Source organism: Methylobacterium sp. 275MFSha3.1, assembly GCF_900108435.1.
Taxonomy (GTDB): domain Bacteria; phylum Pseudomonadota; class Alphaproteobacteria; order Rhizobiales; family Beijerinckiaceae; genus Methylobacterium.
Genome location: NZ_FNWP01000002.1, coordinates 1 through 55,249, shown reverse-complemented (window position 1 = coordinate 55,249; position 55,249 = coordinate 1). Strand labels below are relative to the sequence as shown.

Below are 55,249 nucleotides of genomic sequence, written 5' to 3'. Positions count from 1 at the left end.
GTAGGCGACCCGGCCCGAGACCTTGTCGAGCATCAGCCGCTCGATCTGTCCGACCCGTGTCCCGTCGGGCCGGCGGACATCCGTCCCGATGACCCGATCGCTGGCGATCAGGCGGCGGGGCTCCCGGCCGGCCGGGTTCGCCGTGCCGGGCTGACCGGTGTCCGTTCCCGTTCCCGTGGCCGTCATCGCCGCCTCCCGACCGTTTCCGCGCGACGCGCGCCGTCTGCCCGAAAAACGCCCCGCCCCTGGGCCACGTTCCGGCGGGCGCCCGCGCCCGCCCTCTCCAGCCGGACGAACAGCCCCCGCATGCCGATGCCGCGTTTCGCCCAGAGCCTCGCGCTCGCCGCCCTGCTCCTGCCCGCCGCCGCGCAGGGCCAGGATCGCGGCAGCGTCAATCCGAAGCCGCTGCCGCCCCTGGAGCATCCGGACGCGCCCTCGACGCCCGCCAAGGCGCTGTTCGGGCGGGTCACCAAGGCGTCCTCCGGTCCGGCCCACATCTACGGCTTCTACGCCAAGGGCTGCTTCGCCGGCGGCGAGGCGCTGCCGCTCGACGGGCCGAACTGGCAGGTCATGCGCCCGTCCCGCAACCGGATGTGGGGCACGCCCTACCTCGTCGACTTCATCGAGCGGCTGTCGCAGAAGGCCGCCCGGGTCGGCTGGCCCGGCCTCCTCGTGGGCGACATGGCCCAGCCCCGCGGCGGCCCGATGATCACCGGCCACGCCTCGCACCAGATCGGCATCGACGCCGACGTCTGGCTGACGCCGATGCCCGACCACCGCATGAGCCGGGCGGAGCGCGAGGAGACCTCGGCCACCGACATGGTCCGCCGCGACCGCCTCGACATCGATCCCCAGGTCTGGACGCCCACGCACCTGCAGCTGATCAAGATCACCGCCGAGCAGCCGGAGGTGGAGCGCATCTTCGTCAACGCGGCGATCAAGAAGGCCCTCTGCCGCGACGCCGCGGGCAGCCGCTGGATGTCCAAGGTCCGCCCGATGTACGGGCACAATTACCACTATCATATCCGGCTTTCCTGCCCGGCCGGCCAGGAGGATTGCCAGCCCCAGGGCGCGCCGCCGCCGGGCGACGGCTGCGAGGACCTCAGCTACTGGTTCTCGGACGCGGTGCTCCACCCGAAGCCCCCGAAGACGCCGCCGAAGGCCAAGCCCGCCATGACCATGGCGGCGCTGCCCGCCGCCTGCCGGGCGGTGCTGAAGGCACCGTAGGCCGGGACCCCGGGGATCGTCGCCGCTCAGGGCGCGGCCGCCTCCGCGTAGGGCGTGCCGGCCAGCGCCGCCGCGAGGCCGGCCGTCCCCCGGTCGATGACCGCCAGGAAGGCGGCATTCGCCGCCTCCGTCCGCCGCGTCGCCCGGAAGGTCCGGTGCGCCCGGAGGAAGGCCACGCTCCAGGTCGCCAGCAGCAGGCCGGCCGCCAGGTCGGCGTCGGGATCCTCCGGCCCGCGCCCGACGGATTCGGCGAGCGCGACCCGCACCACGCCCGCGAGTTCGTCCCGGATCGCCCGGGCCCGGGCCTTGAGCGTCTCGCTCCCGGCCGCCGTCGCGACGAAGGCGCCGCTGCGCGCCGAGAATTCCACGACCGGGTTCCGGCCCGTCACCAGCCGGTGCGCCAGCTGGCGGAGCGTCTCGATCGGCGCGACCCGGGGATCGCGCTGCCGCAGGGTCTCGCGCAGGAGTGCGCGCCCCTCCTCGTCGCGGTCGTAGAACATGTCCTCCTTGCGGGGGAAATGGTTGAACACGGTCATCCGGCCGACATCCGCCGCCGCCGCGATCTCATCCACCGTCACGGCGTCGAAGCCGCGCTCCAGGAATAGCCGCGTGGCGGCGTCGGAGATGGCCTGCCGGGTGGCGAGGCGCTTGCGGGACCGGCGGTCGGGAGGCGTTGACATGCGCCGCCTCATACCACATCCATTCATAGACTGAGTATAGAAATGGATTAAGTCCATGGATGAGCCTGTCGACGTCGTCGTGGTTGGAGCCGGGCCGGTCGGGCTCCTCACCGCCATCGAGCTGACCCTCGGGGGCGCGCGCGTCCGGGTACTGGAGCGCCTCACCGAGCCGAGCACCACCATCAAGGCGCTGGGGCTCGGCCCCCTGGGCGTCGAGGCGCTGCAGCGGCGGGGGATGGGCGCGGCGATCGAGGCCGCCGAGGCGCGGAGCCTCGCGGCGATGGACCGCCTGCCGGGTCAGGTCGGCGGCGGCCCGCGCGGGGCGCAGTTCAGCGGCCATTTCGGCTTCCTGTTCATCCGCCGCGGCCCGCAGGCGGAGCCGGACCGGCGCATGCGCGCGGTCGATCAGCAGAGCCTCGAAGCCATGCTGCTCGACCGCGCCGCGGCGCTCGGGATCGACCTGCGCCGCGGCTGCACGCTCACGGGCTTCACAGCGTCGGCCGACGGGGTCGAGGTGGCCTGGACCGCGCCGACGGGCGACGCGCGCGTCCGCTGCGCCTATCTCGTCGGCTGCGACGGCGGCCGCAGCGCGGTCCGCAAGATGGCCGGCTTCGCCTTCCCCGGCACGCCGCCGACGCTCACCATGTACCAGGCGATCGCCGATCTCGACGATCCCGCCGGCGCGCTGCCGGTCGGCTGGCACCGCGGGCCGGGGGGCGTCTACGGCCACGGGCCGTTCCCGCGCCGCCTGTTCATGCTGGATTTCAGCGGCCCGCCGGCCGACCGGCAGGCGCCCGTCACGCGCGACGAGATCGAGACCGCGCTGCGCCGGGTCAGCGGCACGGACGTCCGCGTCGCCCGGGTCGCGGTCGCGAACCGGTGGGGCGACAACACGCGCCTCGTCGACACCTACCGCCGGGGCCGCGTGCTGCTCGCCGGCGACGCGGCGCATGTCCACGCGCCCTTCGGCGGCCAGGGCCTGAGCCTCGGCCTGGGCGACGCCGCCAATCTCGGCTGGAAGCTCGCCGCCGTGCTGCGCGGGGAGATGCCCGAGACCCTGCTCGACACCTACACGGCCGAGCGGCGCCCGGTGGCCGAGGCCGTCACGGCCAACACCCGCGCCCAGGCGGCGATCCTGCGGCCCGATCCGCAATCGGGCGCGCTGCGCGACCTGATGGCGCGGCTCCTGGAGAGCGACGAGGTCAGCCGGATCCTCGGCAGCCTGATGCGCGGCCTGAGCGCCCGGTACGATCTCGGCTCGGCCGAGGACGCGGTCGGCCGGATGGCCGGCGACGGGCCGCTCGGCGCCGGCGGCGCGACGCTCTACGGCGCGATGCAGGACGGCCGGGGCCTCCTCGTCGACGGCAGCGCCGACGGCGCGGCCTCCCGGATGGTCGCCGCGGCGACGGGCCGGGTGACCTGCGTGGCGGTTCCGGACGGGCCCTCGACGCTGGTCCGCCCCGACGGCTGCATCGCCTGGACGGGCGCGGCAACGGCCCTCGACGGCCTGCGGGAGGCGGTGGGCCGCTGGTTCGGCCCGTCACCGGCCGGGCCGCTCGGCGCGCCGGCTCCGATGTGCTAACCGCCCCGGATGCCCCGCTGGCTCTTCATCCTCCTCGCGACCGCCCTCGCCCTCTCGGTCCTCGGCAGCGTCCTGATCGTGCTGCGCAGCCCGAACAGCACGCCGCCCCTGCGGGGCGGCGCCGCCGGCGCCCCGGTGCCGGGCCCGCAGACGCGGCCCGACGGCCGGAGCCCGTGAGGCTCGGGCGGCGCCGCCGGTTCCCGCCGGGCCGCAACAGCCGGCGGGGTTCTCGACCGGGTTCTCGACCGGGTTCTTGGCCCGGTTCTTGGCCCGGTTCTTGGCCAGCTTCTTGGCCGGGGCCTGCTGGTGGCAGGCCCCCGCGAAGCATTGCGCCAGCGGCCCGCCTCCCGGTCTCGGGCGCCGCCCGATACGGGAAGGCGGGGACCGCCGGACGACGTTCGGCGCCCGCCCTCCGCGAACCGCGCCGCGAGAGACTGGACCGCGCGGGCAAATTCCGGCTTGGTGCCCCGACGACGCGGGCCGGACGGCCGCCCTGCGCGGCGCTGTGAGGGGCTGATCCGGATGGAGACGGGCGGGACCGCCACGAGCCACGTGCCGGACGACCTCAAGGCGGAGGCGCACCGGGGCGATCCCTTCGCGGCCGCCGTGCGGGCGACCCGGATGCCGATGATCATCACCGATCCGGCCCAGCACGATAACCCGATCGTCTTCGTGAACGACGCCTTCCTGAAGCTGACCGGCTACACCCGGATGGAGGTGGTCGGCCGCAATTGCCGCTTCCTGCAGGGGCCCGACACCGAGGCGGCGGCCGTCGACCGCCTCCGCGCGGCCGTCCGGCGGGAGGAGGATATCCGGGTCGACCTCCTCAACTACCGCAGGGACGGCTCGACCTTCCAGAACGCCCTCTACGTCGGCCCTGTGCGGGACGAGGCGGGACGGGTGGTCTACTTCTTCGCCTCGCAGCTCGACGTCAGCGAGCACTACGCGCTGACCGCCGAGATCGAGCGTCTGAAGGCCGCCCTGGCCGAGGCCGAGGCCAAGCTCGCCGCCCGCTAGGCCGCCCGGAGGATCAGGGCTTCGTCGGATCAGGGCTTCGTCAGGAACCCGATCGGCTCGCGGCCCGGCTGGCCGAGCCAGAGCAGGACCGCGCCGAGGCCGAGGCCGATCAGGGAGGCCGGCGCCAGGGTGAGCGGCAGGCCCAGGATGTGCCAGAGCCAGGGCGCCGCCCCCTCCACGCTGCCCTGCAGGGCGCTGGCCTTGTCCTTGAACAGGGTGGCGATCACGTCGGAGAGCGGCGTCACCCGCAGCCCGTTGTTGGCGATGGAGCGGGCGCCGTCGTAGACCAGCGCGACGAAGCCGCCGGCCATCAGCAGGAAGCCCAGGACGCGGGCCAGGAAGCGGAACATCGCGGGGCCTTCTGAGCCTTGCCTTACGGGCCGTGGGTGCCGGATCGGCGCGCCCGCCCCGGGAGTATGGGGCCGCGCCGCAAGGTGCAAGCGCCCGGGGCGAGCGTCGATCCGCGCGGTTGCGGGGCCCTCGGGCCCGTGCCACAGGGTCGCCCTGCGGCGGCGGGCCGTGCGGGAACGGTCGACCTTGGACGCGCGCGCGACGAATCTCGGCCTCGTGATCTTCGATTGCGACGGCGTCCTGGTGGACAGCGAGCCCCTGAGCCTCGCCTGCCTGACGGCCGGGCTCAACCGGATCGGCGTGGACATCGACTTCGCCACCGTGCGGGCGCGCTTCACCGGCACCGCGATGCCCTCGATCATGGCGCATATCGCGAGCGACTACGGCGTCACCGCCCCGGCCGGCTTCGTCGAGGCGGTGAAGGCCGAGACCCTGGCGCTGTTCGACGCGGAGCTGCGGGCGATGCGCGGCGTCGCCGAGGCGGTCGCCGCCGTGGGCCTGCCGGTCTGCGTCGCGTCGAGCAGCGACCCGGTGCGGCTGCGCCACTCCCTGACGCTGACCGGGCTGCTCCCCCTGTTCGGCGACCGCGTCTTCTCCTCGGCGCAGGTGGCGCGGGGCAAGCCCTTCCCCGACCTGTTCCTGTTCGCCGCCGAGCGGATGGGCGTCGCTCCGGCGGCCTGCCTCGTGATCGAGGACAGCGTTCCCGGGGTCACGGCGGCCCGGAGCGCCGGCATGCGGGTCGCGGGCTTCACCGGCGGCGGCCACTGGGGTCACGACCCGGCGGGCGCCGGGCTCGCGGAAGCCGGCGCGGCCCGGATCTTCTCGGACTTCTGCGACCTCGCCGCGGTGATCGCCGCGGCCTGAACGATCCGCCTCCCGGACGCGTGCCCGGGACCGGCTTCCTGCCAGGACGGCCCTCGAAATCGGAAGTCCGTTCCGTTGACGGTGCGCCGTGCCGCGCCCATCTTCAGGGGTGCCGGCCCGGCCGCGCCCCTCGGGTGCGCGACAGGGCCGGCCGCGGTCCTTTGAGAAGCGTAGCTTGCGCCGCGTGATCAAACGCTAAAGCACTGCGCCGGCCCCGCGCCGCGCGGTCCTTCAGTCTGGAGGACGTCCGATGTTCACTCGCACATCGTCCCTTCGATACCCGCTCCCGATCGCCCCCTGCTGCCCCGCCGCCCGCCGGCGCTGTCGACGCTGAGCCCCGTCGATCCTCCGCAGCAGCCAACGCGATCCGGCACGGCGACCGGCCGGCCCAGGGAGTTCCCGATCCGATGCACAGCCTCGCAGAGTACAAACCCGAAGACCGTCCCGACCTCGCGGACCCGGCCCTCGGCCCGAGCGAACCCGCCCGGGTGATCGAGATCGGTGAGGTCACCGCCGGGATCGCCGTTCCCGAGGGGCGCGGCGTCCGGTTCTTCTCGTCCGCGCGCGATTTCGACGGGCTCGACGGCGCCGTGTTCCGCACGGCCGAGCAGGCCGCCCGCGCGGCCCGCGCGCGCATGAGCGCCCGGACCCGGCCCCCCGACCGTGCGCACCGGCCCGCGCTGCGGCGGGCCTGACCCGCCCGCTACTTGCTGCACTCGTCCCGGGTGCGCTTCATGGCCTCCGCGAATCCGCCGAGCGCGTACTCGTCGCTCGTCGGGTTCCCGCGCAGCGACGTGGCCTTGATGATGATCTTCGGGTTGCGGGCGCTCATCTCGGAGACGACCCGCGCCTCCTCGGCAGGGTTCTGCAGCCACGCATTGCCGTCCTTGACCACGAGGCCGTAGCGGCTGGCGCCGAGGTTGAGGCTCGGGTCGGTCGGCGCGGCCGCGGAGCCGGGCTTGACCTGGGAGGCCGCGGGCTTCGACGGGAAGCCCAGCATCACCGCCACCTCGTTCTGGATGTTCTCGCCCTTGCGCACGCTCACGAACAGGTAGGCGGTGTCGCGCTTCAGGGTCTTGGGCGAGCGCGTCTGCGGCTGCGCGATCGCGTAGCAGAGCTTGTTGCGGCCGTCGCCGTTCACGAACACGTTCCAGTCGCCGAAGATCGCCACCGGGGTGGCCTGCTGCATCCCCGGCGGGGTCGCGGTCTTCTTCTCGGCGCGCTTGCTCCGCTCGCGGCCGTGCCGCCGCCCGCGCCGCGACGGGGCCGCGTCGCCACCGCCGGCGTCCGGGGCCGCCGCCGCGTCCTGGGCGTGGGCCGCCGTCGCGACCAGGCAGGTCCCGCCGAGCACACCTCCGACGAGGCCGGTAACCAGCCCGGAGGCGAGCAGGGCGAGAGCTCCGACCGGGAGCGAGCGGGGGACGCGGACCATCTTCACTTCCTGACGACGGGCGGCTCCGTCAGGAGCCGGACCGGGGTTCGGGATTAGTGAAGCTTGCGTAAAACGTCGGCAAGATGGCGAGGCGGGATCCGTCGACAATCAGACGGCGCGGGCTTCCGTCGCCCGGGCCGCGATGACGCCGGCCGGGACCGGCAGTGCCTCGACCGCCGGGCCGGCGGGCACCGCGATCGCGTTCGGCCGGACCGGCGGAGCGGCCTTGCGGGGCGGATCGTTGTAGGGGGTGTTGTAGCCCTTGCGCACGGCGGCCCAGTAGGACTCGCGCGTCAGGCCGGAACCGGTCAGGGCGGCGTCGATCATCGCCGTGGCGTGCGCCGCGAAATCCGGAACCTCCTCCGTGTTCAGCCAACTCTCGACAGGCATCCTGCGAACTCCGATCCAGACGGCGAAGCTTGTAGCTGAGCGGACTTAGCCAGACGGTGAACGCGCGGGCGGGCCGAGGGTTGCAATGCACAATTTTGAGCGGTCCTGTGGATGAGCGGGGGCCCGTTCCCCGATCCGAGGCGACCGGGGGGCCACCCCACGGTCGGATCGGCGGGCCGCAGGCCCCCGGCAACCCTCAGGGGCTAGCGGCGCGAAGCGCCAGCCGGCGCCGGTCGCCGTCGGCCGCGACGGCTCAGCCCAGCCGCTCGATCCAGGCCTGCGCCTGGCGCCGGACGTTGTCGGGCGCGGTGCCGCCGTAGCTGGTGCGGCTCGCCACCGAGTTCTCGACGCCCAGCACCGCGTAGACCGCCTCGGTGATCCGCGGCTCCGCCTCCTGCATCTCGGGCAGCGACAGCTCTTCGAGCCCGACGCCCTTGGCGGAGGCCGCGCCGACGAGGCGGCCGGTGACGTGGTGTGCCTGACGGAACGGCAGCCCGAGCTCGCGCACCAGCCAGTCGGCGAGGTCGGTGGCGGTGGCGTAGCCGGAGCCGGCGGCTCGGCCGAGCACTTCGGCGTTGGGCTCCAGGTCCTTCACCATGCCGGTCATGGCGGCGAGGCACAGGGACAGGGCCTGGAGGGCGTCGAACGTGCCCTCCTTGTCCTCCTGCATGTCCTTCGAGTAGGCGAGCGGCAGGCCCTTCATGACGATGAGCAGGCCGGTCAGCGCGCCGATGATCCGGCCGCTCTTCGCGCGCACCAGCTCGGCGGCGTCGGGGTTGCGCTTCTGCGGCATGATCGACGAGCCGGTGGTGAACCCGTCCGACAGCCGCACGAAGTTGAACTGGGCCGAGGTCCAGACCACCAGCTCCTCGGCGAAGCGCGACAGGTGCACGGCGCAGATCGAGGCCGCCGCCAGCGCCTCCAGGGCGAAGTCGCGGTCGGCGACCGAGTCGAGGGAGTTGGCGGTCGGCCGGTCGAAGCCGAGGGCCGCCGCCGTGGCGTGCCGGTCGATCGGGAAGGAGGTGCCGGCGAGCGCGGCGGCGCCCAGCGGGCACTCGTTGAGCCGCGCCCGGGCGTCGCGGAACCGGCCCCGGTCGCGGGCCAGCATCTCGACGTAGGCGAGGCAGTGATGGCCGAAGGTCACCGGCTGGGCCGACTGGAGATGGGTGAAGCCCGGCATCACGGTGCCGGCGTGCTTCAGCGCCGCCTGGCTGAGGGCGCGCTGCAGGTCGGCGGCCTGCTGGTCGAGGGAATCGAGGGTGTCGCGCACCCAGAGCTTCATGTCGGTGGCGACCTGGTCGTTGCGCGAGCGCGCCGTGTGCAGGCGCCCGGCGGCCGGGCCGACGATCTCGGTGAGCCGGCTCTCCACGGACATGTGGATGTCCTCGAGCTCGCGCTTGAACGCGAAGCTTCCACCCTCGATCTCGTCGCGCACGGACTTGAGCCCGGCCTCGATCGCGGCCACATCCTCCGCCGGCAGGATGCCGGCTTGGCCCAGCATCGCCACATGCGCCAGCGAGCCGCGGATATCCTGGGGCGCGAGGCGCTTGTCGAACCCGATGGAGGCGTTGATCTCCTCCATGATCTCCGCCGGGCCGCTCGCGAAGCGGCCGCCCCACATCCGGTTGCTCATGTCGATCCTTCCGCGCCCTGACCGTCCCGAGGCCCGAGCCTGATGCCCGGCCGCACGCCCATCCTGGCCGGCGCGGGCGTCGCCGCGCTCGCCGTCCTCGGCCTCGCCCTATACGGGAGCGGTCTCCTGCCCGGCAACACGGGCGGCGCCCTTCAGCCCTGCGCCGCCGCCAAGCCGGCGCTCGCCCGGGTCGACGCCGCCGCGAAGGGCGAGGTCGCCGCCATGCAGGCCCCGCCGCAGGCCCGGCCCGCGCCGGACATCCGGTTCAAGGGGCCGGACGGCGCCGAGACCGGCCTCGCCGACCTCAGGGGCCGGCTGCTCCTCGTGAATCTCTGGGCGACGTGGTGCGCGCCCTGCAAGGCCGAGATGCCGGCCCTCGACCGGCTCCAGGCGCAGCTCGGCGGGCCCGACTTCCAGGTCGTCGCGATCAACGTCGACACGCGCAACCTCGAGAAGCCGTCGGAATGGCTGAAGCAGGCGGGCATCCACGACCTCGCCTTCTACGCCGATCCCGGCGGCCGCGTGCTGCCGATCCTCCAGCGCGACACGCAGTCGCCCGGCCTGCCGACCACGATGCTGGTCGACGCGCAGGGCTGCACGATCGGGGTGATGAAGGGACCGGCCGCGTGGTCGAGCCCGGACGGGCTTGCGCTGATCCGCGCGGCCCTGGGGCGGACGTCGTAACGGTCGCGGCCGCGCGGTTGCGCGCGTCTCCGATGCGCGGCAAGGCGTGTCGCGATGACCTCGCCCGCACCTGACCGCGCCCCTCCGAGGCGGAGGCCCCGCCCCCTCTCGATCATCCGCACGCTGCTCGCCGGCGAGGCGGCGGGCGGGCTGATCCTGATGGCGGCGGCGGCCCTGGCGCTGGTCGTCGCCAACGGGCCGCTCGCGGACACCTACGCGCACGCCCTCCACGCCGAACTCGGCCCGATGAGCGTGCAGCACTGGATCAACGACGGCCTGATGGCCGGGTTCTTCCTGCTGGTCGGCCTGGAGATCAAGCGCGAGGCCCTCGACGGGCGGCTGCGGACCTGGCCCGACCGGGTCCTGCCCGGCGTCGCGGCGCTCGGCGGCATGGCGGTCCCGGCCGCATTCTACGCGCTCACCAATCTCGGGGCCGGCACCCTGCGGGGCTGGGCGATCCCGGCCGCCACCGACATCGCCTTCGCGCTGGGCGTCCTCGCGCTCCTCGGGTCGCGGGTGCCGGTCTCCCTCAAGATCTTCCTCAGCGCGGTCGCCATCGTCGACGACCTCGGCGCCGTGGTGGTGATCGCGCTGTTCTACAGCTCCGGCCTCGACCTCACCATGCTGGCGCTCGCCGCCGCGGTGCTGGCCGCCCTCTACGGCCTCAACCGGGCGGGGATCGGGTGGCTCCCGGCCTATGGGCTCCTCGGCCTCGTGCTGTGGGTCCTCGTGCTGCGCTCCGGGATCCACGCGACGATCGCGGGGGTGCTGCTCGCGCTCACGATCCCGATCCGGGTCAGCCCGGGCCGGCCGGAGGACGCGCACTCGCCCCTGCACCGGCTGGAGCACGCCCTCGCGCCCTGGATCACCTACGGGGTGGTGCCGGTCTTCGGCTTCGCCAATGCCGGCGTCGACCTCTCCGGCCTCACCCCCGAGGCCCTGCTCCAGCCGGTGACGCTCGGCATCGCGGCGGGCCTGTTCCTCGGCAAGCAGGCCGGCGTGTTCGCGAGCCTGCGGCTGGCCGTGGCGCTGGGATGGGCCAAGCGCCCGGCCGGGGCCGGCTGGGGGCAGGTCTACGGGGTCGCGGTCCTGTGCGGCATCGGCTTCACCATGAGCCTGTTCATCGGCGGCCTCGCCTTCCCGGACCCGCAGCACGAGACCGCCGTGAAGCTCGGCGTGCTCGCGGGCTCGGCCCTGTCGGGACTCGCCGGCGCGGCGATCCTCCTCGTCGCGAAGCGCCGCGTCGCCCCGCACTAGCGGGCGGCGCGCTTCGTCATTGCGAGCGCAGCGAAGCAACCCAGTGCAGCGGAACATCGGGAAGCGTGGCGCCGTCTAGATTGCTTCGCTCCGCTCGCAATGATGGCGGCGCAAGGACGGCACCTCTTCCACGTGCCGGGCTCCGTCCGGCGCGAAAATGCGCTACCCCCCGTGGGCATGCGCTTCTATCTCGGCCTCGCCACCACCTTCCACGACCCGGCCCTCGCCCTGGTCGGGCCCGACGGCACCCTGCTCTTCGCCGAGGCGGCGGAGCGCGCCCTGCAGTACAAGCGCGCGCCGAACTGCGAGCCGGACGCCCCGTCGCAGATGGCCGCACTGCTGAAGGCGCACGTCCCGCCGGGCTCGGAACTCGTCGTCGCCTCGACCTGGGGCCCGCAATTCACCGACTTCCTGCGCGGCCAGGCCGGTGCCGGGGCCTTCGACCTGATGGCGCTCGCCACTCACACCACGGCGCTCAACCGCTCCTTCGTGCCCGAGCAGGCCGAGCGGGTGTTCATCGCCGACCTCCACGGCGCCCAGGAGCGGGCCGGCCACGGCACCCTGCTGGCCCTGAACCAGGAGGCGCGGATCACCGGCGTGGCGCCCCGGGCGACGATCGCCGGGCAGCGGCGCTACCCGCACCACCTGTGCCACGCCGCCTACGGCCTCTGGGGCAGCCCGTTCGAGACGGCCACCGCCCTGGTGGTCGACGGCATGGGCGAGACCGGTGCGGCGGCGATCTACCGCCTGGAGGGCGGCCGGATCACGGAGCTGCGCCGCCACCGCGGGCGCGGCTCGCTGGGCTTCCTGTACGGGCTGATCACCGACCTCGCCGGCTTCGATCAGGTGAAGGGCGAGGAGTGGAAGATCATGGGGCTCGCCCCCTACGGCCGGCCCGACCCGGACCTCGCCGCCCTGCTCGGCCGGCTCTGCACGGTCGAGGGCCACCGCCTGCGCTACGCCGACGCGGAGACGATCCGGGCGGTCGCCGCGGAGATCCGCGCCCGCCGCCCCGCCGACGCCCTGGAGAACGGCTGGCCCGACCTCGCCCGCTGCGGCCAGGACCTGTTCGCGACGCTGATGGACGCGCTGGTGGCGGAGGCCCACGCGCTGGCGCCGTCCGAGAACCTCGTGATCGCGGGCGGCTGCGGGCTGAACTCCTCCTACAACGGCCGGGTGCTCGGCCGGTCCGGCTTCACCCGGCTGCACGTGCCCTCGGCCCCGGCGGACGACGGCAACGCGGTCGGCGCCGCGTGGCTCGCCTACGCGGAGGACAATCCGGGCTGGGCCGGTCCGCCGCCGGAGCAGCGCCCGCTCACGCCCTATCTCGGCTCGCGGGTCTCCACGGCGCCGATGGAGCGGCTCGCCGAGCAGGAGCCCCGGGCCCGGCGCGTCGGCCACGCGGAGGCGACCCGCGCGGCGGCGCGGATCCTGGCCGAGGGCGGCCTCGTCGGCTGGGTGCAGGGCCGGGCGGAGTTCGGGCCCCGGGCGCTCGGCAACCGGTCGATCCTGGCCGATCCGCGGCCGGAAGGCGCCAAGGACGCGCTCAACGCCAAGGTGAAGTACCGGGAGGCGTTCCGGCCGTTCGCGCCGTCGATCCTGGCGGAGGCCGGGCCGGACTGGTTCGAGGATTACGCCGACAGCCCCTACATGGAGCGCACGCTGGTCTGGCGCGAGGCGGTCCGCGCCCGCGTGCCGGCGGTGGTCCACGCGGACGGCACCGGCCGGCTCCAGAGCGTCACGGCGGCGCGCAACCCGGCCTACGCGGCCCTGATCGGCGCCTTCGCGGAGATCACCGGCGTGCCGATCCTGCTCAACACGAGCTTCAACGTGATGGGCAAGCCGATCCTCCACGGCGCGGAGGACGCGATCCTGATGTTCTATACCACCGGCCTCGACGCCCTCGCGGTCGAGGACTGGCTGGTCGTGAAATGAGACGCGCCGCGCCCCCTGGGGGACGCGGCGCCGGTCCGATAACCGCGGACGCGGTTTACTCGCAGACCTCGACGCGGCGGTAGGTGAACTCGCCGTCGCCGAGCCACTCCTTGCGGCGCTCGTAGTGGCAGATCGGGCCGCGGCGCTCGCGCACCACGATGGTCTCGGGCTCCTCGACCACGACACGGCGCGGGCGGTACTCCGGCGGCGGCGGCGGCGGCTGGTTCGCGCCGTTGACGAGGGCGCTGCCGACCATACCGCCGACGACGCCGGCCGCGAGGCCGCCGACGATGGCGCCGGTCTGGTCGCGGGCGGTGGCCGGGGCGACCGCCCCGAGCACCAGGGTGACCGCGAGGGCTGCGGCCCCAGCGCGGATCGTCGTGAAGGAACCGTTCAAGGACACGCGAAACATCTCCCGTTCGTGTTGAGGATGATCCAACACCGGGAGGATTAAGAATCCGCGAAGTGGGCCAATTGAATTGTGTGCCGGATAAGGCGGCCCGCGGCCGCTCCGGCCTGAGGCGAGGCGCTGCCGTCCCCGCGAGCGCAGCGAAGCAACCCGGGGCAGCGCGCTTTGCCCGGATGTAGCCGTGTGCCTGGATTGCTTCGCTGCGCTCGCAAGGACGGAATGGGCACTTCCCGCGCCGGACGCGGCTGCCGCAGATCCCCCTTCAGAGCAGCCCGTCGAGAGATCCCACCACCGTCGTGGGCGCCAGATCCGCGTACTCGTCGGGCAGGCCCCTGCGGTTGACCCAGGCGGTCCGGAACCCGAAGGCCCCCGCCCCCGCCACGTCCCAACGGTTCGACGAGCAGAACAGCACGTCACCCTGCCCCACCGCCAGCCGGGTCAGGGCGATCCGGTAGGCGTCGGGATGGGTCTTTTTTACTTGCGCGTCGTCCACCGAGAGGACCGCGTCGAGGTGGTCGGCCAGCCCCGCGGAGGCGACCGCCCGGTCGACCATGGCGGCGTTGCCGTTGGTGAGGACGGCGGTGCGGATGCCGCGCTTGCGCAGGGCCGCCAGCACGCCCGGGACCTCCGGGTAGGCCTCGAGGTCCCGGTAGGCGTCGAGGAGCCGCTCGCGCAGGCCGGGATCGACGTTCGGGTGGACCGCCAGGGCGTAGTCGAGGGCCCGCACGGTGAGGTCCCAGAAGGCGGCGTACTGGCCCATGAGCGACAGGGTCCAGCTGTACTCGAGCTGCTTGTTGCGCCAGACCTCGGAGAGGTGGGCGGCGTCCGGACCCACCGCCTCGGCGTAGCGCTGGACCGCGGCGTTCACGTCGAACAGCGTGCCGTAGGCGTCGAACACCGCGGCCTTCACGCCCGCGAGGGGATTCGGTGCGTCGGTCATGGCGGTCCTCACTGGGTGCTCTCGCCCGATCTGGGGCCGGACCCGCGCGGCGGCGAGCCCGGCCGGGTCACTCAGGCCCGGCGCAGGCGCAGGCCGAACAGGTGCAGCAGGCCCGCCAGCAGGCCGCCGTAGACCAGGGCCCCGACGAGCCCCAGCACCGCCAGGACGACGAGGTCACGCCCGTGCGGCAGGGCCGGCACCAGCGCCTGGACGAGCCCCTGGCCGTAGACGGCGACCGCCGCGAGCCCGAGGCAGGCCAGCGCCACCCCCGCGACGGTGAGGCCGAGCGTGCGCCCCGGCGCCGTCCAGTCCCGGCGCTTGGCCAGGACGAGCAGCAGCAGCAGGTTCACCCACTGGGCGACCGCGGTGGCGAGCGCGAGGCCGGTGACGCCGTAGGGGCCGGTGAGCCACAGCTTCAGGATGACGTTGACGCCGATCGCGGTCAGGGAGGCCCAGAGCGGCGTCTTCGTGTCCTGGCGGGCGTAGAAGCTCGCCACGGCGCTGCGCACCAGCACGACGGCCGGCAGCGCGAGGCCGTAGGCCGCCAGCACCGAGGCCGCCCGCGCCGCGTCCTCGGCGCTGAAGGCGCCGCGCTGGAACAGCGCCGCCATGATCAGGCCCGGGATGGTCAGGAACGCCACGGTGAACGGCGCCGAGAGGGCCAGGGAGAAGCCCGCGGCCCGGTTCTGGGCCGCGTGGGCGCCGGCCACGTCGCCGGCCGCGATCCGGCGGCTCATCTCGGGCAGCAGCACGGTGCCGGCCGCGATGGCGATGACGCCGAAGGGCAGCTGGTAGAGCCGGTCGGCGTAGTAGAGCGCCGAGACCGCCCCGGTGGGCAGCCAGCTCGCGATGATCGTGTCGGCGAAGGCCGCGATCTGGAAGCCGGCCGAGCCGATCACCGCGGGCCCGAGCACGACGAAGAAGCGCTTGAGCGCGGGATCGAGGCGCGGCACCGCGAGGTCCGGCATCACGCGGACGCGGCGGCAGCCCCACCACAGCAGCCCGAACTGGAGCACGCCCGAGACCGCGACGCCCCAGGCGGCGGCGTAGGCCGCGTTCGGGAACAGGAAGCTCAACCCCAGGGCCGCCAGCATGGCGAGGTTGAGCAGGACCGGGGCGCCCGCCGCCACGGCGAAGTGCCGGTGGGCGTTCAGGATGCCCGACAGCAGCGTCACCAGCGTCATGAACAGCAGGTACGGGAAGGTGATGCGGGTCAGCGCCACGGCGAGCTGGAAGCGCTCGCCGTCCTCGGCGAAGCCCGGCGCCAGGGCGTGGACCACCCAGGGCATGGCCGGCAGGGCGAGGTTGAGCAGCACGAGCTGCACGATCAGCATCAGGGTGAAGACGCGGTCGGCGAAGCGGTGCGCCGCCCCGGGCTCGCCGGCCTCCGCGAGCCCGGCATAGGCCGGCACGAAGGCGGTGTTGAACGCGCCCTCGCCGAAGATCGCGCGGAAATGGTTCGGGAGCCGGAAGGCGACCACGAAGGCGTCCGCCAGCGGCCCGGCGCCCATCACGGCGGCCATGACCACGTCGCGGGCGAAGCCGGTGACGCGGGAGACCAGGGTCCAGCCGCCGACCGACAGGATCGAGCGGATCATGGGTTGGGGCGCTCGCCCACCACCTCCCCCCGCAACGGGGGCGGGCGGGAGCACGGTCGAAGCGTCGCGCGTGTCGATCGAGAGGAAATGGCCGGCCCCATCTGCACCGGGTCAGCCGGCGTCGCGCGCATCAAGAGCCGGTTTCGTGCGCCACCTCAAGGGTGCCGCGGACACAGGATCCGCGGCACCGGCGATACGCCTCAGCGGGTCGCCTCGGCGTACATCTTCTCCACGTGCTCCCAGTTCACGAGGTTCTCGATGAACGCCTTCAGGTAGTCGGGACGGCGGTTGCGGTAGTCGATGTAGTAGGAGTGCTCCCACACGTCGACGCCGAGGATCGGCTTGGCGCCGTGGACCAGCGGGTTCTCGCCGTTCGGGGTCTTCATGATCGCGAGCTTGCCGTCCTTGACGGCGAGCCACGCCCAGCCCGAGCCGAACTGGCCGACGCCCGCCTGGATGAAGTCCGCCTTGAACTTCTCGGCGCCGCCGAGATCCTCGTCGATCTTCTTGGCCAGCGCGCCCGGGATCGCGCCGCCGCCGTTCGGCTTCATCCACTGCCAGAAGTGGATGTGGTTGTAGTGCTGGCCGGCGTTGTTGAAGAGCGGCTGATTCGTGTTGTAGGCGGCCTTGACGATCTCCTCGACGCTCTTGCCCTGGAGATCCGTGCCCTCAAGCAGCTTGTTGCCCGTGTCGACGTAGGCCTTGTGGTGCTTGTCGTGGTGGAACTCGAGGGTCTCCTTCGACATGTACGGCCCCAGCGCGTCGTAGGCGTAGGGCAGTTCCGGCAGGGTGAAGGTCATCGCGTCTTTCTCCGCTTAGCAGGGGGCGGCCTCGTCCCCGGCGGGGGCTCCCGAGTCGAGAGCCCGCTAGGTAAGTCGGTGGCCGCGGGACGGCAACGCCGTTCCGCCACGGCGGCGCGGGAAGTTCCGCAGATCGCCGGCACGCGGCGGCTCGGCCGGCCCGGAGATAGCCGGCGCAGATCCGGACTATTCCGGTTTCCCCCGCATCTCGGTCCCGAGTTTTGCAATATGACGGCTAGGCCTTACTGTGCGGCACGCCTTGAGCGCCGGCCGTCAGCCGGCCCGTGTCAGAGAGTACCATGATCGCTGCGCTGTTCGCGCTCGCCGCCGCCATGATCATCGGGGGCTGCGCCGCCGTGATCCAGGGCTTCCCGTACGTGCGTCTGGAGAGCGGGCTCGCGATGGTGATCGCGGGATCGGTCGCGGCCTCGTCGGGCGCGGTGCTGCTCGGCCTCGGCGTCGTGGCGCTCGGGTTCCGGCGGGTGGAGCGCGCGCTCGGGCGCGTCCCGGCGGCCGGCGCGCGGCCGGCCCCCGCCGCGGCGCCGGCACCGGCGCCCCTCGACGAGGGCCGGACCCGGCTGCCGCCGGTCCTGCCGGCGGCGCCCGCCTTCATCGTGCCGTCGGTGGTCGAGCCGTCCTTCGATCCCGAGCGGCCCCGGATCGAGCCGAGCCTGGAGCTCCGGGCCGACGAGGCCCGCGCCCCCTTCTCGGAACCCGGCGCGGTCGAAGCGCCGAAGCCGGTTCCGGCCGAGCCGGCGCACACGGTCCCGCCCGTCCGCGTCCCGGAAGCGGACCGCCGCCCCGAGCCGGACGCGCCGACCGAGCGCGCGATCGCGCCCGAGGACGACCTGTTCGCCGCCCCCGAGCCGCCGCCGCGGGAAGAGCCCGAGAAGGCAGCCGCGGAGGAGCCGCCGGCCCTGCGCCCGAGCCTCGACACGCCCGCCGAGCCCGAGCCGGACCCGCCGGCCACCCCGCGCACCGTGGTGGGGCGCTACGCCTCCGGCGGCAACACCTACGTGATGTTCGAGGACGGCTCGATCGAGGCGGAGACGCCGCAGGGCCGCTTCACCTTCGCGTCCCTCGACGAGCTGAAGGCCTTCGTGGACGGCGGCGGCGAGTCCGGGACCCGCGGCGCGGCGTGAACCCGCCCCGGGGACGGCCGCGGCGTCACACCAGCGGGTTGAGGCTGTCGTTGCGCGGCGGGATCGGAGCCCGCATGGTCAGGGAGAAGCCCCCGGGGGCGTAGTCGGTGGTCACCTCGGCCTGGACCTGGGTGATCAGGACCCGCTGCAGCAGGCGCGAGCCGAAGCCCTGGCGGCTCGGCGGCGCGACCGGCGGCCCGCCGGTCTCGCGCCAGGAGAACCGCAAGATCCCGGCCGGGCCGCCGGGCTCCAGGGACCATTCCACCGCCACCCGGCCGGTGCGGTTCGACAGGGCCCCGTACTTCGCCGCGTTGGTGGTGAGCTCGTGGATCGCCATGCCGATCGGCACCGCGATCTCGGAGGGCAGGTCGATCGCCGGCCCGTCGAGGCTGATGCGCCCCTCGGCGGCGCCGTCCGGCGCCACCTCCGCGTAGGGCTTCAGCTCGTTGCGCAGGAGATTGGCGATCGACGCCGTCTGCCACGTGTCCTCGGTGAGCACCGAGTGCGTGTGTGCCAGGGATTTGATCCGCCCGACGAAGGCCTCGTAGAAGCTCTCGATGCTGGACGCCGTCCGCGCGGTGGACCCCACGATGGCCTGGACGGTCGCCAGCGTGTTCTTCACCCGGTGGTGCAGCTCGCGGATCAGCAGGCTCTGGCGCTCCTCCGCGACCCGGCGGTCGGTCACGTCCGCGACGACGCCGATCAGGCGGCGCGGCAGGCGGCCGGGGGCGTCGCGCTCGAACCGGCCGGCCATGTCGATCGTGCGCCACACGCCGTCGGACTTGCGCCGGATCCGGCCGCTGATGTGCAGGTCCCCGTCCTCCCGCAGCGCCTTGGAGATCGCCCGCCGGACCGCGGGGCGGTCGTCCGGGTGGAGGATGTCGTTGAGAAACTCGGTCTTGCCGATCGTCCCGTCCTCGGGCGCGTGCCCGAAGATCTCGTACATGTGCTCGTTCTCCCAGATCGCCTGGTCCTCGAGCATGTGCCACTCGAAGATGCCGAGCCGGGCGACCGTGGTGGCGACCCGCAGGCGCTGGTCGCGGGACAGGATCTCGTCCCGGGCCTCGACCCGCGTGGTGATGTCCTGGAGGACGCCGACCATGCCGATCGGCGCGCCGTCGGGGCCCGGCACGGCCTGCCCCCGCACCCGCAGGATCACGGTCCGCCCGGCCACCGTCGTGGCCGTGTCGAACTGGTAGGGCTCGTCGGTCCCGTCGGCCTCGGCGATCAGCGCGCTCAGGCGCGCGAGCTCCGCCGGCGACAGGCCGGTCTTCAGCTCCTCCCACGAGACGGAGCGGCCCGGCGGCCGCTCGAGGATGCGGGCGGCGCGGCGCGACAGGGTGAGGAGGCCGGTCGCGCGGTCCCAGCGCCATTCCCCGAGCCCGGCGGCCGCGAGGGCCTCGCGGTTCGCCTCGGAATGGGCCGCCGCGTCCACGTCGACCGTCTCGACCGCCAGGGTCCGGCCCGCGCGCCGGACCCGCACGTCGAGGGGCGTGCCGTCCGCCCGGCGCCAGACCTGGAGACCGTCCCGGAGCCCCTCCGGCCCCTCGCCCAGGAGTTCGGCGGCCGCGCGCCCGGGCAGGGTGCCGGGCGGCCAGCCGGCGAGATCGTGCAGGGCCCGGTTGGCGGCGACGATCCCCGCCTCGTCCGCCGACAGCACGGCGAGGCCGATCGCGGCCTCGTCGAAGCCGGCGCGCAACGGGTCCTCCGCCGCCGGGTCCTGACCCACCCTCTCATTCACTCGGAAGAATCCTCGAACGCGCCGTGGCGCGCTCCCGCCGGAGATGAGCCCCCTCCCGCCACGATCCCGGACCGCGGCGGGCCCTGAGGATGGCGCCCGAGCGTGACTGTGGCAAGGCGTTCCGCTCCGCCTGCGGCGACCGGGCACCCGCGCGACCCGACCGCGGGGGCTCTCAGCGGGGGTGGCGGGCGAATTCCAGATAGGTGGGCCGGCGGCCCGCTGCCAGCGCCTTGGCCTCGTAGCGCGTGCCGGGCCAGCCCGGGAACGGCCGCGTCCAGTCCCGCGCGTCCCGCGCCGTCCAGGCGAGGACCGGGCACCGCGCGGCCCGGACGAGCGTCCAGCCGGCATAGTCGTCGATGTCGCTGGCGAAGCGGAACAGGCCGCCGTCCTTCAGGACCCGGCCAATCTCGGCGAGCGACGCGTCGGAGACGAACCGGCGCTTGCGCTGCCGCCGCTTGGGCCAGGGATCGGGATAGAGCAGGTAGACCCGGTCGAGGCAGGCATCCGGCAGGCGCGCCAGCAGGGCGGTCACGTCCTCGTCGCGGATGCGGACGTTGCGCAGCGCACGCGCCTCGATCGCCGCCAGCAGCTTGACCACGCCGTTGACGAAGGGCTCGGCGCCGATGATGCCGACGGCCGGATGCGCGGCCGCCTGGGCGGCGAGGTGCTCGCCGCCGCCGAAGCCGATCTCCAGCCACAGCGCCTCCGGCGGCGCCGGCATGGCGGGGAACAGCGCGCGCGGATCGAGGATCGCGTCGCCCGGGGGCAGGTCGACCCGCAGGCTCGGCAGCAGCTCGGCGAGCCGGCGCTCCTGCTGCCCGCGCAGGCGCTTGCCCTTGCGGCGCCCGAAGAAGGCGCGCTCCGGCTCCTCGACCGGGTGGTCGGAGCGTCCAGGGGCGTCGGTGTCCACCGGCTCAGTCTACCTCGGAGATGGGACGCGTCCCGGGTCACGACCGGAGACGGGGCGCGTCGGTGGGATGCCGTCCGGGACAGCACGCCCGGCACGCCGCGACGCGGCACGATCGGGTGGCGCGGCACCCGCGCGGTCGCCGCAGCGCCGAACGCACCGCGCCGCCAGCGCCCGATCGGGAACACGGGCCGCGGGACCGCGGAGCATCCGGGACCGGGCGGCGCTCAAAGCACCGCCCGCACCGCGTTCACGTCGCCCCGGCGCGCCGCCGATCTCCGGCCCGCGCGTCGGCCCGGGGACGAGCGGAAGCCGCCCTCAGGCCAGCGCCGACTTCAGCTTGCCGGCGAGGTCGGTGCGCTCCCACGAGAAGCCGCCGTCGGCCTCGGGGGCGCGGCCGAAATGGCCGTAGGCCGAGGTGCGCGCGTAGATCGGCTTGTTCAGGCTGAGCGCCGTGCGGATGCCGCGGGGCGACAGGTCCATGGCGTCCATCAGCACGGCCTCGAGCTTGGCCTCGTCGACCGTGCCGGTGCCGTGCAGGTCCACGTAGATCGAGAGCGGCTTCGACACGCCGATCGCGTAGGCGAGCTGGATCGTGGCGCGGCTGGCGAGGCCCGCGGCCACCACGTTCTTGGCGAGGTAGCGCGCCGCGTAGGCCGCCGAGCGGTCGACCTTCGTCGGGTCCTTGCCGGAGAACGCGCCGCCGCCGTGCGGGGCCGCGCCGCCGTAGGTGTCGACGATGATCTTGCGACCGGTGAGGCCGGCGTCGCCGTCCGGGCCGCCGATCACGAACTTGCCGGTCGGGTTCACGTGCCAGACCGTGCCCTCGTTGACCCAGCCCTGCGGCAGCGCCTTCAGGATGTAGGGCTCGACGATGGCGCGGACGTCCGCGGAATCGAGGGACTCGTCGAGGTGCTGGGTCGACAGCACGATCTGGGTCACCTCGACCGGGCGGCCGTTCTCGTAGCGGACCGTGACCTGGCTCTTGGCGTCGGGGCCGAGCTTGGCGGCGTCGCCCTGCTTCGCCTTGCGGGCGTCGGCGAGGTCCTTGAGGATCTTGTGGGCGTAGAAGATCGGCGCCGGCATCAGCTCGGGCGTCTCGTCGGCGGCGTAGCCGAACATGATGCCCTGGTCGCCCGCGCCCTCGTCCTTGTTGCCGGCCGCGTCCACGCCCTGGGCGATGTCGGCCGACTGGGCGTGCAGGTGGATCGCGACGTCGTTGTTCTTCCAGTGGAAGCCCGACTGCTCGTAGCCGATGTCCTTCACGGCCTCGCGGGTCAGGGCCTCGAGGTCCTTGAAGGTCACCGAATCGGGTCCGCGCACCTCGCCGGCAATGACGATGCGGTTGGTCGTGGCGAGCGTCTCGACGCCGAGCCGCGCCTCCGGCATCGCCGCGAGGTAGGCGTCGACCACGGTGTCCGAGATCCTGTCGCAGACCTTGTCGGGGTGTCCCTCGGACACGGACTCGCTGGTGAACAGGTAGTTGGAACGCGGCATCGGACGGCCTCGGCTGCAGAGGTACGCCGTCGCGATCGCGGCGTTTGACCCTTCATGGGGCCGGGGTTCTCGCACCCGGCCGGGGGCCGGTCAAGATGGAGGAACGAACGGATCCGCTATACCGGACGAAGCGACCGGAAAAACGATCGCGCGACGCCCCGGGGCCCGCCCTCGCCCTCAGCCGCCGAGCTTGCTCTCGAGGGCCCGGATGGCGTCGGCCACGTCGCGGCGCGCCTCCTCGGAGAAGTTCTCGGTGATGTGGCGGCCGACGACTTCCGCCAGCCCCTTCAGCCCGGCTTCCGACAGGGTCGACTGCTCGCGCTCGCTGAAGCCCGGCGCGATGAAGTCATCGTTCCGGGGCATTCCTTTGAAGAAGTAATCCATCGGCACGCCGGTCATGCGCGAGAAGATGTCGAGATGGACGGCGCTGATCCGGTTGGTTCCCTTCTCGTACTTCTGGAGCTGAGCTGCAGACATACCGAAGCTCTGCGCGACGCGGCGCTGTGTGAGCGATGCCTTGCGGCGCTGCTCGGCGATGCGTTGCCCGACATAGACGTCGCGCTGATCGGTCTTCTGGCCCGCCATGAAGTGCTCGTCCACCCCCTGCCATGAATCCTGGCGGCAAAGCTTAGCGCGCCCCTCGGTACTTGTCACCGGCAGGCGTTCGACGTGGTGGACGATTTGCTCACGGCTCTGCGGCCGGGAGATCTGCAAGAATAGACAACTTGGTGTCCCCGGCAGGGCTCGAACCTGCGACCCCAGGTTTCATACCACTTCGGCTTTCGCCGCCGCGCCCCGAAGGTCCGCGTTCGTGGCCTGGACTATCCCTTCACCGTGGGCTGGACTGCATCCAACCGGTAGGTGCCGCCCGTCTAGTCTCTACACCTTCCCACAGAACGCCGGGGCGCCGCGCGGGCTTGGCTCGGGATCGGCAGAGCATCGGACGGCGGCGCGTCGATGCCGGAAGCTTTCCCCGACTTTGAGCGGATCCGTCGCGCGGTTTCCCGGCGCGACGCCCAATTGAACCTTCTAGGAAACCTGTGCTCTGTCCAGCTGAGCTACGGAGACGACCGGCGCTCCATAGCATTCTCGCCGGCCGAGGCCAACCGCGACCGGTGGGACGGCGCGGTGCTGGAGCCCGCGATCGCGGGGGGAACCGATGCGCGGGGGCGCGGCGGTCGTGCGGGGACGCCCGCTGGCGGCCTCGATGGCGACCTTGATGGCGGCGGCGCTCGCCGCGGCGGCGCCCTGTCCGGCACGCGCCGCGTCGCGCGCCGGGCCGTCGGCGTGCGCGACCGGGCCGGCGCGCGACGAGGTGGTGGCGGAAATCGGGCCCCGCGGGGAGATCCGTATGGTCTCGGGCCTCCGGGCGGTGCTGGACTCGCTGCGCTGGCCGGACACGCCGGAGGCCGCGTCCGCCGCGCGGACCTGGCTCGAGAACCGGCGGGGCGCCCGGGTCACGGTGGTTCTCCGCGGGCAGCCCGACCGGTGGGACCGCGTGCGGGCCGACCTCCTGGTCGCGGAGGGCGACATCGCGGAGAGCGCGGATCTGGCGGGCGCGGATCTGGCGGGCGGCCTCATCGGGGCCGGGCTGGCATACGCGGACGCGAACGAGGCCGATTCGCTCTGCCGGCCCGGCCTGCGCCTCGTGGAGGCGGCCGCCCGCGCGCGCGGGCTCGGCCTCTGGGGCGCGGCGCGCCCTGCGGCGGGGGACGGCCCGGCGCTCCGGGAGAAGGTCGGACATTTCGTCGTCGCGGAGGGCCGAATCCGCCATGTCGGCGAGCGCGGCGCGCGCACCTATCTCGATTTCGCGGCCCGCGGCACGGACGGCCTCACGGTGACGGTATCGAAACGCACTTGGCGAATGATGCGCGCCCGTGGTTTGAGTGCGGCCTCGCTCGAGGGCCGGCGCGTGCGGGTGCGCGGCCTCCTGGAGGTCCGGCGCGGCCCGACCCTGGAGGTCGCCCTCGACGGGCTCGAGACGCTCGAGGAGACGGACCGGCCGGAGGTCGATCCGGAGGGGGAACGGGGATTGCGGCGCTGATCGCGATGGGCGGGATCACGGGGCACATCGGCGCGGGGCGGACCCGCGCGGCGGAGCGGCGCACCCTCGGCGCGGCGGCGTTGGGCGGCCTCGCCCTGCTGCTCGGCGCCTGCGTGGCCGACCAGACCGAGGCGACCGTGCGGCCGGCCGTGGTGCGGGTTCCCGCGGAGGCGCCGCGCACCACCGGCCGCGAGCGCGCCGCCGATGCCGACCACCTCAAGCTCGTGGCCTCCTTCGGGGGCGAGGCCCGGGCCCCCAACGTCACGCGGATGCTGACGGAGGTGACCGACCGCCTCGTGAAGGCCAGCGACCGGCCCGACCAGGCCTACACGGTGACGCTCCTCGACTCGCCGGTGGTCAACGCCTTCGCGCTGCCGAACGGGCGGCTCTACGTCACCCGCGGCCTCGTGGCCCTGGCGAGCGACACCTCCGAGGTGGCCGCCGTTCTGGCGCACGAGATGGCCCACGTGACCCTCAACCACGCCACGGCCCGCAGCGAGCTCGAGCTGCGCTCGGCGCTCGTCAGCCGCGTCGTGGCCGACGTGCTGAACGACCCCGATACCGGCGCGCAGCTGCAGAGCCAGTCGCGCTTCGCCCTCGCCCGGTTCTCCCGCGAGCAGGAGCTGGAGGCGGACGCCACCGGCGTGCGCACCCTGGCCAAGGCCGGCTACGACCCGTTCGCGGCCGGGCGCTTCCTCGCCGCGCTCAACCGCTCCACAGGACTGAAGGCCGGCAGCGCCGCCGCGCCCGACATGCTGGCGACCCATCCGGGCACGGCCGAGCGCATCACCCAGGTCACCCGCGCGGCCCGCCGCATCGGCGCGCCGGGCATCGGCACCGACGACCGCGCCGCCTACCTCGCGGCGGTGGACGGGCTCGCCTACGGCGACAACCCGCGCGACGGCGCGGTGCGCGGGCACCGCTTCATCCATCCCGGCCTCGGCATCGCCTTCGAGGTGCCGGAGGGCTTCACCCTGGAGAACACCCGCTCGGCGGTGCTCGGGACCACCCCGGACGGCGCCCGGCGCCTGCTGTTCGACCAGATCGAGGCCAAGGACGGCCAGCCCCTCGAGGCGGTGCTCAAGGCGAGCTGGAACGACGCCCTCGACCCGGCCGGCTTCGAGACCCGGGACGTCGCGGGCCACCCCGCGGCCTTCGCGCTGTCGCGGGGGAAGGAGTGGACCTTCCGCCTCGCGGCCATCCGGATCGGCGACTCGACCTACCGGATGATCATGGCCGCCAAGGGCGCCACCGATCCCGACCCGGCCTTCCGCCGCTGGACCGCGACCCTGGTCGCCGTGTCGCCCGACGAGGTGGTCCTGCGCCCCCTGCGGCTGCAGGTGGTCCAGGCGACCTCGACCAGCGCCGAGGACCTCGCCCGCCGCATGGCGGTGCCCGACCGGGCGCTCGACCGGTTCCTCGTCCTCAACGGGCTGGAGCGAGGCGCCGCGCTGGTGCCGGGTCGCGGCTACAAGATCGTCGCGGAATAGCCGCCCTGCGCGGCCGCGCCTTGTGCGGGCGCGGGGCCCGGACATCCTGCCCGGGTCGTTCAGGGAGAGCGCCGTGATTCGATTCTTCTACAATCTCAGCCCCAACCCCATGAAGGTCGCCCTCTGCCTCGAGGAGATGGGGCTGCCCTACGAGCCGGTGCCGGTCGACACCCGCAGGGGCGAGCAGTTCGATCCGGCCTACACGGCCGTCAATCCGAACGGGAAGGTGCCGGCGATCGTCGACGGCGACGTCACCGTGTTCGATTCGAACGCGATCCTGATGTACCTGGCGGGCAAGACCGGCCGGTTCCTGCCGGAGGGCGAGCCGGTCCGCGGCGAGATGCTGTCCTGGCTGATGTTCGTGGCGACCGGCATCGGGCCGTTCTCCGGCCAGTGCGTGCATTTCCGCCACTTCGCGCAGGACGGGGGCGCCTACGCCACCGAGCGCTACGCCTTCGAGGCGCGCCGGCACTGGGGCATCCTCGACCAACGCCTCGCCGACCGCACCTACGTGCTGGGCGACACCTACACGATCGTCGACATGGCGGTCTGGGGCTGGGCCCGGATGGTGCCCTTCGTCCTCGGCGAGGGCGCCTTCGGGGACCTGCCCAACGTCAAGCGCCACCTCGACGCGCTCAACGCGCGGCCGGCCGCCCAGGCCGCCGAGGCGCTGAAGGGCCGCCACGCCTTCAAGGCGGAGATGGACGCCGAGGCGCGGGGCTTCATGTTCCGCGCCGTGAAGGGCGCCGCCTGACGCCCCGCCGGACCGGTCCCGCGCCTCAGGGCGCGGGGGCGGTCACCGTGAGCATCGGCAGGGTGACGGAGAGCGTTCCGGCCGGCACGCGCGCGGTGCCGAGCGTGAGGCAGGCGCCGAGTCCGAGACAGAGAGCGAGACCGAGCATCGAGGTCTCGAAGCCGCGATAAACCCATTCCATGACGGTCCCCTTTCGCGAGGCAACCGCAGGATGCGCGCATCGCGTTAAGGGATCGGTGCGCCAGCGCGCACGGTCTCACAGTCCGGAGGCGACGAGGGCCGCGCCCGCCGCGATCAGCGCGACGCCGGCCCAGGCGGCGAGGCTGAGGGTCTCGCCGAGCAGGGTGGCGCCGAGGATCGCCACCAGCACGACGCTGAGCTTGTCGATCGGCGCGACCCGGGCAGCGTCGCCCAGCGACAGCGCGCGGAAGTAGCAGAGCCACGACGCCCCGGTGGCGAGCCCCGATAGGACGAGGAAGACGAGGCTCCGACCGGAGATCTGCGCGAGGCCGCCGGCCTGCCCGGAGGCGACCACGATCGCGCCGGCGAAGACCAGGATCACCGCGGTGCGCACGAAGGTCGCGACGTCCGACGGCACGCCCGCGACCCCGACCTTGGCGAGGATCGCGGTCAGCGCCGCGAAGCCGGCGGCGGCGAGCGCCCAGAAGCGCCAGGATTCCAGCAGGGGGCTCACGGAAATTTCCACGCCGTCCCTATTCGCAGGGCTCGGACGCATCCTCGTCCTTGCGAGCGCAGCGAAGCAACCCAGGCAGCGCCACGCTCGACGATGTCGCGCCGCCCTGGGTCGCGTCGTTGCGCTCGCGCTGACGGCGCGGCCCAGCGTGACCTGCGCGACTCCTTGCCGAACCGTCAATGTTTCCCGTGAAACATCCGCTGTTCACAGGAGCTTGTCGACGGTGATCGGCAGGTCGCGCACCCGCCTGCCGGTAGCGTGGAAGACCGCGTTGGCGATCGCGGCCGCGGTGCCGACGATGCCGATCTCGCCGAGCCCCTTCACGCCCAGCGGGTTCGCCTTGTCCTCCTCCTCAACGAAGATCACGTCGATGTCGTAGATGTCGGCGTGGACCGGCACGTGGTACTCGCCGAGATTGTGGTTCATGAACCGGCCGATGCGGTGGTCGAGCATCGACTCCTCCTCGAGCGCCGAGCCGATCCCCATCACCACGCCGCCGAGGATCTGGCTGCGCGCCGTCTTCGGGTTCAGCACCTTGCCGGCCGCGATCGCCGAGACGATGCGGGTGACCCGGACCTGACCCAGCTCCTCGTCGACCTTCACCTCGGCGAAGATCGCCGAGTGGGTGTAGGCCTCGTATTTCTGATTGAAGTCCTTGTCGGGCCCGGCCTCCTCGACGGCCTCGACCTTGTCGACGCCCGCCGCCTGGAGCACCTCGACGAGCGACACGCTGCGGCCCGGATCGCCCGCGACCGCGATGCGGCCGTCCGCGAACACGGCGCGGTCGAAGTCGACGTTGGCCAGCGGCGAGTTCTCCATGGCGCGGGCGAGCTTGAACACCTGCGCGCCGACGTTGCGGCAGGCCTTCATCACGGCGGTGCCCGAGGAGGCGGCCGTCCACGAGCCGCCGGCGACCGGGGCCTCCGGCAGGCGGGTGTCGCCGAGCTTGGTGGTGACCGCGTCCATCGGCAGGCCCAGCGTGTCGGCCGCGATCTGCGTCAGGATCGTGTAGGTGCCGGTGCCGATGTCGCCGGTGGAGTTGCCGACCGTCAGGCGGCCGTCCGGCGTCAGGGTCGCGATGGCGCTCGACTGCATCATCATCGATTCCCAGATGCCAGTGGCCACGCCCCAGCCGACCAGCTCCCGGCCCTCGCGCATGGAGCGGGGCTCAGGGCTGCGCCTCGCCCAGCCGAACCGCTCGGCGCCCTGCCGGAAGCAGCTCTTCAGCTCCTTCGAGCCGAAGGGCTTGCCCTCGGCGGTGGCGTCGGACTCGGCGTAGTTCCTCAGCCGCAGCTCGATCGGGTCGAGCCCGGTCGCGTAGGCGAGCTCGTCCATCGCGGTCTCGATGGCGAAGACGCCGGTCACCGCGCCGGGGGCGCGCATGTCGCCGGGCGTCGGCGTGTCGAGCTTCACCAGGCGGTAGCCGAGGGCGACGTTGTCGCACCGGTAGAGGACGCCCGACCAGTTGACGACGACCTCCTGGTAATCCTCGTACTGCGAGGTGCCCTGGACGGCGTCGTGGCGCAGGGCCGTCAGCCTCCCGTCCGGCTCGGCGCCGAGCGCGATCGTCTGCAGCGCCTCCGACCGGTAGGTGAAGCTCCACAGCTGGTCGCGCGTCAGGGTCACGCGCACGGAGCGCTTCAGCTCCTGGGCGGCCAGCATCGCCAGGAACAGCTGGTACTGCGGGCGCAGGCCCGAGCCGAAGCCGCCGCCGAGATAGGGGTTGAGCACCCGGACCTGATCGGGCTTCAGGCCGAAGACGTTGGTGAGATACTGGTGGCTGTTCGAGACGCCCTGGATCTTGTCGTAGACCGTGTAGGTGCCGTCCTGCTCGACCACCACCGTGGAGGCGTGCGGCTCCATCGGGTTGTGGTGCTCGTCGGCGAGGCTGTAGGCACCCTGCACGCGGACCGGTGCGCTGCCGAACGCCTTGTCGGCGTCGCCCCAGGGCTCCGGCGGCGGCTTGATGCCCGTGCGCTTGTAGGGCGGGTCGTAGGCGGTGCCGCGCAGGGCCTCCAGGTCGGTCCCGGGCTCCTCCATCGCGTAGCTCACGCGGACGAGGGACGCGGCGTAGCGCGCCGTCTCGAAATCCTCCGCCACCACCAGGGCGACCGGCTGGCCGCTGAACACGATCAGGTCGTCGTAGAGGGCGCGGAACGGCGAGCCGGGGGGCGCCACCTGGTCCTGGAAGTTCTTGTCCCGCCACGCGGTGCGCGGCCGGTTCTCGTGGGTGAGCACCTTGAGCACGCCCGGCACCGCCTCGGCCTCGGCGGAGTCGATGGCGGTGATCCGGCCCTTGGCGATCGAGCTCGACACGACCACGCCGTAGGCGAGGTCGGGGGCGGCGAACTCGCCCGCGTACTTGGCGAGCCCGGTCACCTTGGCGGGCCCGTCGATGCGGCTGCGCGGGCTGCCGACGAAGGTGTCGCGCCCGGTGGAGCTGAAGGTCTGTGTCATGGCAGAACCTACTGGATGCGCTTGTCGCTGAGCGACTGGGGCGTGCCGGCGGCGGCCTGCTCGAGGCCGCGCACGATGGCGCGCCGGGCGAGATCGATCTTGAAGCCGTTCTCCGACTGGGGCTTGGCCTCCGCGACGATCAGGTCGGCCGCCGCCTGGAAGCTCTCGCGGGTCGCGGGCCGGCCCTCCAGCAGGGCCTCGGCCTCGCGGTTGCGCCAGGGCTTGTGGGCGACGCCGCCGAGCGCCAGCCGCGCGGTCTTCACCCGGTCGCCGTCGAGTTCCAGGGCCGCCGCCACCGAGACCAACGCGAAGGCGTAGGACAGGCGGTCGCGCAGCTTCAGGTAAGTGTAGTGCTGCGGGAAGCGGCTCTCCGGCAAGTCGACCGACACGATGATCTCGCCGGGGGCGAGGTTCGTGTCCCGCTCGGGCGAGTCCCCCGGCAGGCGGTGGAACTCGGAGAACGGGATCGATCGGTCGCCCTGCGGCCCGCTCACCCGCACGGTGGCCTCCAGGGCGGCCAGCGCGATGCACATGTCGGAGGGGTGGGTGGCGATGCAGTGCGCGCTCGTCCCGAAGATCGCGTGAATGCGGTTCATCCCGCCGATCGCCGGGCAGCCGGAGCCGGGCGCGCGCTTGTTGCAGGGCGTGGCCACGTCGTAGAAATAGTAGCAGCGGGTCCGCTGGAGCAGGTTGCCGCCCGTGGAGGCGGCGTTGCGCAGCTGCGCCGAGGCGCCGGCCAGGATGGCGTTGCGCAGGAGCGGGTACCGGGCCGCGACCCGATCGTCGTAGGCCGCCTTGGCGTTGGTCACGAGCGCCCCGATCCGCAGGCCGTCCCCGTCGTCCTCGATCCGGTCGAGGGGCAGGCGGGTGATGTCGATCAGCCGGCCCGGCTTCTCGACCTCGTACTTCATCAGGTCGATCAGGTTGGTGCCGCCGGCGATGAAGCGGGCCCCGGCCCCGAAGGCCTGCACCGCCTCCGCCACCGTGCCGGCGCGGACGTAGTCGAAGCGGTTCATCGGGCGCCTCCCTGCATGACGTCCTCGATGGCGTCGACGATGTTGGTGTAGGCGCCGCAGCGGCAGATGTTGCCGCTCATCGCCTCGCGGATCTCGTCCCGGGTGTGGGCGCGGCCCTCGTTCATCAGGCCGACCGACGAGCAGAGCTGGCCCGGCGTGCAGTAGCCGCACTGGAAGGCGTCGTGCTCGATGAACGCCTCCTGGATCGGGTGGAGGGCGTTGCTGCCCGCCCGGTCGCCGAGGGCGGCCAGCCCCTCGACCGTGGTGATCTCGGCCCCGTCCTTCATCACCGCCAGCGTCAGGCAGGAATTCACCCGGGTGCCGTTCACCAGCACCGTGCAGGCCCCGCACTGGCCGTGGTCGCAGCCCTTCTTGGTGCCGGTGAGGTCGAGCCGCTCGCGCAGGAGGTCGAGGAGCGTGGTCCACGGCGCGACCTGCAGTTCGCGCCGCTGCCCGTTGATCGTCAGCGTGATGCCGATCGGCGTGTCCGCCGACACCGGCGGCTGGGTCTCGAGGCGCATGATGTCGTCCACGGTCTGGGCCGGCCGGGGCCGGGCGGGAGCGGATCGGTCCGGAGCAGCGACCGGCAGCGACGCGCGGGCCGCGGCCTGGGCTTCCGGTCGATAACCATTCCAATCTGCGCCTGTTCCGGAGCGCGCCGTCTCAACCCGTGAGCGAGGGTGTCGCGCCTGCGGCGCGCATATCGGCCGCCGCACCGTCCGACATTGCCGGCCCCACCCCGCCTCGGCTAACCCTCCTTCCCGCAGAGTCCACGCCGCACCCCGGAGCCACCGATGGCCGCGCTCGACGCGATCCTCAACGACATCGACACGGACCTGGAGAACGCCCTGGAGCGGCTGTTCGCCTTCCTGCGGATCCCGTCGATCTCCACCGATCCCGCCTATGCCGGGCATTGCCGCGAGGCCGCCGCCTGGCTCGCCCAGGACCTGACCGCGCTGGGCTTCGAGACCTCGGTGGAGGAGACCTCGCTCCACCCGGTGGTCCTGGCCCACCGGCCGAAGCCGGGCGCGCCGCACGTCCTGTTCTACGGCCATTACGACGTGCAGCCGGTCGATCCCCTCGACCTGTGGAAGACGCCGCCCTTCGAGCCGCACATCGCTGACGACGGCCAGGGCGGCAAGACGATCGTCGGGCGCGGCGCCTCCGACGACAAGGGTCAGGTGATGACCTTCGTGGAGGCATGCCGGGCCTATATCGCCATGCACGGCGAGTTGCCTTGCGGCGTCACGATCCTGATCGAGGGCGCCGAGGAGAGTGGATCACAAGGCCTGCCCGAATGGGTCGCGGCCAACCGCGAGAGACTCGGCTGCGACGTGGTCTTGGTCTGCGACACCGGCATGTGGGACCGGAAGACCCCGGCCATCACGTCGTCGCTGCGCGGGCTCGCCTATTTCGAGGTGAAGGTCACCTGCGCCGACCGCGACCTGCATTCCGGCTTCTTCGGCGGCGCGGCGCGCAACCCGATCCACGTTCTGTCGAAGATCATCGCCGACCTGCACGACGCCGACGGGCGGGTGACAATCCCGGGCTTCTACGAGGGCGTGCACGAGCGCCCGCCGGAGGTGCTGGAGCAGTGGCGCGGCCTCGGCCTGACGCCGGAGACGCTGCTCGGGCCGATCGGCCTCAAGGAGCCCGCGGGCGAGCGCGGGCGGATGCCGATCGAGCTGGTGCAGTCCCGCCCCTCCTGCGACGCCAACGGCATCATCGGCGGCTATACGGGAGAGGGCACCAAGACGGTGATCGCCTCCACCGCCTCCGCCAAGGTCTCGTTCCGCCTCGTGGACGACCAGGACCCGAAGCGGCTCGCCGAGAGCTTCGAGGCCTTCGTGCGCGCGCGGGTGCCGGCCGACTGCCAGGTCGAGGTCATCACCTACAAGGGCTCGAGGGCGATCAGCCTGCCCTTCGACATGCCGCAGCTCGGCGCCGCCAAGGCGGCGCTGCAGGACGAGTGGGGCGTGCCGGCGGTGACCGTGGGCGCAGGCGGCTCGATCCCGATCGTCGGCGACTTCAAGCGGATCCTGGGGCGCGACACCCTGCTGATCGGCTTCGGCCTCGACGACGACCGGATCCACTCGCCGAACGAGAAGTACGACCTGACGAGCTTCCACAAGGGCACGCGCTCCTGGGCGCGGATCCTCGCGGCCCTCGGCCAGGGCTGATCCCGGCAGCGGCCCGATCTCAGCGGGCGGGCGCCGCCCGCATCTTCCCGTCGACCCAGGCCCAGAGCGCCCGAACCTCCTCGGCGGCCTGGCTGCCGGGGGCGAATTCCGTGACGCCGAGCCCGGTCGCCAGGGCGTCCTGGTGGTCGACCCGGTGGATGATCCCGGGCTCGGCCAGGACGCCCAGGGCGCGCAGCTGCGCCGCGTAGGCGCTGGTGCGCGGCGAGGGCGGCGGCGGGCACTGGTTCAGCACCAGGGCCAGCCGCTCCCGCAGGCCGAGGCCAACCAGCGCCTGGAGCGTCGGCCGGGCGGCCACGATGTCGAGCCGGGAGGGGCGGACCGGCATCAGGACGAAATCGGCGTCCTTCAGGGCCGGGGCGAGGCCGGACGCGCTGCCGGCGGTGTCGAGGACGGCGAGGGTGGTGCCCTGCTCGGCGAGGATGCCGAGGATCTCCGAGAGCTGGCCCATCTCCCAGGGCTGGACCCGGTCGACCGCGACGGCGTCGCGCGCGCGGTCGCTCCTGCCGTCGGCCTTGCGCAGGGCCCCCCAGCCGGCCAGCGAGCTCTGCGGGTCGAGATCGAGGGCGGTCACCTGCTCGCCCGCTTCCGCGGCGGCGACCGCCAGGGAGGCCGCCAGGGTGGTCTTGCCCGTCCCGCCCTTCTGCACCGCCAGGGCGAGGACCCGCAGCGGCCCGGCGGCGGGCCGGGGCGCGGTCTCCGGCGCCGGTTCGGATCCTTCGGGATCCATGCGTGTCCCACCTCTCCACATCTGCCAGCCGGGCCGCGGCCCATGCGGCGCCGAATCGAACGCCCGGCACGACCGTGCTTAGCGTGACGGCGTGGGCCGGAGCCAGCGTCGCGCCCCGGCACCTGTGGACCGCCCCGAGGCGGCTCCCGATCACCGGGACCGCGGACCGGTCCCGGAATTCCGCCGCGAGGCCGCCGCGCTACCGCATCGCGGGATCGCGCGCCGGGCCCGCGCGTTGGGCCGGCATCCCCACAGGTTGAGCGGCGCGCCAAGACCCTCGCCCCGACAAGCTCCGCGACAGGATTTCCATGCGCCTCGACCGCCGCCGCCTGCTCGGAACCAGTCTCCTGGCCCTCGCCGCCCCCGCGGCGCGCGCCGCGACGCCGTCGCCCCCGACGAGCCGGCCCGTGGGGACGCTGGAGCTCGCCATCGCGGCGGACGCGCCCTCGACCCCCACGGGGCTCGCCATCGCCCGGGGCGGCCGGATCTTCGTGATGATGCCGCGCTTCACCGGCGCGGAGCCGATCACCCTCGGCGAGGTGCTGCCCGACGGGTCGGTGAAGCCCTACCCGGACGCGGCGACCAACCGCCCGGATCCGGGGGCGCCGCAGGCGTCGCTGTTCCACGTCCCCAACGGCGTCTTCGACCGCGATGACACCCTCTGGATCCTCGATGCCGGCCTGCCCGCGGGCAAGGGGCGGCCGGTGCCGGGCGGCGCGAAGATCCTGGCGATCGATATCGCCCGGAACAGCGTCCGCCGGACGATCCCCCTCGACGCGGGCATCGGCCCGGATTCCTCCCTGAACGACCTGCGGGTCGACGTGCGCGACGGGCGGGCTCTGGCCTACGTCACCGACCAGGGCCAGTCCGGCGCGGGCGCGATCCTGGCGGTCGACCTCGAGAGCGGGCGGGTGGTGCGGCGCCTCGCGGACCACGTCAGCACGCGGTCCGAGGAGGGCCTGGTCAAGTTCGTGGAGCGCCGCCCCGTGATGGAGCGGAAGGGCGACGCGCCCGAGAAGAGCCCGAAGGGCGGCGCCAACGGCATCGCGATCAGCCCGGACGGCCGCCGCCTCTACTACGCGCCGCTGATGAGCCGGCGGCTCTACGCGGTCGAGACCGCGGCCCTGCGCGATCCGGGCGTCGCGGACGCGGCCGTGGCCGCCGCCGTCGAGGATCTCGGCGAGAAGGGCATGACCGGGGGGCTGACCACCGATTCCCAGGACCGGGTCTATCTCAGCCTGCAGGAGCACAACGCGGTCGGCCGACGCCTGCCGGACGGCACCGTCGAGGTGCTGGCCGCCGACGACCGGCTGGTCTGGGCCGACACGTTCTGGATCACCCCGGACCGGTGGCTCTATATCTCGGCGGCCCAGGTCAACCGGCGGCCGGAATTCAACCGCGGCCGGGACCTGCAGCAGCCGCCCTACGCGATCCTGCGCATGCGCATCGACGCCGACCCAGTCCTGTAGCGGATCATGACGGACCTCTCGCACGACCCGGACTTCTTCGCCCTGCTCACCGGCAGCTACGCGCGGCGCCTCGGCGAGCCTCTGGTGCCGGCGGATGCGGACGCGGACTGGCTCTACGCGGCGGCCCCGTTCGCGGTGCTCGCCCATGACGGGGGCGCGGATCCGCGCTTCGTCTACGCCAACCGGACCGCGCAGGCCTGCTTCGGCTACGCGTGGGACGAGCTCGTCGGCCTGCCCTCGCGGCTCTCGGCCGAGGCTCCCGAGCGGGCCGAGCGGCAGCGGCTCCTCGACGCGGTCACCCGGGACGGCTTCAGCCGCGGCTATCGCGGCCTGCGGATCGCCAAGGACGGCCGGCGCTTCTGGATCGACGAGGCGGTGGTCTGGCAGCTCGACCGCGACGGCGCGACGGTGGGGCAGGCGGCGACCTTCGCCCAGTGGCGCGACGCGTGAGGGCCGGGCCGCGCCGATGCGCGCGGCCGCCGCCCGGTCAGCCGTCCTCCTCGATGCTGACCTGGGCGATCTGCACGGCGCCGCCGTTCCAGTGGGCCGCCACGACGTGGCCCAGCGCGACCGCGAGGACGCAGAGCACCACCGAGGCGAACACGTTGACCATGGCCCGGACCACCGCGCCGTTCCGCATGAGGTCGAGGGTCTGGAGGCTGAACGACGAGAAGGTCGTGTAGCCGCCGCACAGCCCGATCATCACGAACAGGCGGACGTTCTCGGAGACCGGGAAGCGCCCATGCGCCAGGGTCAGCGTGCCGAACAGGCCGATGATGAACGAGCCCGTCACGTTGATGAGGATCGTGCCCCAGGGCAGGTCGCGGCTGATGGGCAGCGCCAGCACCGAGACGACGTAGCGGGCCAGGGTGCCGAGGGCACCGCCGATCATGACCAGGATGCAGGTGGTGAAGGACATGCGCGCTCCAGTGCGTCGGGCGGGCATGAGAAACCCGCCGTCGCGGCGGGTGCTTGCAAGACGCACTCCCACCGCCGGTTTCGCGGTAGGAGTCATCAGCCCTGACGGGCGGTTTCGGGGAACTCCATCCCCATCGGGAACGGCCCATAGCGCCTGCGCGGGCCGAGCGCAACGGCCGCCCGGGGCAGCCCCCGGGCCCGCATGTCAGGCCCGCTTGTCAGGCCCGCTTGTCAGGCCCGCCCCTCCTGCACGGCGTGGCAGGCGACGCCGTCGAGGAGCGCCGGCACCTCGGTCCGGCAGCGGTCGTTGGCGAGCGGGCAGCGCGGGTTGAAGGTGCAGCCGGGCGGCGGGTCGATCGGGTTCGGGATCTCGCCGGAGACCGGCACCCGGGCGCGGCCGACATGGGCGAGGTCGGGCACCGCGTCGAGGAGCATCCGCGTGTAGGGGTGGCGCGGCGTCGCGAACAGGTCCCTGGCGGACGCGACCTCCACGAGGCGGCCGAGATACATCACGCCCACGCGGGTCGCCATGTGGCGGACCACGGCGAGGTTGTGGGAGATGAACAGGTAGGTCAGCCCCAGCCGGTCCTGCAGGTCGCGCATCAGGTTGAGGATCTGCGCCTGCACCGAGACGTCGAGCGCCGAGGTCGGCTCGTCGCCCACCAGGAACTCGGCCTGGCTCGCCAGCGCCCGGGCGATCGCCACCCGCTGGCGCTGCCCGCCTGAGAATTCGTGCGGGTATTTTTTGGAATCATCCGCGTGGAGGCCGACAAGTCCCAGAAGCTCGCCGACCCGGGCGCGGATCGCCCCCTCCCCCTGGATCAGGTCGAAGGCCCGGATCGGCTCGGCGATGATCTTCCCGACCCGCCAGCGCGGGTTCATGGACGCGTAGGGGTCCTGGAAGATCATCTGGATCCGGGCGCGCAGGCGCCGCCGCGCCGCGGCCTGGCGCGGGTCGGTCATCGAGACGCCGGTGATCCGCACCTCGCCGGCCGTGGGCGGCAGCAGGCCGACCACCATCCGGGCCACCGTCGACTTGCCGGAGCCGGATTCGCCGACGATCGCGAAGGTCTCGCCCTTCCGGATCTCGAAGCCGACGCGGTCGACCGCCGTGAGGAATTTCCGCGGCTCGCGCTCGATCACCCGGTTGAGCCAGGGCTTCGAGACGTCGAACTGGCGGCGCAGGTCGGTGACTTCGACGTAGGCGCTCACGCTGCGCGCTCCGCTGCATCGTACAGGTGACAGGCCACCCGGCTCTCGTCGACCGGGATCGGCTCGGGCCGCTCGACCCGGCAGCGGGCGAAGACCTTCGGGCAGCGCGGGTTGAAGGCGCAGCCCTTCGGGATGGCGGTGAGCCGCGGCATCGAGCCCGGGATCTGGCTGAGCCGGTCGGCCTCCTGCGAGAGGGTCGGGATCGCCCCCATCAGGCCGACCGCGTAGGGGTGGTGGGGCTTGGCGATCACCGAGGCGACCGGGCCGATCTCGGCCACCCGCCCGGCATACATCACCGCCACCCGGTCGGCGGCCTCGGCGATGACGCCCATGTCGTGGGTGACCAGCATCACCGCGGTGCCGTGCTCGCGGCACAGGCGCTTCAGCAGCGTGATGATCTGGGCCTGGACCGAGACGTCCAAAGCCGTGGTCGGCTCGTCGGCGATGATCAGCTCCGGCTCGGCCGCGAGCGCGAGCGCGATCACCACCCGCTGGCGCATGCCGCCGGAGAACTCGTGCGGGTAGCCGTCGATGCGCCGCTCCGGCGCCGGGATGCCGACCTCGGCCAGCAGGTCGATGGCGCGCGTGCGGGCGGCCTTGGCGGACAGGTCGGTGTGGGTGCGCAGGGTCTCGACGATCTGGTCGCCGACCCGGAACAGCGGGTCGAGGGAGGTCAGCGGATCCTGGAAGATCATGCCGATGCGCTTGCCGCGCACGCGCCGCATCGCCTCGGGGGAGAGGTTGTCGATGCGCTCGCCGCGCAGGCGGATCTCGCCGCCGGCGATCCGGCCGGGGCGGTCGATCAGCCCGATCACCGCCGAGCCGGTCACCGACTTGCCGGCCCCGGACTCGCCGACCACGCCCAGGATCTCGCCGCGGCCGATGTCGAACGAGACCCGGTCGATGGCGGTGAGCGGCCCGCGGCGGGTGTCGAAAGCGACCGTCAGGTCGCGCACGGAGAGGATGGTGTCGGTCATGCCTTGGCCGTTCCGGCGTCCGGCCGTCGGACGGCCACTCCCGTCCTTGCGAGCGGAGCGAAGCAATCCAGCGGCGCCATGGTCACCAATGTCGCGCTGCCCTGGGTCGCTTCGCCGCGCTCGCGATGACGATGCCCGATCATTGCAGCTTCGGATTGAGCGCGTCGCGCAGCCAATCCCCCAGGAGGTTGATGGCGATGACGAGCCCGGCGAGCGCCAGCCCCGGGAAGGCGACGATCCACCACTCGCCGGAGAACAGGAACCGGTTGCCGGTGCGGATCAGCGTGCCGAGCGACGGCATGGTCTCCGGCAGGCCGGTACCGAGGAACGACAGCGTCGCCTCGGTGATGATCGCCAGCGCGAGGTTGATCGTCGCGATCACGAAGACCGGGCCGGTGACGTTCGGCAGGACGTGGCGGACCATGATCACCGGCGGCGACAGGCCGATCAGCCGCGCCGCCTGGACGTAGTCCTTGCCCTTCTCGACCATCACGGAGGAGCGCACGGTCCGGGCGTACTGCACCCAGAAGGACAGGCCGATCGAGACCACGATCAGCCCGATCAAGGGCCCGACGTCGAGGGCGCTGCCGAAACTCGCCTTGGCGACGCCGTCCACCACCAGGGCGATCAGGATCGCCGGGAAGGTGAGCTGCACGTCGGCGACCCGCATGATCAGCGTGTCGAGGAAGCCGCCCGCGTAGCCGGCGATCAGGCCGAGGGCGATGCCGAGGATGCCGGAGGTCAGCACCCCGAGCACGCCGACGATCAGCGACAGGCGCAGGCCGTACAGCACCGCCGAGAGCACGTCCCGGCCCTGGTCGTCGGTGCCGAGATAGAACGGCGCCTGTCCGTCCGCCTGCCAGATCGGCGGCAGGTTGGAGTTGATCAGGTCGAGCTGGGCCGGGTCGTAGGGGTTCTGCGGGGCGATCCACGGCGACGCGAAGGCGAGCCCGACCATCAGCAGCGTGGCGACCAGCGCCGCCACCGCCACCTTGGAGCGCAGGAAGTTCGCCAGCAGGTCGGAGTCGCGCCAGCGCGCGAGCCGCGAGGGCTTCGCCTCCGGCAATGGGACCGGCGGGGCGTCGCCCGCGTCGAGGTCGTATCCGCTCATCGGCCGCCCCTCACGCCGTGTCCGATTGGGAAGCTCAGGGAGGCAGCCGCCGTTCTCGCGAGCGGAGCGAAGCAATCCAGCAGCGCCACGCCGACCGGACGCGCGCTGCCCTGGGTCGCTTCGCTGCGCTCGCGATGACGGGGTGGCCAGGCGGAGGAGTCCGTCATGTCCGACCTCACGCCGTCCGCCCGGCGGGCAGCCGCAGGCGCGGGTCCACCACCGTGTAGAGGATGTCGACCACGAGGTTGATGGTCACGAAGATCAGCGCGACGAGCAGCAGGTACGCGGACATGATCGGGATATCGACGTTCTGCACGGCCTGGACGAAGAGCAGGCCCATGCCGGGCCACTGGAACACCGTCTCGGTGATGATCGAGAAGGCGATGACCGAGCCGAGCTGCAGCCCCGCGATGGTGATCACCGGCACCAGGGTGTTCTTGAGCGCGTGGCGCAGGTGGACGGCCCGGGTGGTGAGCCCCCGCGCCCGGGCGAAGCGGACGTAGTCGGTGCGCAGCACCTCCAGCATCTCGGCGCGGACCAGCCGCATGATCAGCGTCATCTGGAACAGGCCGAGCGTCACCGAGGGCAGGATCAGCGCCTTGAGCCCGGAGGCGGTCAGGAAGCCGGTGGTCCACCAGCCGAGCCGCACCGTGTCGCCGCGCCCGTAGGAGGGCAGCCAGCCGAGCGTCACCGAGAACAGGTAGATCAGCAGGATGCCGATCAGGAAGGTCGGCAGGCTGATCCCGATCAGCGAGACCGCCTGGAACAGCCCGGCCAGCCAGGACTCCCGGCGCAGCGCGCAGTACACGCCCATCAGGATCCCCACCACGAGGGCGAAGATCGTGGCGCAGAAGGCGAGCTCCAGCGTCGCCGGCATGCGCTCGGCGAGCAGCTGCGAGACCGGCTGCCGGAACTGGTACGAGATGCCGAACTGGCCCCGCACCACGTTGCCGGCGTAGCGGACGAACTGGACCAGGACCGGGTCGTCGAGGCCGAGATCCGTCCGGATCTGGGCCCGCTCGGCCACGGTGGTGTCGGGCCCGACGATCTGGTTCACGGGGTCGCCCGCGAACCGGAACATCGCGAAGGCGATGAGCCCGACGACCGCGAGGACCGCGGCCGCCTGGATCACCCGGCGCAGCAGGAAGGCGAGCACGCCCCGGCCCCTACTGCGGGTCCTTCGACACCCAGTAGAGCAGCAGCAGGTTGTCGGCGCGCTGCGTCAGGTGGACCTTCTTGGAGACGCCCCAGGCCAGCGCCTGCTGGTGCAGCGGGATGTAGCCCCAGTCGGCGTTGAGGACGTCGAAGCCCTCCTTGATCAGGGCGTCGCGCTTGGTCTTGTCGGTCTCGGATTCGACCTTGTCGGCGATCGCGTCGATCTTCGGGTCGCAGTAGCCCGCGAGGTTCCAGCTGCCCCGGCCCGACTTGTCGCCGGGCTTCCGGCAGCCGACGATCTCGTAGAGGATGTTGTGGCTGTCCAGCGAGGACGGGGTCCAGCCCAGCAGGTAGAACGAGGTGTCGTAGGCCGGCGCCAGCACCTTGGCGAAGTACTTGGCCTTCGGCTGGGCGTTCAGGTTCACCTTGACGTTGATGCGGGCCAGCATCGAGACCACCGCCTGGCAGATCGCCTCGTCGTTGACGTAGCGGTCGTTCGGGCAATCCATGGTCAGCGAGAACCCGTCCGGGTAGCCGGCCTGGGCCATCAGCTCCTTGGCCTTCTTGAGGTCGGTGGCCGGGCGCTTGAACTCGGCGCCGCGGTCGTAGAGGGCCGGGGCGATCATCAGCGCGGAGGGCACCGCCTGCCCGCGCATCACGCGCTTGGCGATCGTGTCCTCGTCGATGGCGAGGTAGAAGGCCTCGCGCACCTTGATGTCCTTGAACGGGTTCTTGCCCTTGACGCTGGAATCCTTCAGCTCGTCCCGGTCCTGGTCCATGCCGAGGAAGATCGTGCGCAGCTCAGGTCCCGCCATCACGGTGGCGGTGCCGCTGGCGTTGACCCGCTGCTGGTCCTGCAGCGGCACCGGGTCGATCCAGTCGACCTCGCCGGAGAGGAGCGCGGCGACGCGGGTCGCCGGGTTGGCGATGGTGGTGAGAATGGCCTCGTCGAGGTTCGACTCGACCTTGCCCCAGTAGCCGTCGAATTTCTTGAAGACGGTCTTCACGCCGGGCTGGTGCTCGGTGATCACGAACGGGCCGGTCCCGTTCTCGTGCAGCGTGGCGTAGCTCGGGCTGGTGGCGCTGGGCGGCGTCGGCTGCACGACGCCGTTCTTCTCGGACCACGCCTTCGACATGATCACCCAGGTCGGGAACTGGGCGATGGCGATCGGGTTCGGCTTCTTCAGCACCATGTCGACGGTGAAGTCGTCGACCTTCACGAACTCGGCGTCGGCGGGCACGTTGGTGGTGAAGTTCGAGCCCGGGGCGCGGACGCGCTGGGCGGAGAAGATCACGTCGTCGGCGGTGAAGGGCGTGCCGTCGTGGAACTTCACGTTCTTGCGCAGGTGGAAGCGCCAGCGGGTCGGCTCGGGCGTCTCCCAGGATTCCGCGAGGCCGGGGGCGAATTTCAGGTTCTTATCGAGGGTGACGAGGGACTCGTAGGCCGCCTGCTGCATTCCTTCCGTGAAGCTCTCCTTGAGGGAGTACGGGTCGAGGGATTTCAGGTCACCCTGGAAGGCGAAGCGGAAGACGTTGGCGGCCTGCGCGGGCAGCGCGGCGAACGCGAACGTCGCGACCGTGCTCGCGGCCACGCCGCGGGCGAGGGTCTTCAGGGCTGAGCGGGACAAGCGGATCTCCGAGACCGTGAATGCGCCACCGGCCGGCTGCCCCGGCGGTGTCCACCGCGGCGTCAGCAAGCATCGGACCATCTGTATACAAGACGAGGGCCGAGCCTGTCGCGGGGGCGCGACATCTCGTGTCTTTCGAAGCGCGTTCCGAAGCGCGTTTTCCCCGCTTCATCCCCGTTACAGAATCGCGGCTTCGACGCGCCCCGTCTTGGCGAGCGCAGCGAAGCCATCCAGGGCGGCGCCGCGCGACGGCGCGCTGCCCTGGGTCACGTCGCTCCGCTCGTGATGACGGAGCGGGCGGCATCCAGTGAAGACGTCGACCGGACGCCGCAACGCGCGGCCGGCGCCGGCCTACTCGGCCGCCACCCGCGCCGGCTCGTGCCGCGCCTCGGCCTCCGCCGCCTCGCCCTCCGCCACCGCCTTGCGCCGGAACAGGCGCATGACGACGACGAAGAAGACCGGCACGAAGAACACCGCCAGCACGGTCGCGGTGATCATGCCGCCCATCACGCCGGTGCCGATCGCCTGCTGGCTCTTCGAGGCGGCGCCGGTGGCGATGGCCAGCGGCACCACGCCGAAGATGAAGGCGAGCGAGGTCATCACGATCGGCCGGAACCGGAGCGTCGCCGCCTCGACCGCGGCCCGCACCACGGAGGTGCCGGGCTTCCAGAGGTCCTTGGCGAACTCCACGATCAGGATCGCGTTCTTGGCCGAGAGGCCGATGATCGTGATCAGCCCGATCTTGAAGTACACGTCGTTGGGCATGCCGCGCAGGTACACGGCCGCCACCGCGCCGATGACGCCGAGCGGGATGACCAGCATCACCGAGACCGGGATCGCCCAGCTCTCGTAGAGCGCGGCGAGGCACAGGAACACGATCAGCACCGACAGGGCGAGCAGCAGGCTCGCCTGGCTGCCCGCCTGCTTCTCCTGGTAGGACTGACCCGTCCAGGCGTAGCCGAAGCCCTTCGGCAGCTGCAGCATCAGCCGCTCCATCTCGGCGATGGCGTCGCCCGACGTGTAGCCGGGGTTCGGCTCGCCGGTGAAGCGCACCGACTGGTAGCCGTTGAAGCCGACGATCTGGCTCGGCCCCATGCTCCATTTCAGCTCCGCGAAGGACGACATCGGCACCATCGTGTTGGTGGCGTTCTTCACCGCGTAGTTGAGGATGTCCGACGCGTTCATGCGCTGGAGCTGCTCGGCCTGCACGTAGACCCGCTGCATCTTGCCCCGGTTGGGGAAGTCGTTCGGGTAGACCGAGCCGAGGTTGAGCTGGATCGTGTTGTTGATGTCCTCGAACTTCACGCCGAGCGCGGCCGCCTTCTCGCGGTCGATCACCAGCTCCGCCTGCGGGGTCGGCGGCAGGCCCTCGATCTTCACCTTCTGGAGAACCGGGCTCTGCGAGGCCAGCTTCAGGAGCTGTTCCTGGGCCGACAGCAGGGCCGCGTAGCCGCGGTTGGCCCGGTCCTGCAGGCGGAACGAGAAGCCCGCCGCGTTGCCGAGGTTGTCGACCGGCGGCGGCTCCTGCGCGTCCACCGTGGCGTCGCGGTACGTGGCGAGGGCTGCGTTGGTGCCGGCCACGAGCGCGGCGGCCGAGTTCTTGGCGTCGCGCTGGCTCCACGGCTTGAGGGTGACGAAGGCCTGGCTGGTGCTCGGGGCCTGCCCCGAGAACGAGAAGCCGTTGAGCATCGTCACGGTGGCGACGCCGGGCTGCGCCAGCAGGTGCTCCTCGACCTTGCGCACCGCCTCCTGGGTACGGTTGTAGGAGGCGCCCGGGGGCGTCTGGATGTCGACCGTGAAGAAGCCCTGGTCCTCGACCGGCAGGAAGCCCTCCGGCAGGTTGACGAAGGCGTAGGCCGTGCCCGCCACCAGCGCGACGTAGACCAGCATCACCCGGCCGGACTTCCGGATGAACGCCGCGGTGCCGCGGCCGTAGCGGGCGGTCTCGCGATCGACGAAACGGTTGAACATCCCGAACACGCCGCCCTTGGCGTGGCCGTGGCCCTTCTCGATCGGCTTCAGGAAGGTCGCGCAGAGCGCCGGCGTCAGCGACAGGGCGAGCAGCGCCGAGAACGCGATGGAGGTCACCATCGCGATCGAGAACTGCCGGTAGATGATGCCCACCGAGCCGGGGAAGAACGCCATCGGGATGAACACGGCGATCAGCACCAGGGTGATGCCGATGATCGCGCCGGTGATCTGCCCCATGGCCTTCTTGGTGGCCTCCTTGGGGGGCAGCCCCTCCTCGTTCATGATCCGCTCGACGTTCTCCACCACCACGATGGCGTCGTCGACCAGGATGCCGATGGCCAGCACCATGCCGAACATGGTGAGCACGTTCACCGAGAAGCCCGAGATCCACATCACCGTGACCGTGCCCATGAGAGCGATCGGCACCACGATGGTGGGGATCAGGGTGTAGCGGATGTTCTGCAGGAACAGGAACATCACGAGGAAGACCAGCACCACCGCCTCGACCAGCGTGTGCAGCACCTTCTCGATGGAGGCCTCCACCGCCGGGGTGATGTCGTAGGGGATGTCCCACTTCAGGTCCGGCGGGAAGAACTGGGACAGCTCCACCATCTTGGCGCGGATCGCCTTGGCGGTCTCGAGCGCGTTGCCGTCGGGGGCGAGCGTCACCGAGATGCCGGCGGCGGGGCCGCCGTTGAGGCGCGTGGAGAACTGGTAGGCGTCGCCGCCGAGCTCGATCCGGGCGACGTCGCGCAGGCGCACGTTCGAGCCGTCGGGATTGGCCCGCAGCACGATGGCGCCGAACTCCTCGATCGTGCCGAGCTGGCCCTTCACGATGATCGGCACGGTGAGCGCCTGCCGGGTCGGGCTCGGCTGCGCGCCGACCGAGCCGGAGGCGACCTGGACGTTCTGGTTGCGGATCGCGTCGGTGACGTCCGAGGCGCTGAGCGAGAGGCCGCGCAGCTTGTCGGGATCCACCCAGACGCGCAGCGACCGCTCCGTCGAGTAGAGCGTCGCGCGCCCGACCCCGGGGATGCGGCGGATCTCGTTGATGACGTTGCGGATCAGGAAGTCGCCGAGGCCGACCTCGTCCATCGACCCGTCCTTGGAGACCAGGGTGATGATGTTGAGGGTCGCGGCCGAGGCCTCCTCCACGAGGATGCCCTGCTGGCGCACCTCGGCCGGGAGACGCGCCTCCACGCGCTTCAGCCGGTTCTGCACCTCGACCGAGGCGAGCGACGGGTCGGTGCCGGGCTGGAAGGTGGCGGTGATGTTGACCGAGCCGAACGAGTCGGTGGTCGACTCGAAGCTCATGATGTTGGCGGCGCCGTTCAGCTCATCCTCGATGAGCCGAGTCGTGCCGATGTAGAGGCTCTCCACGGAGGCGCCCGGATAGGCCGTGGACAGGGCGATGGAGGGCGGGGCGATCACCGGGTACTGCGCCACCGGCAGGTTCGGGATGGCGAGCGCGCCGCCGAGGCAGATGAACAGCGCCACCACCCAGGCGAAGACCGGGCGGTCGATGAAGAAGCGTGCCATGATCGGGCTCTCCCGGACTCAGTGGCGCTGCTGGACGGCGGCGGCCCGCGGGGTGACCTCCGCCTTGTCGCCCGGCACGTCGGGCGCCTCGTCGGTGTCGTGCTTCGGTCCGGTCTCGCCGTGGACCGGGGTCTGGTCGAGGGGCTTCACCTTGGCGCCGACGGTGATCTTCTGGAAGCCGTCGATGATGACGCGCTCGCCGGCCTTGAGGCCCGAGCGGATCAGCCAGTTCTGCCCGACCACCGGCCCGACCTCGACGGGCTGGCGCATCACGGTCTCGTCGGCGCGCACGATCCAGACCTCGGCGCGACCGTCGTCGGTGCGCTGGATCGCCTGCTGCGGCACCGCGATCGCGTCGGAATCGATGCCCTGCTTGATCCGCGCCCGCACGTACATGCCGGGGAACAGCTCGTCGTGCGGGTTCGGGAACTGCACCCGCAGCGTCACCTGGCCGGTGCTCGGGTCGGCGGTGACGTCCGAGAACAGCAGCCGGCCCGCCAGCGGGTAGAGGGAGCCGTCATCCATGATCAGGTGGACGTTGGCGGTGTTGTCCTCCAGCCGCGCCAGCTCGCCGCTCGCGAGGTCCCGGCGCAGGCGGTTCAGCTCGCCGACCGACTGGGTGATGTCGACGTAGATCGGGTCGAGCTGCTGGATCGTGGCGAGCGCCCCGGTGGAACCCGGCTCGATCAGCGTGCCCTCGGTGAGCAGCGCCCGGCCGATGCGGCCGGTGATCGGCGCGCGCACGTCGGTCCAGCCGAGGTTGAGCTGCGCGCGGTCGCGGGTCGCCTTGGCGCCGGCCACCTCGGCCTCCGCCTGCTTCTTGGCCGCGAAGGCGGCGTCGTACTGCGCCTGGCTCGCGGTGGCGCGGGAGAGCAGCTGCTCGAGCCGGTCGGCCTGCTGGCGGGCGAGCACCAGGGCGGCCTCCTGGCGGGCGAGGGCCGCCTCGGCGCTGGCGAGCTCGACCTCGTAGGGCGCCGGGTCGATCTTGTAGAGGATGTCGCCCTCCTTGACCTGGCTGCCCTGCTCGAAGAGCCGCTTGACCACGAGCCCGGAGACCCGGGAGCGGACCTCGGCGATGCGCATCGGCGCGACGCGGCCCGGCAGGTCGCGCAGGTAGGGGATCGCCTGGGGTTCCACCTTGACGAACCCGACCTCCGGCACCGGCGGGGCCGGCGCGGCGACCTGCTTCGGGTTGCAGGCGGCGACACCCAGCAGGAGCAGGGCCGCGGGCAGGAGGGCGGTCGCGCGGGCCGAGGCGCGGAACGACGACGGGATTCTGGCGGACAAAGTGCGGGTCACGATTACCGACGCTCCTGAAAGCATGCGTCTGCTGAGGCTGGCGCGGAGCGTGGGCCCGCGCATCGTCGAGTCAGATCCCGGGACCGGTCACGAGGCCGGTCGGACGAAGATCAGGACGGGCGCGCCATCATGCCGGCCGCGAGACCGGCGCGCGCGTCAGGCCCGGCGTGGAGGCCGGTGCGGCGAACCGTCCGGCGCGGAGGCCGGTACGCTGTCGGACCTGTAGTCGAACGATGCGTTGACAGTGTGACGGGGGCGCGGCGCATCGACCGGCGGGCGCGGCAGCCCCAGTTCGGTGAGGATCTCGCTGTCGGCGGCGCAGAGATCGGTGCGGCCGAAGACCGAACGCTTGGCCTCGGACCGCTTGGCCTCGGGCTGCGCGTCCGGCGTGCCGGACAGGATCGTCAGGCGCGGGCTCGCGATGGCGCAGGCCGGGCCCTCCGGGCGCGCGGCCTCGGCCCGCGCGGGCGCGGCCACCAGCGCGGCCGTCGCGAGCACGAGCAGCGCCAGCGCGGCGAGGCCCCGGGCGAGGCGGTCCGGCAGGCCCGCGGCGCGGCGGGTCAGGAGAGCGGCGGATCGGATCACGAGTCTGAGATAAGCACGGCTGTCGCCGCGCGCAATCACCCACGGCGTCGCGCCACCCGCCCAGTGTTGCGCGCAGCACACAGCTGCGCCCGGAAGTGGCCATACCGGCGGGCCGGCCTCAACCTTGCCGTGAAGTCCGGGCCGGCTCGCCCCATGCGCGCAGGGGTTCCGCGCGGGCTTGGCCGAGATCTGCGAAGACACGCCGAGATCCGCGAAGACACGCGAAGACCCGCGAGTCCCCGCGCCGCGACGAACGGAGGACGGAAGACCATGGCGAGACGGATCGCGCTACTCGGGCTCGCGGGCCTGCTGCTCGGGAGCGCCCCGGCGGCGGCCGCCAACCCGCTGGACAGGGGTCCGATCGCGGACTTCCTCAACATCTTCCGCAGCCAGGCGATCCCGCGCGAGACGGTGGCGTGGACCGGCAAGGAGAAGCCCGGCACCATCGTGGTCTCGACCCGCCAGCGCCGGCTCTACTACGTGCTCGGCGGCGGCGCGGCGGTCCGCTACGGCGTGGGCGTCGGGCGGCAGGGCTTCTCGTGGTCCGGCACCAAGACCGTCACCATGAAGAAGGAGTGGCCGGACTGGCGCCCGCCGCAGCAGATGCTGGCCCGCCGCCCCGACCTGCCGCGGTACATGGCCGGCGGCCAGGACAACCCGCTGGGCGCCCGCGCCCTCTATCTCGGCTCGTCGCTCTACCGCATCCACGGCTCGAACGAGCCCGAGACGATGGGCGCGGCGGTCTCGTCCGGCTGCATCCGCATGACCAACAAGGACGTGACCGACCTCTACGACCGGGTCCGCGTCGGCACCAAGGTCATCGTGCGCGACTGACCGGGCGGGCGGCCGCGACGGCCGCCTCCCTCCGGCCGCCCCCTCCTCCCGCGCCGCGGAGCCGCAGCCGGTGGCGTGCGCCCGCCCGCGTCGACAGGCGCGGCGGGCCGGTGTTAGGAGCCGCGCCGTCGGGCAGAGCCGGATCGCCCGACCGCCACGAGGGACAGCATGAACGAGCGCATCATCCTGCGGGCCGGCGAGGCCCTGGTCGCGGGCGGGCCGCCCAACACCGCCTCCGAGCCCGAGGTCATCATCGGCGAGCTCGACGGGCCGGTCGGCACCGCCCTGGCCACGCTGACCGGCGATCAGGTCGTCGGCCACAGCCGCGTCTTCGCCCTGCTCAACACCGACATCATGGTCCGCCCGGTCACCCTGTGCGTGTCCAAGGTCAGCGTCACCGAGAGCAAGTACACCTCGATCCTGATGGGCACCGTCCAGTTCGCCATCGCCAACGGCGTGCTGGACGCCGTGCGCGCCGGCTACATCCCCAAACACAAGGCCAACGACCTCGGCATCATCTGCTCGGTCTGGCTCAGCCCGGGCGTCATCGAGGCCCAGCACGTCGACCACAAGGCGCTGTTCGACATCCAGCGCCGGGGCATGACCGAGGCCATCCGCAAGGCCATGACCAACGAGCCCTCGATCGACTGGCTCCTCGAGAACCAGGACAAGATCACCCACAAATACTACCAGATGGGCCTCGACGGAAAAATCTGAGCGCCCGGCGCCGCGGCGGTCGACCGCCCTGCCGCGTCGCCCGGTCAGCGGCGGGCGGGGCGCGCACGATCCCGCGGGCGGCCACGGCCGAGCCTGTCGCGATCCGGTGCCTTCGGGTAGGATGGCGGCATGAGCAGACGCGCCGATTCCCGTCCGTTCCGCCGCCTCGCGGCCGGCCTCGTGCTCGGGGCCTGCTGGCTCCCGGCCGGTCCCGCCGCCGCCCAGGCGCTGTTCTGGCCGTCCATCGGCTTCGCGCCGCTGCCCTCCTTCGCGTGGCCGCAGATGCCCGAGGACGCGTATGGCCGCTGGACCGGCTCCTACGCCCGCCTGTCGACCGGCTACGCGGTCAGCACGTCCCGGCATCTCGGCAGCTATTCGGGACCGACCATCGGGTTCGAGGGCGGCCGGATGTGGCAGGAGGGCCCGATCCTCTACGGCATCAGCGGCGGGTTCGACTATCTCGCCGGCCTCGGCGGCAACCTCACGCCGGGCTACGGGCGGCTCGCCTATTCCAACGACTTCGCCGGATCCCTGGAGGTGAAGGTCGGCACCCTCGTCGCGCCGGACGTGCTGGTCTACGCCAAGACCGGCGCCCTGGCCCTGCACCAGACGCTGCGCGTCGGGCCGACCCCGGGGTCGCTGCCGTTCGCGCGCCAGGACATCGCGGTCCGGCCGGTGGCCGGCGTGGGCGTCGAGTGGGCGGTCACGGACCGCCTGTCGCTGGCGGTCGAGGCGGGCGTGGTCGGCGGCGGGATCCGCTGAGGCGCGCCCCCCCGCCGGCCTCGCCGAGCGGTGCCGTCCGGGGCGCGGCCGCCTATTTCGGCACGAACGCCCAGTAGTCGAGATCGAGGATCACCGCCGGGTCGTAGCCGTCGCCGGCGCGGTCCGGGAAGGCGCCGCAGGGCTGGTTCTTGGTGGCGACCGTCCGCAGGCGCAGGAGCCCGACATCGTCGCGGCCGACATCGGCGGTCGCCAGCACCTCGCTCCAGGCATAGACCGTGTCGCCGGCGAAGAGCGGCGCCACGTGGCGGCCGGCGTTGATGCCCGCGAGGGCGAAGGCGTTGCCGAGCCCGTTGAAGCTCAGCGCCCGCGCCAGCGAGATCACGTGGCCGCCGTAGATCAGGCGCCGGCCGAAGCGGGTGTCCTTGGCGGCCAGCCCGTCGAAATGCACCTTGGCGGTGTTCTGGAACAGGCGCGTGGCGATCTGGTGCTCGGCCTCCTCGACGGTCATGCCGTCGACGTGGTCGATCTTCTCACCCACCGCGTAATCCGCGAAGCGGTGCGGGCTGCCGGCGAGGTCGGTGTCGTAGGCGGCGGCCGAGAGCTTCGGCAGCGCGCCCGCGAGGTCCTGTGGGTCGACCACCTTGGCGAGGCTCGGCACGTGCTCCTCGGCGATCGCCGCCTCGGGGTCGCGCTTGCGCACGAGCACCCAGCGGCAATAGCTCAGCACGGTCTCGCCGCGCTCGTCGGAGCCCACCGAGCGGACGTAGACCACGCCGGTCTGCCGGTTCGAGCTCTCCTTGAGGCCGATCACCTCCGACACCGTGGAGAGCGTCTCGCCCGGGTAGACCGGCCGCCGGAACCCGCCCTCGGCGTAGCCGAGATTGGCCAGCGCGTTGAGGGAGACGTCCGGGACGGTCTTGCCGAACACCATGTGGAAGGTGAGCAGGTCGTCGAGCGGGCTCTTCGGGTAGCCGATGGCCCGGGCGAAGGCGTCCGACGACTGCACGGCGAAGCGCGGCCCGTAGAGGCCCGTGTACAGCGCCACGTCGCCCACCGTCACGGTGCGCGGGGTGGCGTGGCGGATGGTCTCGCCGAGGCGGAAATCCTCGAAGAAGCGGCCGGGATTCGTCTTCACGGGCGTTCGACCCTACTGCGTGTAAACGTAAGCTGCGGGCACGGCGTATTCATGCAGCAGACGGCTGATGAACAGCAGCAGCAGGATGAGGATGATCGGCGAGATGTCGACGCCCCCGAGATTGGGCAGCAGGTTGCGGATCGGCCGCAGCACCGGCTCGGTCAGCCGGTAGAGCACCTCGCCGATCTGCGCGACGATCGGGTTGCGCACGTTCACCACGTTGAACGCGACGAGCCAGCTGAGAACCGCGCTTGCGATGAGGACGTAGATGAAAAGCTGGACGACCGTGTCGAAGAGCCAGATCAGGGCGTTCATGCGGGTCCGCGCGTATCCTTCGGGCCGCCAGCACCCCAGCGCCGGAGCGGCGCGCGGCGGGCGACGTTGAAACAGGGAATTGACAGGCTGAGCCGCCCGCGCCTACAAGGCCGGCGCCTCGACGGGGCTGTAGCTCAGATGGGAGAGCGCCGCAATCGCACTGCGGAGGTCAGGGGTTCGAATCCCCTCAGCTCCACCAGGCTTTCCTGGTGACAAGACAGCGTCCCGGTTCCGCAGCGATAGCGCTGGCGCGGCCGGGACTTAGCGCCGGTCCGCGGAGATCTCTTCCCGCCCCGCGCCACCTGCCCGATCCCACATCCCGACCCGTGACCGCGCCTGGCTCCAGGTCTCGGTCCGGGCTGCCCGGAGATCCCCCGCCGCGAGCCGAGGCCGCGTCCGGGCCGGCGGCGAGCCTGCAACCATCGCGGCGCGGCAGGGTTCGGTCCCGATCGGAGACGGAGGAGGTCGCGTGGCGTCCTGGATCGAACAGGCAGTCTGGTGGCAGGTCTTTCCCCTCGGCTTCGTCGGAGCCCCCGACGAAACCGACCCGGCCGCACCGGTCACGCACCGCCTCGCCCACCTGCACGGCTGGCTCGACTACGCGGTCGAGCTCGGCGCGTCCGGGCTGGCGCTCGGGCCGATCTTCGCGGCCTCCACGCACGGCTACGACACGGTCGACCATTTCCGCATCGACCCGCGCCTCGGCGACGCGGCCGATTTCGACGCCCTGGTCGCGGCGGCCAGGGCCCGCGGCCTCCGCGTCCTGCTCGACGGCGTGTTCAACCATGTCGGGCGGGCGCACCCGGCCTTCCAGGACGTCCTGCGGCACGGGCCCGAATCCGAGCGGTCCGGCTGGTTCCGGCTGTCCTGGCCGCGGGGCTCCGGCCCGGGCATCGAGCCGGACTACGCCTGCTTCGAGGGGCACCGGCAGCTCGTCACGCTCAACCACGACGACCCGCGAATCGCCGACCACGTCGCCGCCGTCATGGGCCACTGGCTCGCCCGGGGCGCCGACGGCTGGCGGCTGGACGCGGCCTACGCGGTGCCGCCGCGCTTCTGGGCGCGCGTGCTGCGGCAGGTCCGCCTCGCGCATCCGGAGGCCTACATCGTCGGCGAGGTGATCCACGGCGACTACGCCCGCATCGTGCAGGACACCGGCATGGATTCGGTGACCCAGTACGAGCTCTGGAAGGCGATCTGGAGCGCCCTCAACGATCGCAACCTGTTCGAGCTGGCCCACGCCCTGGACCGGCACAACGGCCTTCTCGACAGGTTCGCGCCCCTGACCTTCGTGGGCAACCACGACGTGACGCGCATCGCGAGCCGGCTCACCGACGAGCGGCACTTGCCGCACGCGCTGGCGATCCTGCTGACCTGCGGCGGGACGCCCTTGATCTACGCCGGCGACGAGCAGGCCTTCCGCGGCGTGAAGGAGGAGCGGGTCGGCGGCGACGACGCCATCCGGCCGGCCTTCCCGCCGACGCCCGCGGATCTCGCTCCCTACGGCTGGCCGATCTACCGGCTGCACCGGGACCTGATCGCCCTCCGGCGGCGCCACGCCGGACTCCACCGCGCGCGGGCGCGGGCGCTGCACCTCGCCAACGCGCAGATCGTGCTCGCGCTGGGCGACGGGAGCGCGCGGGTGCTGACGGCCCTGAACCTCGCCGACGCGGACGCGACGCTGCCGGTGCCGGAGGCCCGGGCGATCGAGGCCGGCACCGGCGATCTCGCCGAGGCCGGCAGCACCGGCGCCCGCGTGACCCTTCCGGCCCACGGCTGGGCCGTCCTGACCGTGTGACCGCCGCGCCTCGGCCGGAAAGGGGCCGGAAAGGGGCCGACCGCCCGCTCTCCCTAGCCGGTGCGGCGGGCCGTCCAGCGCCCCGCGCACGCACCGAGCCCGGACAAAGTCCAGCGACCGGTCCCGGCGGACCCGCGCAGGCGGCCCGTGACCGAGACGCTGGCCAGCCCCTTGCGGATCGTGCCGGTGATCCGGCCGTCCGGCCCGGCTCGGCCGGAGGCGTCGACGCCGTTGCCGCCGGCGTCGTCCACGGTCCCGTCCCGGATGACGATGGGATAGCTGTAGGGCCCCGTGCAGCTCCCGCTCTCCGCGGTGGCGATGACCGACCAGGACCCGTCGAACCGGTTGGCCGCGGAGGCTCCCGTCGCGGCGCAGACGGTCGTGCAGGCGGTCAGGATCAGGGCGGGCGCGAGCCGTGCGGCGCGAAGTCGGGTCATCGTCTCCTCAGTGATGGTCTCGGATCTCGGATGGGATTCCTCCGTGCCGGGCGGATCCGTCGCGCGGCACGGCGCGCGGGCGGACCGTCAGTCGGTGCGGTCGCCCGACGGAGCGTCGGGAGCCGGAGCACGGGGTGAAAGGGCAACGGGCCGGACGCGCGCCCGGAGCGGCGCGGGCGCCCGGCCTCGCGGCCGTGCCGGACAAGAGGGCCATCCGCCCGGCACAACCTCGGAAAAGGGGCGCGGAACCCGGCGGCGCCCGACGGCGCACGGCGCGTTCCACGACCGCGATATGGGGCCTAACACATTCGTGGGAATGAGATATTTTTACCAGTACGCCGTGTTTCTTACCGGCTCCGCGGGATGCCACGCGCCGACATGTCTCAGCGGGCCATCCCGACAGACACGCCGTTCCGCGACAGGCCGGTCGGCCCGGCGCGGCCGCCCGCGGGGCGGCTGCGCAGGAACGTGTCGAGCCATGCGGGCATCCCGGTTCCAGGCCGGAACGCCGCCCGGCGCTCCCAGGCCTTCAGGAGGGTGAGCCGGACGAGGTCGTCCCCCTGGACATCGCCCGCGATGGCGTCGCGGGTCAGCGTCAGCGCGCGGCGGCGCAGGTCCGGCACGGCGTCGACCAGCGCCGCCCCGAAGCCGACCGGGACCTGCCCTTCGGCCTCCGCGGCGTCCGCGGCCTCCGACAGGCGGTCGAGCAGGCGTCTTAGACGCGAAGTTTTCTCAAGTTCTGCAACTTCTGGAAAATTCTCGCGCCGACTCGTACATGATGTCGCACCCGGGGCGGAGATCACGTCCCCGTGTTCCGCGGGCCCCCGCACTAGTGGGTCAATATCCTGCACGGTCGGCATGGCCACGTCTTCTGGGAAGGGGGGCCGAGAGCGCGCGGGAACGGCGTCGCGGCGTTGCGAGCATTTATCTTTGGCTCAAAACGCCCGCGTCAATGGTGCGCGTATACCAGGAAAATAACTTAGATGAGGGAACCGGCTTGTGCGCAACCCGTTTGTGCCCCGCTGCCGACAAGGCAGTGACCGCGTGAAGGGGTACGGAAGCTGTGACGGCGGGCGTCGACAGGCATGAGCTCCGGCAGATCATCGCCGGCCTGAGCGAGGGCGTGATCCTGGTCGAGCCCGACCAGACCATCGCCTACGCCAACGCGGCCGCCCTGGCGATGCACGGTGCCGAGAGCCTCGACGAGCTCGGCTCCACCGTCGACGCCTATCGCGACCGCTTTTGCCTCCGCTACCGCAACCACATCACGCCCAACCAGTACCCGATCGAGCGCGTGATCGCCGGCGAGCGCTTCCACGACGTGGTGGTCGAGGTGCGGCGGGCCGACAAGCCCGACATGGACTTCGTGCACTCGCTGCGCAGCCTCGTGGCCACGGACCGCGACGGCAATCCGAGCTGCCTCGCGCTGATCCTGAAGGACGTCTCCGACCAGTTCGAGGCCGAGGAACGGTTCGAGCGCACCTTCAACGCCAACCCGGCCCCAGCCGTGATCACGCGGCTGTCCGACCTGCGCCACGTCAAGGTCAATCACGGCTTCCTGGAGATGACCGGCCACACCCGCGACGCCGTCATCGGCCGCAGCGTCTACGAGGTCGACGTCCTGGCCGGCGCGCGCAACCGCGACCTCGCCGTCGCGCGGCTCAACGCGGGCGGCACGATCCCGCAGATGGAGGCCTGCCTCGACCTGCCCGACGGCGGGCGTCGCTTCGTGATCGTCGCCGGGCAGCCGATCGAGATGGGCGACGAGCCCTGCATGCTGTTCACCTTCGCGGACCTGGAACTGCGCCGGAAGGCCGAGGCCGCCCTGCGCCAGAGCGAGGAGCGCTTCGCCAAGGCGTTCCGGATGACGCCGATCCCGACCGTGCTGGTGCGGGCCGAGGACGGCCAGGTCACGGGCGTGAACGAGGCGTTCAGCCGGGTCTTCGGCCTGGGCGGG

General features: G+C 72.4%; 53 protein-coding genes, 1 tRNA gene, 1 pseudogene and 1 riboswitch (1 of these 56 cut by a window edge). Of the genes and pseudogenes, 22 read left to right on the top strand and 33 right to left on the bottom strand.

Going from position 1 to position 55,249, the window contains the following annotated elements:
- A protein-coding gene (locus BLW78_RS00270; RefSeq protein ID WP_170855057.1) for a PRC-barrel domain-containing protein crosses the window boundary here: on the bottom strand, positions 1–186 show its 5' portion. 231 nt of this gene lie to the left of the window's left edge; the window shows 186 of its 417 coding nt (coding positions 1–186); its start codon is at positions 184–186; the stop codon falls past the left edge of the window.
- A 120-nt stretch (positions 187–306) separates the two neighbouring features.
- On the opposite strand from BLW78_RS00270, the gene mepA reads away from it, so the two are divergent.
- Positions 307–1,227 (top strand): penicillin-insensitive murein endopeptidase, encoded by a 921-nt coding sequence (gene mepA, locus BLW78_RS00265; RefSeq protein WP_091675566.1) that lies wholly within the window; start codon positions 307–309, stop codon positions 1,225–1,227.
- Between the two features lie 26 nt (positions 1,228–1,253).
- On the opposite strand, the gene BLW78_RS00260 is transcribed toward mepA, so the two are convergent.
- Positions 1,254–1,907, bottom strand: a complete 654-nt coding sequence (locus tag BLW78_RS00260) for a TetR/AcrR family transcriptional regulator (RefSeq protein ID WP_091675563.1) — start codon at positions 1,905–1,907, stop codon at positions 1,254–1,256.
- Between the two features lie 55 nt (positions 1,908–1,962).
- On the opposite strand from BLW78_RS00260, the gene BLW78_RS00255 reads away from it, so the two are divergent.
- The 3 genes and pseudogenes from BLW78_RS00255 to BLW78_RS00250 all read left to right on the top strand — a co-directional run.
- A complete protein-coding gene (locus tag BLW78_RS00255; protein ID WP_091675561.1) occupies positions 1,963–3,489 on the top strand; it encodes an FAD-dependent monooxygenase in 1,527 nt (508 codons plus the stop codon).
- A 9-nt stretch (positions 3,490–3,498) separates the two neighbouring features.
- Entirely contained in the window at positions 3,499–3,666 is a 168-nt protein-coding gene (locus BLW78_RS31220; protein ID WP_170855056.1) for a hypothetical protein, read from the top strand.
- Positions 3,667–4,011: 345 nt separating this feature from the next.
- Positions 4,012–4,494, top strand: a pseudogene (locus tag BLW78_RS00250) (PAS domain-containing protein); the annotation flags it as partial.
- A gap of 41 nt (positions 4,495–4,535) precedes the next feature.
- Here the strand turns inward: BLW78_RS00250 and BLW78_RS00245 are convergent.
- Positions 4,536–4,856 carry a hypothetical protein gene (locus tag BLW78_RS00245; protein WP_020091308.1) on the bottom strand — a complete coding sequence of 107 codons (321 nt, stop codon included), beginning with the start codon at positions 4,854–4,856 and terminating at the stop codon, positions 4,536–4,538.
- A gap of 187 nt (positions 4,857–5,043) precedes the next feature.
- Here BLW78_RS00245 and BLW78_RS00240 point away from each other — a divergent pair, with 187 nt between their 5' ends.
- Complete coding sequence (locus BLW78_RS00240) at positions 5,044–5,721, top strand: HAD family hydrolase (RefSeq protein WP_091675558.1); 678 nt, start codon at positions 5,044–5,046, stop codon at positions 5,719–5,721.
- Positions 5,722–6,128: 407 nt separating this feature from the next.
- Positions 6,129–6,416, top strand: a complete 288-nt coding sequence (locus tag BLW78_RS00235; protein ID WP_091675555.1) for a hypothetical protein — start codon at positions 6,129–6,131, stop codon at positions 6,414–6,416.
- Between the two features lie 8 nt (positions 6,417–6,424).
- Here BLW78_RS00235 and BLW78_RS00230 read toward each other — a convergent pair whose 3' ends face one another.
- From BLW78_RS00230 to argH, 3 genes are all read right to left on the bottom strand, one after another.
- Positions 6,425–7,153: a hypothetical protein gene (locus BLW78_RS00230; RefSeq protein ID WP_020091311.1), complete on the bottom strand. Its 729-nt coding sequence runs from the start codon at positions 7,151–7,153 to the stop codon at positions 6,425–6,427.
- Between the two features lie 108 nt (positions 7,154–7,261).
- Entirely contained in the window at positions 7,262–7,543 is a 282-nt protein-coding gene (locus BLW78_RS00225; protein ID WP_042673334.1) for a hypothetical protein, read from the bottom strand.
- A 253-nt stretch (positions 7,544–7,796) separates the two neighbouring features.
- Entirely contained in the window at positions 7,797–9,176 is a 1,380-nt protein-coding gene (gene argH / locus BLW78_RS00220; protein ID WP_091675547.1) for an argininosuccinate lyase, read from the bottom strand.
- Between the two features lie 42 nt (positions 9,177–9,218).
- Between argH and BLW78_RS00215 the strand changes: the two genes are divergently transcribed.
- The 3 genes from BLW78_RS00215 to BLW78_RS00205 all read left to right on the top strand — a co-directional run bounded on the left by BLW78_RS00215 (position 9,219) and on the right by BLW78_RS00205 (position 13,052).
- Positions 9,219–9,860, top strand: a complete 642-nt coding sequence (locus tag BLW78_RS00215) for a thiol:disulfide interchange protein TlpA (RefSeq protein ID WP_056524413.1) — start codon at positions 9,219–9,221, stop codon at positions 9,858–9,860.
- Positions 9,861–9,914: 54 nt separating this feature from the next.
- Positions 9,915–11,117: a Na+/H+ antiporter NhaA gene (gene nhaA, locus BLW78_RS00210; protein WP_091675543.1), complete on the top strand. Its 1,203-nt coding sequence runs from the start codon at positions 9,915–9,917 to the stop codon at positions 11,115–11,117.
- 177 nt (positions 11,118–11,294) lie between these two features.
- Positions 11,295–13,052 carry a carbamoyltransferase family protein gene (locus BLW78_RS00205; RefSeq protein WP_091675540.1) on the top strand — a complete coding sequence of 586 codons (1,758 nt, stop codon included), beginning with the start codon at positions 11,295–11,297 and terminating at the stop codon, positions 13,050–13,052.
- Between the two features lie 55 nt (positions 13,053–13,107).
- On the opposite strand, the gene BLW78_RS00200 is transcribed toward BLW78_RS00205, so the two are convergent.
- The 4 genes from BLW78_RS00200 to BLW78_RS00185 all read right to left on the bottom strand — a co-directional run bounded on the left by BLW78_RS00200 (position 13,108) and on the right by BLW78_RS00185 (position 16,799).
- Complete coding sequence (locus BLW78_RS00200) at positions 13,108–13,455, bottom strand: hypothetical protein (protein ID WP_091676443.1); 348 nt, start codon at positions 13,453–13,455, stop codon at positions 13,108–13,110.
- A 268-nt stretch (positions 13,456–13,723) separates the two neighbouring features.
- Positions 13,724–14,401: a haloacid dehalogenase type II gene (locus BLW78_RS00195; protein ID WP_091675538.1), complete on the bottom strand. Its 678-nt coding sequence runs from the start codon at positions 14,399–14,401 to the stop codon at positions 13,724–13,726.
- 71 nt (positions 14,402–14,472) lie between these two features.
- Positions 14,473–15,999, bottom strand: a complete 1,527-nt coding sequence (gene murJ, locus BLW78_RS00190; protein WP_091675536.1) for a murein biosynthesis integral membrane protein MurJ — start codon at positions 15,997–15,999, stop codon at positions 14,473–14,475.
- Between the two features lie 200 nt (positions 16,000–16,199).
- Positions 16,200–16,799 (bottom strand): superoxide dismutase, encoded by a 600-nt coding sequence (locus BLW78_RS00185; protein WP_020091320.1) that lies wholly within the window; start codon positions 16,797–16,799, stop codon positions 16,200–16,202.
- Positions 16,800–17,098: 299 nt separating this feature from the next.
- Here BLW78_RS00185 and BLW78_RS00180 point away from each other — a divergent pair, with 299 nt between their 5' ends.
- Positions 17,099–17,941, top strand: a complete 843-nt coding sequence (locus BLW78_RS00180; RefSeq protein WP_091675534.1) for a hypothetical protein — start codon at positions 17,099–17,101, stop codon at positions 17,939–17,941.
- 25 nt (positions 17,942–17,966) lie between these two features.
- Here the strand turns inward: BLW78_RS00180 and BLW78_RS00175 are convergent, their stop codons facing one another.
- The 4 genes from BLW78_RS00175 to BLW78_RS00160 form a co-directional block, all read right to left on the bottom strand.
- On the bottom strand, positions 17,967–19,682 hold the full coding sequence (locus BLW78_RS00175) for a sensor histidine kinase (RefSeq protein WP_091675533.1): 1,716 nt from the start codon (positions 19,680–19,682) through the stop codon (positions 17,967–17,969).
- A gap of 172 nt (positions 19,683–19,854) precedes the next feature.
- On the bottom strand, positions 19,855–20,592 hold the full coding sequence (locus BLW78_RS00170) for a tRNA (guanine(46)-N(7))-methyltransferase TrmB (protein ID WP_091675531.1): 738 nt from the start codon (positions 20,590–20,592) through the stop codon (positions 19,855–19,857).
- 315 nt (positions 20,593–20,907) lie between these two features.
- On the bottom strand, positions 20,908–22,086 hold the full coding sequence (gene metK / locus BLW78_RS00165) for a methionine adenosyltransferase (RefSeq protein ID WP_020091324.1): 1,179 nt from the start codon (positions 22,084–22,086) through the stop codon (positions 20,908–20,910).
- A 177-nt stretch (positions 22,087–22,263) separates the two neighbouring features.
- Positions 22,264–22,671 carry a helix-turn-helix domain-containing protein gene (locus BLW78_RS00160; protein ID WP_012321411.1) on the bottom strand — a complete coding sequence of 136 codons (408 nt, stop codon included), beginning with the start codon at positions 22,669–22,671 and terminating at the stop codon, positions 22,264–22,266.
- A gap of 766 nt (positions 22,672–23,437) precedes the next feature.
- Between BLW78_RS00160 and BLW78_RS00155 the strand changes: the two genes are divergently transcribed.
- From BLW78_RS00155 to BLW78_RS00145, 3 genes are all read left to right on the top strand, one after another.
- Entirely contained in the window at positions 23,438–24,130 is a 693-nt protein-coding gene (locus tag BLW78_RS00155) for a thermonuclease family protein (RefSeq protein WP_244526687.1), read from the top strand.
- 5 nt (positions 24,131–24,135) lie between these two features.
- Positions 24,136–25,620: a M48 family metalloprotease gene (locus tag BLW78_RS00150; protein WP_091675527.1), complete on the top strand. Its 1,485-nt coding sequence runs from the start codon at positions 24,136–24,138 to the stop codon at positions 25,618–25,620.
- 73 nt (positions 25,621–25,693) lie between these two features.
- Positions 25,694–26,374 carry a glutathione S-transferase family protein gene (locus BLW78_RS00145; protein WP_091676440.1) on the top strand — a complete coding sequence of 227 codons (681 nt, stop codon included), beginning with the start codon at positions 25,694–25,696 and terminating at the stop codon, positions 26,372–26,374.
- 25 nt (positions 26,375–26,399) lie between these two features.
- Here the strand turns inward: BLW78_RS00145 and BLW78_RS31215 are convergent, their stop codons facing one another.
- The 5 genes from BLW78_RS31215 to BLW78_RS00125 form a co-directional block, all read right to left on the bottom strand.
- The gene (locus BLW78_RS31215; protein WP_020091329.1) at positions 26,400–26,555 is read right to left on the bottom strand and encodes a hypothetical protein; all 156 of its coding nucleotides are present in this window, start codon (positions 26,553–26,555) and stop codon (positions 26,400–26,402) included.
- Between the two features lie 75 nt (positions 26,556–26,630).
- Positions 26,631–27,068 carry an EamA family transporter gene (locus BLW78_RS00140; protein ID WP_091675525.1) on the bottom strand — a complete coding sequence of 146 codons (438 nt, stop codon included), beginning with the start codon at positions 27,066–27,068 and terminating at the stop codon, positions 26,631–26,633.
- A gap of 204 nt (positions 27,069–27,272) precedes the next feature.
- Positions 27,273–29,525: a xanthine dehydrogenase family protein molybdopterin-binding subunit gene (locus BLW78_RS00135; protein ID WP_091675523.1), complete on the bottom strand. Its 2,253-nt coding sequence runs from the start codon at positions 29,523–29,525 to the stop codon at positions 27,273–27,275.
- 8 nt (positions 29,526–29,533) lie between these two features.
- The gene (locus BLW78_RS00130; RefSeq protein WP_091675521.1) at positions 29,534–30,541 is read right to left on the bottom strand and encodes an FAD binding domain-containing protein; all 1,008 of its coding nucleotides are present in this window, start codon (positions 30,539–30,541) and stop codon (positions 29,534–29,536) included.
- Positions 30,538–31,062, bottom strand: a complete 525-nt coding sequence (locus BLW78_RS00125) for a (2Fe-2S)-binding protein (RefSeq protein WP_091676438.1) — start codon at positions 31,060–31,062, stop codon at positions 30,538–30,540. Before BLW78_RS00125 ends, BLW78_RS00130 begins: the two co-directional genes overlap by 4 nt.
- A 273-nt stretch (positions 31,063–31,335) precedes the next feature.
- Here BLW78_RS00125 and BLW78_RS00120 point away from each other — a divergent pair, with 273 nt between their 5' ends.
- Positions 31,336–32,721, top strand: a complete 1,386-nt coding sequence (locus tag BLW78_RS00120; RefSeq protein ID WP_042672005.1) for a M20/M25/M40 family metallo-hydrolase — start codon at positions 31,336–31,338, stop codon at positions 32,719–32,721.
- 19 nt (positions 32,722–32,740) lie between these two features.
- Here the strand turns inward: BLW78_RS00120 and BLW78_RS00115 are convergent, their stop codons facing one another.
- Complete coding sequence (locus BLW78_RS00115) at positions 32,741–33,469, bottom strand: ParA family protein (protein WP_056524449.1); 729 nt, start codon at positions 33,467–33,469, stop codon at positions 32,741–32,743.
- Positions 33,470–33,777: 308 nt separating this feature from the next.
- Between BLW78_RS00115 and BLW78_RS00110 the strand changes: the two genes are divergently transcribed.
- Both BLW78_RS00110 and BLW78_RS00105 read left to right on the top strand, forming a co-directional pair.
- The gene (locus BLW78_RS00110; protein ID WP_091675519.1) at positions 33,778–34,938 is read left to right on the top strand and encodes an SMP-30/gluconolactonase/LRE family protein; all 1,161 of its coding nucleotides are present in this window, start codon (positions 33,778–33,780) and stop codon (positions 34,936–34,938) included.
- 6 nt (positions 34,939–34,944) lie between these two features.
- The gene (locus BLW78_RS00105) at positions 34,945–35,388 is read left to right on the top strand and encodes an MEKHLA domain-containing protein (RefSeq protein WP_020091337.1); all 444 of its coding nucleotides are present in this window, start codon (positions 34,945–34,947) and stop codon (positions 35,386–35,388) included.
- 37 nt (positions 35,389–35,425) lie between these two features.
- Here the strand turns inward: BLW78_RS00105 and crcB are convergent, their stop codons facing one another.
- From crcB to BLW78_RS00060, 9 genes are all read right to left on the bottom strand, one after another.
- Positions 35,426–35,857 carry a fluoride efflux transporter CrcB gene (gene crcB / locus BLW78_RS00100; protein ID WP_020091338.1) on the bottom strand — a complete coding sequence of 144 codons (432 nt, stop codon included), beginning with the start codon at positions 35,855–35,857 and terminating at the stop codon, positions 35,426–35,428.
- Between the two features lie 79 nt (positions 35,858–35,936).
- A riboswitch (Fluoride riboswitch) is annotated at positions 35,937–35,998 on the bottom strand.
- A gap of 89 nt (positions 35,999–36,087) precedes the next feature.
- The gene (locus tag BLW78_RS00095) at positions 36,088–37,068 is read right to left on the bottom strand and encodes an ABC transporter ATP-binding protein (protein ID WP_056524456.1); all 981 of its coding nucleotides are present in this window, start codon (positions 37,066–37,068) and stop codon (positions 36,088–36,090) included.
- Positions 37,065–38,045 carry an ABC transporter ATP-binding protein gene (locus BLW78_RS00090; protein ID WP_091675517.1) on the bottom strand — a complete coding sequence of 327 codons (981 nt, stop codon included), beginning with the start codon at positions 38,043–38,045 and terminating at the stop codon, positions 37,065–37,067. Before BLW78_RS00090 ends, BLW78_RS00095 begins: the two co-directional genes overlap by 4 nt.
- A 139-nt stretch (positions 38,046–38,184) precedes the next feature.
- A complete protein-coding gene (locus BLW78_RS00085) occupies positions 38,185–39,156 on the bottom strand; it encodes an ABC transporter permease (RefSeq protein ID WP_042672010.1) in 972 nt (323 codons plus the stop codon).
- 175 nt (positions 39,157–39,331) lie between these two features.
- Positions 39,332–40,312, bottom strand: coding sequence for an ABC transporter permease (locus BLW78_RS00080; RefSeq protein WP_020091342.1), 981 nt, complete (start codon positions 40,310–40,312; stop codon positions 39,332–39,334).
- A gap of 10 nt (positions 40,313–40,322) precedes the next feature.
- Positions 40,323–41,939 (bottom strand): ABC transporter substrate-binding protein, encoded by a 1,617-nt coding sequence (locus BLW78_RS00075; protein WP_091675515.1) that lies wholly within the window; start codon positions 41,937–41,939, stop codon positions 40,323–40,325.
- Between the two features lie 351 nt (positions 41,940–42,290).
- Complete coding sequence (locus BLW78_RS00070; RefSeq protein WP_042672012.1) at positions 42,291–45,449, bottom strand: multidrug efflux RND transporter permease subunit; 3,159 nt, start codon at positions 45,447–45,449, stop codon at positions 42,291–42,293.
- An 18-nt stretch (positions 45,450–45,467) separates the two neighbouring features.
- Positions 45,468–46,748: an efflux RND transporter periplasmic adaptor subunit gene (locus BLW78_RS00065; protein ID WP_026604651.1), complete on the bottom strand. Its 1,281-nt coding sequence runs from the start codon at positions 46,746–46,748 to the stop codon at positions 45,468–45,470.
- A gap of 156 nt (positions 46,749–46,904) precedes the next feature.
- Complete coding sequence (locus tag BLW78_RS00060; RefSeq protein WP_020091346.1) at positions 46,905–47,333, bottom strand: hypothetical protein; 429 nt, start codon at positions 47,331–47,333, stop codon at positions 46,905–46,907.
- Positions 47,334–47,603: 270 nt separating this feature from the next.
- Between BLW78_RS00060 and BLW78_RS00055 the strand changes: the two genes are divergently transcribed.
- The 3 genes from BLW78_RS00055 to BLW78_RS00045 all read left to right on the top strand — a co-directional run bounded on the left by BLW78_RS00055 (position 47,604) and on the right by BLW78_RS00045 (position 49,646).
- On the top strand, positions 47,604–48,167 hold the full coding sequence (locus tag BLW78_RS00055; protein WP_020091347.1) for a L,D-transpeptidase: 564 nt from the start codon (positions 47,604–47,606) through the stop codon (positions 48,165–48,167).
- Positions 48,168–48,335: 168 nt separating this feature from the next.
- Positions 48,336–48,884 (top strand): formaldehyde-activating enzyme, encoded by a 549-nt coding sequence (locus BLW78_RS00050; RefSeq protein WP_012321386.1) that lies wholly within the window; start codon positions 48,336–48,338, stop codon positions 48,882–48,884.
- A gap of 129 nt (positions 48,885–49,013) precedes the next feature.
- Positions 49,014–49,646 carry an outer membrane protein gene (locus tag BLW78_RS00045; RefSeq protein ID WP_020091348.1) on the top strand — a complete coding sequence of 211 codons (633 nt, stop codon included), beginning with the start codon at positions 49,014–49,016 and terminating at the stop codon, positions 49,644–49,646.
- 52 nt (positions 49,647–49,698) lie between these two features.
- Here BLW78_RS00045 and BLW78_RS00040 read toward each other — a convergent pair whose 3' ends face one another.
- Positions 49,699–50,742 (bottom strand): MaoC family dehydratase, encoded by a 1,044-nt coding sequence (locus BLW78_RS00040; protein ID WP_043353002.1) that lies wholly within the window; start codon positions 50,740–50,742, stop codon positions 49,699–49,701.
- Positions 50,743–50,754: 12 nt separating this feature from the next.
- Positions 50,755–51,057, bottom strand: a complete 303-nt coding sequence (locus tag BLW78_RS00035; RefSeq protein ID WP_020091350.1) for a YggT family protein — start codon at positions 51,055–51,057, stop codon at positions 50,755–50,757.
- Positions 51,058–51,180: 123 nt separating this feature from the next.
- On the opposite strand from BLW78_RS00035, the gene BLW78_RS00030 reads away from it, so the two are divergent.
- Positions 51,181–51,256: transfer RNA gene (locus BLW78_RS00030), tRNA-Ala, on the top strand.
- 270 nt (positions 51,257–51,526) lie between these two features.
- Entirely contained in the window at positions 51,527–52,855 is a 1,329-nt protein-coding gene (locus tag BLW78_RS00025) for an alpha-amylase family glycosyl hydrolase (protein WP_091675513.1), read from the top strand.
- Positions 52,856–52,908: 53 nt separating this feature from the next.
- On the opposite strand, the gene BLW78_RS00020 is transcribed toward BLW78_RS00025, so the two are convergent.
- Positions 52,909–53,292, bottom strand: a complete 384-nt coding sequence (locus tag BLW78_RS00020) for a hypothetical protein (protein WP_091675511.1) — start codon at positions 53,290–53,292, stop codon at positions 52,909–52,911.
- A 383-nt stretch (positions 53,293–53,675) separates the two neighbouring features.
- The gene (locus BLW78_RS00015; protein WP_244526685.1) at positions 53,676–54,095 is read right to left on the bottom strand and encodes an RNA polymerase subunit sigma-70; all 420 of its coding nucleotides are present in this window, start codon (positions 54,093–54,095) and stop codon (positions 53,676–53,678) included.
- Positions 54,096–54,355: 260 nt separating this feature from the next.
- Between BLW78_RS00015 and BLW78_RS00010 the strand changes: the two genes are divergently transcribed.
- On the top strand, positions 54,356–55,249 hold an 894-nt coding region (locus BLW78_RS00010), incomplete at its 3' end, for a PAS domain-containing protein (protein ID WP_139307662.1).

Bases quoted from the DNA above. Each gene is read 5' to 3' on its own strand.
- mepA (WP_091675566.1), top strand. From the start codon at position 307: ATGCCGATGCCGCGTTTCGCCCAGAGCCTCGCGCTCGCCGCCCTGCTC.
- BLW78_RS00260 (WP_091675563.1), bottom strand. From the start codon at position 1,907: ATGTCAACGCCTCCCGACCGCCGGTCCCGCAAGCGCCTCGCCACCCGG.
- BLW78_RS00255 (WP_091675561.1), top strand. From the start codon at position 1,963: ATGGATGAGCCTGTCGACGTCGTCGTGGTTGGAGCCGGGCCGGTCGGG.
- BLW78_RS31220 (WP_170855056.1), top strand. From the start codon at position 3,499: ATGCCCCGCTGGCTCTTCATCCTCCTCGCGACCGCCCTCGCCCTCTCG.
- BLW78_RS00245 (WP_020091308.1), bottom strand. From the start codon at position 4,856: ATGTTCCGCTTCCTGGCCCGCGTCCTGGGCTTCCTGCTGATGGCCGGC.
- BLW78_RS00235 (WP_091675555.1), top strand. From the start codon at position 6,129: ATGCACAGCCTCGCAGAGTACAAACCCGAAGACCGTCCCGACCTCGCG.
- BLW78_RS00230 (WP_020091311.1), bottom strand. From the start codon at position 7,153: ATGGTCCGCGTCCCCCGCTCGCTCCCGGTCGGAGCTCTCGCCCTGCTC.
- BLW78_RS00225 (WP_042673334.1), bottom strand. From the start codon at position 7,543: ATGCCTGTCGAGAGTTGGCTGAACACGGAGGAGGTTCCGGATTTCGCG.
- argH (WP_091675547.1), bottom strand. From the start codon at position 9,176: ATGAGCAACCGGATGTGGGGCGGCCGCTTCGCGAGCGGCCCGGCGGAG.
- BLW78_RS00215 (WP_056524413.1), top strand. From the start codon at position 9,219: ATGCCCGGCCGCACGCCCATCCTGGCCGGCGCGGGCGTCGCCGCGCTC.
- nhaA (WP_091675543.1), top strand. From the start codon at position 9,915: ATGACCTCGCCCGCACCTGACCGCGCCCCTCCGAGGCGGAGGCCCCGC.
- BLW78_RS00205 (WP_091675540.1), top strand. From the start codon at position 11,295: ATGCGCTTCTATCTCGGCCTCGCCACCACCTTCCACGACCCGGCCCTC.
- BLW78_RS00195 (WP_091675538.1), bottom strand. From the start codon at position 14,401: ATGACCGACGCACCGAATCCCCTCGCGGGCGTGAAGGCCGCGGTGTTC.
- murJ (WP_091675536.1), bottom strand. From the start codon at position 15,999: ATGATCCGCTCGATCCTGTCGGTCGGCGGCTGGACCCTGGTCTCCCGC.
- BLW78_RS00185 (WP_020091320.1), bottom strand. From the start codon at position 16,799: ATGACCTTCACCCTGCCGGAACTGCCCTACGCCTACGACGCGCTGGGG.
- BLW78_RS00180 (WP_091675534.1), top strand. From the start codon at position 17,099: ATGATCGCTGCGCTGTTCGCGCTCGCCGCCGCCATGATCATCGGGGGC.
- metK (WP_020091324.1), bottom strand. From the start codon at position 22,086: ATGCCGCGTTCCAACTACCTGTTCACCAGCGAGTCCGTGTCCGAGGGA.
- BLW78_RS00160 (WP_012321411.1), bottom strand. From the start codon at position 22,671: ATGGCGGGCCAGAAGACCGATCAGCGCGACGTCTATGTCGGGCAACGC.
- BLW78_RS00155 (WP_244526687.1), top strand. From the start codon at position 23,438: ATGGTCTCGGGCCTCCGGGCGGTGCTGGACTCGCTGCGCTGGCCGGAC.
- BLW78_RS00150 (WP_091675527.1), top strand. From the start codon at position 24,136: ATGGGCGGGATCACGGGGCACATCGGCGCGGGGCGGACCCGCGCGGCG.
- BLW78_RS31215 (WP_020091329.1), bottom strand. From the start codon at position 26,555: ATGGAATGGGTTTATCGCGGCTTCGAGACCTCGATGCTCGGTCTCGCT.
- BLW78_RS00135 (WP_091675523.1), bottom strand. From the start codon at position 29,525: ATGACACAGACCTTCAGCTCCACCGGGCGCGACACCTTCGTCGGCAGC.
- BLW78_RS00130 (WP_091675521.1), bottom strand. From the start codon at position 30,541: ATGAACCGCTTCGACTACGTCCGCGCCGGCACGGTGGCGGAGGCGGTG.
- BLW78_RS00125 (WP_091676438.1), bottom strand. From the start codon at position 31,062: ATGCGCCTCGAGACCCAGCCGCCGGTGTCGGCGGACACGCCGATCGGC.
- BLW78_RS00120 (WP_042672005.1), top strand. From the start codon at position 31,336: ATGGCCGCGCTCGACGCGATCCTCAACGACATCGACACGGACCTGGAG.
- BLW78_RS00115 (WP_056524449.1), bottom strand. From the start codon at position 33,469: ATGGATCCCGAAGGATCCGAACCGGCGCCGGAGACCGCGCCCCGGCCC.
- BLW78_RS00110 (WP_091675519.1), top strand. From the start codon at position 33,778: ATGCGCCTCGACCGCCGCCGCCTGCTCGGAACCAGTCTCCTGGCCCTC.
- BLW78_RS00105 (WP_020091337.1), top strand. From the start codon at position 34,945: ATGACGGACCTCTCGCACGACCCGGACTTCTTCGCCCTGCTCACCGGC.
- crcB (WP_020091338.1), bottom strand. From the start codon at position 35,857: ATGTCCTTCACCACCTGCATCCTGGTCATGATCGGCGGTGCCCTCGGC.
- BLW78_RS00090 (WP_091675517.1), bottom strand. From the start codon at position 38,045: ATGACCGACACCATCCTCTCCGTGCGCGACCTGACGGTCGCTTTCGAC.
- BLW78_RS00085 (WP_042672010.1), bottom strand. From the start codon at position 39,156: ATGAGCGGATACGACCTCGACGCGGGCGACGCCCCGCCGGTCCCATTG.
- BLW78_RS00070 (WP_042672012.1), bottom strand. From the start codon at position 45,449: ATGGCACGCTTCTTCATCGACCGCCCGGTCTTCGCCTGGGTGGTGGCG.
- BLW78_RS00055 (WP_020091347.1), top strand. From the start codon at position 47,604: ATGGCGAGACGGATCGCGCTACTCGGGCTCGCGGGCCTGCTGCTCGGG.
- BLW78_RS00050 (WP_012321386.1), top strand. From the start codon at position 48,336: ATGAACGAGCGCATCATCCTGCGGGCCGGCGAGGCCCTGGTCGCGGGC.
- BLW78_RS00045 (WP_020091348.1), top strand. From the start codon at position 49,014: ATGAGCAGACGCGCCGATTCCCGTCCGTTCCGCCGCCTCGCGGCCGGC.
- BLW78_RS00035 (WP_020091350.1), bottom strand. From the start codon at position 51,057: ATGAACGCCCTGATCTGGCTCTTCGACACGGTCGTCCAGCTTTTCATC.
- BLW78_RS00020 (WP_091675511.1), bottom strand. From the start codon at position 53,292: ATGACCCGACTTCGCGCCGCACGGCTCGCGCCCGCCCTGATCCTGACC.